This is a genomic window from Paraburkholderia elongata (assembly GCF_013177735.1).
Lineage (GTDB): Bacteria > Pseudomonadota > Gammaproteobacteria > Burkholderiales > Burkholderiaceae > Paraburkholderia > Paraburkholderia elongata.
The window spans coordinates 1-57671 of record NZ_WOEZ01000123.1 but is presented as its reverse complement, the minus strand read 5'-3'; the positions used below and the strand labels follow the sequence as shown (position 1 = coordinate 57671).

The 57671-nt window shown below is 60.5% G+C and carries 48 protein-coding genes and 3 pseudogenes (1 of these 51 running past the window's edge); 26 read left to right on the top strand and 25 right to left on the bottom strand.

Annotated features, from left to right (window positions below):
- The 3 genes in view from GNZ13_RS23045 to GNZ13_RS23035 are tightly spaced (at most 55 nt apart) and all read right to left on the bottom strand, a layout consistent with a single transcriptional unit that may run on beyond the window.
- Nucleotides 1-542, bottom strand: partial view of a xanthine dehydrogenase family protein molybdopterin-binding subunit gene (locus GNZ13_RS23045; protein ID WP_172168367.1) — the beginning only. It extends 1705 nt beyond the left edge of the window; 542 of the gene's 2247 nt are visible here — the first part of the coding sequence; the start codon lies at nucleotides 540-542; its stop codon lies beyond the left edge, outside the window.
- On the bottom strand, nucleotides 542-991 hold the full coding sequence (locus tag GNZ13_RS23040) for a (2Fe-2S)-binding protein (protein WP_172168365.1): 450 nt from the start codon (nucleotides 989-991) through the stop codon (nucleotides 542-544). The genes GNZ13_RS23045 and GNZ13_RS23040 overlap by 1 nt, the downstream gene beginning before the upstream one ends.
- Before the next feature lie 55 nt (nucleotides 992-1046).
- Nucleotides 1047-2045, bottom strand: a complete 999-nt coding sequence (locus tag GNZ13_RS23035) for an aldo/keto reductase (RefSeq protein WP_172168363.1) — start codon at nucleotides 2043-2045, stop codon at nucleotides 1047-1049.
- Between the two features lie 157 nt (nucleotides 2046-2202).
- On the opposite strand from GNZ13_RS23035, the gene GNZ13_RS23030 reads away from it, so the two are divergent.
- The 3 genes and pseudogenes from GNZ13_RS23030 to GNZ13_RS23020 all read left to right on the top strand — a co-directional run.
- On the top strand, nucleotides 2203-2637 hold the full coding sequence (locus tag GNZ13_RS23030; RefSeq protein WP_093635082.1) for a winged helix-turn-helix transcriptional regulator: 435 nt from the start codon (nucleotides 2203-2205) through the stop codon (nucleotides 2635-2637).
- Nucleotides 2638-2750: 113 nt separating this feature from the next.
- Nucleotides 2751-3968 (top strand): MFS transporter, encoded by a 1218-nt coding sequence (locus tag GNZ13_RS23025; RefSeq protein ID WP_172168361.1) that lies wholly within the window; start codon nucleotides 2751-2753, stop codon nucleotides 3966-3968.
- A 215-nt stretch (nucleotides 3969-4183) separates the two neighbouring features.
- Nucleotides 4184-4288, top strand: a pseudogene (locus GNZ13_RS23020) (IS6 family transposase); the annotation flags it as partial.
- 54 nt (nucleotides 4289-4342) lie between these two features.
- On the opposite strand, the gene GNZ13_RS23015 reads toward GNZ13_RS23020, so the two are convergent.
- Nucleotides 4343-5062, bottom strand: a complete 720-nt coding sequence (locus tag GNZ13_RS23015) for an IS6 family transposase (RefSeq protein ID WP_172168359.1) — start codon at nucleotides 5060-5062, stop codon at nucleotides 4343-4345.
- 77 nt (nucleotides 5063-5139) lie between these two features.
- Between GNZ13_RS23015 and GNZ13_RS23010 the strand changes: the two genes are divergently transcribed.
- Nucleotides 5140-5862 carry an IS6 family transposase gene (locus tag GNZ13_RS23010; RefSeq protein ID WP_172168357.1) on the top strand — a complete coding sequence of 241 codons (723 nt, stop codon included), beginning with the start codon at nucleotides 5140-5142 and terminating at the stop codon, nucleotides 5860-5862.
- A 191-nt stretch (nucleotides 5863-6053) separates the two neighbouring features.
- Nucleotides 6054-6245: pseudogene (locus tag GNZ13_RS23005) on the top strand (helix-turn-helix domain-containing protein); the annotation flags it as partial.
- Between the two features lie 167 nt (nucleotides 6246-6412).
- On the opposite strand, the gene GNZ13_RS52620 reads toward GNZ13_RS23005, so the two are convergent.
- Nucleotides 6413-6646 carry a c-type cytochrome gene (locus GNZ13_RS52620; protein WP_236002155.1) on the bottom strand — a complete coding sequence of 78 codons (234 nt, stop codon included), beginning with the start codon at nucleotides 6644-6646 and terminating at the stop codon, nucleotides 6413-6415.
- A gap of 213 nt (nucleotides 6647-6859) precedes the next feature.
- Here GNZ13_RS52620 and GNZ13_RS22995 point away from each other — a divergent pair, with 213 nt between their 5' ends.
- The gene (locus tag GNZ13_RS22995; protein ID WP_172168353.1) at nucleotides 6860-7882 is read left to right on the top strand and encodes a YncE family protein; all 1023 of its coding nucleotides are present in this window, start codon (nucleotides 6860-6862) and stop codon (nucleotides 7880-7882) included.
- Between the two features lie 91 nt (nucleotides 7883-7973).
- Here the strand turns inward: GNZ13_RS22995 and GNZ13_RS53545 are convergent, their stop codons facing one another.
- From GNZ13_RS53545 to GNZ13_RS22970, 5 genes are all read right to left on the bottom strand, one after another.
- Nucleotides 7974-8705, bottom strand: coding sequence for an energy transducer TonB (locus GNZ13_RS53545; protein WP_172168351.1), 732 nt, complete (start codon nucleotides 8703-8705; stop codon nucleotides 7974-7976).
- 18 nt (nucleotides 8706-8723) lie between these two features.
- A complete protein-coding gene (locus GNZ13_RS22985) occupies nucleotides 8724-9134 on the bottom strand; it encodes an ExbD/TolR family protein (protein WP_172168349.1) in 411 nt (136 codons plus the stop codon).
- Nucleotides 9135-9164: 30 nt separating this feature from the next.
- Entirely contained in the window at nucleotides 9165-9776 is a 612-nt protein-coding gene (locus tag GNZ13_RS22980) for a MotA/TolQ/ExbB proton channel family protein (RefSeq protein ID WP_172168347.1), read from the bottom strand.
- A 95-nt stretch (nucleotides 9777-9871) separates the two neighbouring features.
- Entirely contained in the window at nucleotides 9872-10948 is a 1077-nt protein-coding gene (locus tag GNZ13_RS22975) for a YncE family protein (RefSeq protein WP_172168345.1), read from the bottom strand.
- A gap of 21 nt (nucleotides 10949-10969) precedes the next feature.
- Complete coding sequence (locus tag GNZ13_RS22970) at nucleotides 10970-13774, bottom strand: TonB-dependent receptor (protein ID WP_172168343.1); 2805 nt, start codon at nucleotides 13772-13774, stop codon at nucleotides 10970-10972.
- A gap of 632 nt (nucleotides 13775-14406) precedes the next feature.
- Here GNZ13_RS22970 and GNZ13_RS22965 point away from each other — a divergent pair.
- Nucleotides 14407-16044 carry a phospholipase C gene (locus GNZ13_RS22965; RefSeq protein WP_172168400.1) on the top strand — a complete coding sequence of 546 codons (1638 nt, stop codon included), beginning with the start codon at nucleotides 14407-14409 and terminating at the stop codon, nucleotides 16042-16044.
- Nucleotides 16045-16143: 99 nt separating this feature from the next.
- Here GNZ13_RS22965 and GNZ13_RS22960 read toward each other — a convergent pair whose 3' ends face one another.
- A complete protein-coding gene (locus GNZ13_RS22960) occupies nucleotides 16144-16848 on the bottom strand; it encodes a TetR/AcrR family transcriptional regulator (protein ID WP_172168341.1) in 705 nt (234 codons plus the stop codon).
- Between the two features lie 233 nt (nucleotides 16849-17081).
- Between GNZ13_RS22960 and GNZ13_RS22955 the strand changes: the two genes are divergently transcribed.
- From GNZ13_RS22955 to GNZ13_RS22940, 4 genes are all read left to right on the top strand, one after another.
- Nucleotides 17082-18494 (top strand): MFS transporter, encoded by a 1413-nt coding sequence (locus tag GNZ13_RS22955; protein ID WP_172168339.1) that lies wholly within the window; start codon nucleotides 17082-17084, stop codon nucleotides 18492-18494.
- Nucleotides 18495-18623: 129 nt separating this feature from the next.
- Nucleotides 18624-20201, top strand: a complete 1578-nt coding sequence (locus tag GNZ13_RS22950; protein ID WP_172168337.1) for an MFS transporter — start codon at nucleotides 18624-18626, stop codon at nucleotides 20199-20201.
- 157 nt (nucleotides 20202-20358) lie between these two features.
- Complete coding sequence (locus tag GNZ13_RS22945) at nucleotides 20359-21693, top strand: MFS transporter (RefSeq protein WP_172168335.1); 1335 nt, start codon at nucleotides 20359-20361, stop codon at nucleotides 21691-21693.
- Between the two features lie 80 nt (nucleotides 21694-21773).
- On the top strand, nucleotides 21774-22724 hold the full coding sequence (locus GNZ13_RS22940) for a LysR substrate-binding domain-containing protein (protein ID WP_172168333.1): 951 nt from the start codon (nucleotides 21774-21776) through the stop codon (nucleotides 22722-22724).
- 26 nt (nucleotides 22725-22750) lie between these two features.
- Here the strand turns inward: GNZ13_RS22940 and GNZ13_RS22935 are convergent, their stop codons facing one another.
- Nucleotides 22751-23554 (bottom strand): class II aldolase/adducin family protein, encoded by an 804-nt coding sequence (locus GNZ13_RS22935; protein WP_172168331.1) that lies wholly within the window; start codon nucleotides 23552-23554, stop codon nucleotides 22751-22753.
- Nucleotides 23555-24075: 521 nt separating this feature from the next.
- On the opposite strand from GNZ13_RS22935, the gene GNZ13_RS22930 reads away from it, so the two are divergent.
- A complete protein-coding gene (locus GNZ13_RS22930) occupies nucleotides 24076-24495 on the top strand; it encodes a winged helix-turn-helix transcriptional regulator (protein WP_172168329.1) in 420 nt (139 codons plus the stop codon).
- Between the two features lie 83 nt (nucleotides 24496-24578).
- On the opposite strand, the gene GNZ13_RS22925 is transcribed toward GNZ13_RS22930, so the two are convergent.
- Both GNZ13_RS22925 and ltaE read right to left on the bottom strand, forming a co-directional pair.
- Nucleotides 24579-26168 carry a methyl-accepting chemotaxis protein gene (locus GNZ13_RS22925; protein WP_236002147.1) on the bottom strand — a complete coding sequence of 530 codons (1590 nt, stop codon included), beginning with the start codon at nucleotides 26166-26168 and terminating at the stop codon, nucleotides 24579-24581.
- A gap of 92 nt (nucleotides 26169-26260) precedes the next feature.
- Nucleotides 26261-27292: a low-specificity L-threonine aldolase gene (ltaE, locus tag GNZ13_RS22920; protein WP_172168398.1), complete on the bottom strand. Its 1032-nt coding sequence runs from the start codon at nucleotides 27290-27292 to the stop codon at nucleotides 26261-26263.
- 108 nt (nucleotides 27293-27400) lie between these two features.
- On the opposite strand from ltaE, the pseudogene GNZ13_RS54330 reads away from it, so the two are divergent.
- Together GNZ13_RS54330 and GNZ13_RS22915 are read left to right on the top strand one after the other, a co-directional pair.
- Nucleotides 27401-27559, top strand: a pseudogene (locus GNZ13_RS54330) (PLP-dependent aminotransferase family protein); the annotation flags it as partial.
- A gap of 180 nt (nucleotides 27560-27739) precedes the next feature.
- Nucleotides 27740-28849 (top strand): aminotransferase-like domain-containing protein, encoded by a 1110-nt coding sequence (locus tag GNZ13_RS22915; protein WP_236002146.1) that lies wholly within the window; start codon nucleotides 27740-27742, stop codon nucleotides 28847-28849.
- Between the two features lie 24 nt (nucleotides 28850-28873).
- Here GNZ13_RS22915 and GNZ13_RS22910 read toward each other — a convergent pair whose 3' ends face one another.
- The 10 genes from GNZ13_RS22910 to GNZ13_RS22865 all read right to left on the bottom strand — a co-directional run bounded on the left by GNZ13_RS22910 (nucleotide 28874) and on the right by GNZ13_RS22865 (nucleotide 41948).
- Nucleotides 28874-29359 carry a MarR family winged helix-turn-helix transcriptional regulator gene (locus tag GNZ13_RS22910; RefSeq protein WP_172168323.1) on the bottom strand — a complete coding sequence of 162 codons (486 nt, stop codon included), beginning with the start codon at nucleotides 29357-29359 and terminating at the stop codon, nucleotides 28874-28876.
- A 335-nt stretch (nucleotides 29360-29694) separates the two neighbouring features.
- Nucleotides 29695-30756, bottom strand: a complete 1062-nt coding sequence (locus GNZ13_RS22905; protein WP_172168321.1) for a serine hydrolase domain-containing protein — start codon at nucleotides 30754-30756, stop codon at nucleotides 29695-29697.
- Between the two features lie 9 nt (nucleotides 30757-30765).
- Entirely contained in the window at nucleotides 30766-31917 is a 1152-nt protein-coding gene (locus GNZ13_RS22900) for a M20 aminoacylase family protein (protein WP_172168319.1), read from the bottom strand.
- Nucleotides 31918-32043: 126 nt separating this feature from the next.
- Nucleotides 32044-33330 (bottom strand): oxalate/formate MFS antiporter, encoded by a 1287-nt coding sequence (gene oxlT / locus GNZ13_RS22895; RefSeq protein WP_172168317.1) that lies wholly within the window; start codon nucleotides 33328-33330, stop codon nucleotides 32044-32046.
- 592 nt (nucleotides 33331-33922) lie between these two features.
- Nucleotides 33923-34936, bottom strand: coding sequence for an alpha/beta fold hydrolase (locus GNZ13_RS22890; protein ID WP_172168315.1), 1014 nt, complete (start codon nucleotides 34934-34936; stop codon nucleotides 33923-33925).
- A 198-nt stretch (nucleotides 34937-35134) separates the two neighbouring features.
- Nucleotides 35135-36661: an amidase gene (locus tag GNZ13_RS22885; RefSeq protein WP_172168313.1), complete on the bottom strand. Its 1527-nt coding sequence runs from the start codon at nucleotides 36659-36661 to the stop codon at nucleotides 35135-35137.
- A 25-nt stretch (nucleotides 36662-36686) separates the two neighbouring features.
- Complete coding sequence (locus GNZ13_RS22880; protein ID WP_172168311.1) at nucleotides 36687-38345, bottom strand: dipeptide ABC transporter ATP-binding protein; 1659 nt, start codon at nucleotides 38343-38345, stop codon at nucleotides 36687-36689.
- 4 nt (nucleotides 38346-38349) lie between these two features.
- A complete protein-coding gene (locus GNZ13_RS22875) occupies nucleotides 38350-39312 on the bottom strand; it encodes an ABC transporter permease (RefSeq protein WP_216674983.1) in 963 nt (320 codons plus the stop codon).
- Nucleotides 39313-39330: 18 nt separating this feature from the next.
- Nucleotides 39331-40272, bottom strand: a complete 942-nt coding sequence (locus tag GNZ13_RS22870; RefSeq protein WP_172168309.1) for an ABC transporter permease — start codon at nucleotides 40270-40272, stop codon at nucleotides 39331-39333.
- A 95-nt stretch (nucleotides 40273-40367) separates the two neighbouring features.
- Nucleotides 40368-41948, bottom strand: coding sequence for an ABC transporter substrate-binding protein (locus GNZ13_RS22865; RefSeq protein WP_172168307.1), 1581 nt, complete (start codon nucleotides 41946-41948; stop codon nucleotides 40368-40370).
- A 476-nt stretch (nucleotides 41949-42424) separates the two neighbouring features.
- On the opposite strand from GNZ13_RS22865, the gene GNZ13_RS22860 reads away from it, so the two are divergent.
- The 12 genes from GNZ13_RS22860 (at nucleotide 42425) to GNZ13_RS22805 (ending at nucleotide 57009) form a co-directional block, all read left to right on the top strand.
- Nucleotides 42425-43432, top strand: coding sequence for an asparaginase (locus tag GNZ13_RS22860; RefSeq protein WP_172168305.1), 1008 nt, complete (start codon nucleotides 42425-42427; stop codon nucleotides 43430-43432).
- Between the two features lie 741 nt (nucleotides 43433-44173).
- Nucleotides 44174-44950, top strand: a complete 777-nt coding sequence (locus GNZ13_RS22855; RefSeq protein ID WP_172168303.1) for an ABC transporter ATP-binding protein — start codon at nucleotides 44174-44176, stop codon at nucleotides 44948-44950.
- On the top strand, nucleotides 44947-45801 hold the full coding sequence (locus GNZ13_RS22850) for an ABC transporter permease (RefSeq protein ID WP_172168300.1): 855 nt from the start codon (nucleotides 44947-44949) through the stop codon (nucleotides 45799-45801). The genes GNZ13_RS22855 and GNZ13_RS22850 overlap by 4 nt, the downstream gene beginning before the upstream one ends.
- Before the next feature lie 27 nt (nucleotides 45802-45828).
- Nucleotides 45829-46851, top strand: coding sequence for an ABC transporter substrate-binding protein (locus tag GNZ13_RS22845; protein WP_236002145.1), 1023 nt, complete (start codon nucleotides 45829-45831; stop codon nucleotides 46849-46851).
- Entirely contained in the window at nucleotides 46848-48182 is a 1335-nt protein-coding gene (locus tag GNZ13_RS22840) for an amidase (protein ID WP_172168298.1), read from the top strand. The genes GNZ13_RS22845 and GNZ13_RS22840 overlap by 4 nt, the downstream gene beginning before the upstream one ends.
- A 136-nt stretch (nucleotides 48183-48318) precedes the next feature.
- A complete protein-coding gene (locus GNZ13_RS22835; protein ID WP_172168296.1) occupies nucleotides 48319-49896 on the top strand; it encodes a gamma-glutamyltransferase family protein in 1578 nt (525 codons plus the stop codon).
- Nucleotides 49897-50032: 136 nt separating this feature from the next.
- The gene (gene oxlT, locus GNZ13_RS22830; RefSeq protein WP_172168294.1) at nucleotides 50033-51295 is read left to right on the top strand and encodes an oxalate/formate MFS antiporter; all 1263 of its coding nucleotides are present in this window, start codon (nucleotides 50033-50035) and stop codon (nucleotides 51293-51295) included.
- A gap of 52 nt (nucleotides 51296-51347) precedes the next feature.
- Complete coding sequence (locus GNZ13_RS22825; RefSeq protein ID WP_172168392.1) at nucleotides 51348-52796, top strand: MDR family MFS transporter; 1449 nt, start codon at nucleotides 51348-51350, stop codon at nucleotides 52794-52796.
- A gap of 277 nt (nucleotides 52797-53073) precedes the next feature.
- Entirely contained in the window at nucleotides 53074-54375 is a 1302-nt protein-coding gene (locus GNZ13_RS22820) for an MFS transporter (RefSeq protein ID WP_172168292.1), read from the top strand.
- Nucleotides 54376-54422: 47 nt separating this feature from the next.
- Nucleotides 54423-55364 (top strand): glutamate cyclase domain-containing protein, encoded by a 942-nt coding sequence (locus tag GNZ13_RS22815; protein WP_172168290.1) that lies wholly within the window; start codon nucleotides 54423-54425, stop codon nucleotides 55362-55364.
- Nucleotides 55286-56500 carry an alanine racemase gene (locus GNZ13_RS22810; RefSeq protein ID WP_328807276.1) on the top strand — a complete coding sequence of 405 codons (1215 nt, stop codon included), beginning with the start codon at nucleotides 55286-55288 and terminating at the stop codon, nucleotides 56498-56500. Before GNZ13_RS22815 ends, GNZ13_RS22810 begins: the two co-directional genes overlap by 79 nt.
- A 110-nt stretch (nucleotides 56501-56610) precedes the next feature.
- A complete protein-coding gene (locus GNZ13_RS22805; RefSeq protein WP_172168286.1) occupies nucleotides 56611-57009 on the top strand; it encodes a RidA family protein in 399 nt (132 codons plus the stop codon).
- Between the two features lie 28 nt (nucleotides 57010-57037).
- Here the strand turns inward: GNZ13_RS22805 and GNZ13_RS22800 are convergent, their stop codons facing one another.
- Nucleotides 57038-57505, bottom strand: coding sequence for an amidohydrolase family protein (locus GNZ13_RS22800; protein ID WP_216674982.1), 468 nt, complete (start codon nucleotides 57503-57505; stop codon nucleotides 57038-57040).
- Between the last annotated feature and the right edge of the window lie 166 nt (nucleotides 57506-57671).

Genomic DNA, 57671 nt, shown 5'->3' with positions numbered 1-57671 from the left:
TGCAGCGTGTCGCGGCCGGGCACTGGCTGACGCGCCGCGGCCACCGCCACCGCGCCGTATGAAAGGCGCCGCCCGCTCGCCGCATGCACCACATGACCCGGCTCGGTCCGGCAACTTGCCAGGCTCACGCGCCACTGCGCCGCGGCGGCCGCCATCAGCATCTGCCGCGCGGAGCCGCCTGCCTCGCGCAGTGGCTGGAAGAACTGGCGGATGCTGCGCGAGCCATCGGTATTCTGGTCGCCGTACTTCGCATCGCCTTGCGCCTGCACAACCTTGACGGTGTTCCAGTCGGCATCGAGTTCGTCGGCGAGGATCATTGCGAGACTGGTGCGGATGCCGGTGCCCATCTCGGAGCGATGCACGACCAGCACGATCTCGCCAGACGGCGCGACCGACACATAGACGTTCGGCGCAAACACCGTTTTGACGCCGCTCGCCGCAAACGCCTTGGGCGCGCCGCCGACATGTAGCCCCAGTACCACTCCGCCCGCCAAGGTGCCCTTCAATACCCGGCGCCGGCTCAGATTGACGATCTCGCTCATTACGCCTGCTCCGCTGCTGCCTTGATGGCAGCCTTGATGCGTTGATAGGTGCCGCAGCGGCAGACATTTCCGGACATCGCTTCGACGATCTGCTCGTCGCTCGGCTTGGGCGTTTGTTTGAGCAGCGACGCAGCCTGCATCATCTGGCCAGGCTGACAGTAGCCGCACTGCGGCACATTCGCGGCTTTCCACGCTCGCTGCACGGGATGCTCGCCGCCTTTGCCCAAGCCTTCGATCGTGGTCACCGGCTTGCCCTGTACATCCCCTAGTGACGTGACACACGAGCGCACCGCCACGCCATCCAGATGGACGGTGCACGCGCCGCATGCGCCCACGCCGCAGCCGAACTTGGTGCCATGCAGCCCTAGCAGATCTCGCACCACCCATAGCAGCGGCATGTTCGCGTCGGCGTCGACGTTGTGATGCACGCCATTCACATTCAGTTCCATCCGTTAACTCCGTGTTGTCGACGCACGCCACACCTGCCAGGCGTCTGGCTCCCTGTCACGCTATGAGCACGCGTTCCGGCGGCGCCATGAATTCCGGCCCCACGGAATCCCTGACGAACTGCGCGACAATCGCGTCGATCTGCTCGAACGCCTTCTGGTCGAGGTGCCAGCCGAACACATCTTCAATCCCGTCCAGCTGCGCCGGACGACGTGCGCCCCAAAGTGCGATCGTCGGACCGCGGTCGAGCACCCAGCGCACCGCCAGCGCGAGCACCGACTTGTCGAAGTTATCGCGCGCGAACACGTTGAGTGCTTTTACGGCCGCGACATACTGCTCGCGACGCGGCTCGCAAAACTTCGGGTCGCGCTGGCGCAGATCGTCGCCCTCGAAGCGTGTCTCGACGCCGATGCGCCCCGCCAGCAGCCCGCGGCAAAGTGCCCCATAGGCAAGCGCGACGAGCCCATGCTGTTTTACGTACGGCAGCACGTCACGATCGATATCGCGCTCGAACAGGTTGTACGGCGGCTGCGTGGCCGACAGCGGCGCCACGTGGCGGAACGCATCCATTTGCGCAGGCGAGAAGTTGCTGACGCCCAGCGCGCGCACCTTGCCTTCCCTGCGCAGATCGTCGAGCACCGCAGCAGTCTCTTCGATCGGCACTAGCGGATCGGGCCAGTGGACCTGATATAGATCGATGTAATCTGTCCGCAAGCGCCGCAGCGTATCCTCTACTTCTTGACGAATGCGTGCCGGCGACGAATTGCGGAACACCGCGCCGTCTTGCCATTCCAATGCGACCTTGGTCGCGATGACCGCCTTGTGCCGATACCCGTCGGCCAGCGCCTTGCCGACGATCTCCTCCGATGCGCCGAAGCCGTACACCGGCGCTGTGTCGATCAGATTGACACCGCTGTCGAGCGCCCGGCGGATCACCGCGATCGAGTCTTTCTCGTCGGTGCCTCCCCACATCCATCCGCCGATCGCCCAGGTGCCAAGGCCGATGCGTGAGACGGGGGTCGTTAAACCTTCAATTGCGATTGTTTCAATAGTCATGTGAAGCTCTCTAATCAAAGCACTACGTAAAGCACCGCATCCGGGTCGAATGCGATCTGACAAACGGCGACGAGCCCATCGCACGGGCAGGCGAACCGATTATTTCAGCGGCATCCGGCGATCACAAGAAGGCACCTGACGGTTTCATACTTTCCCCATGGAAACTAATTGCTACGACGGCGCTTACGCGCACGACAACCCGCAAAAAAAGACCGACGACCTGGCGCGGAACATCATCGAGCAGATCGCGGACAAGTGGACGATCCTCGTCATCGACGCGCTCGGCACGCACGGCGAGATGCGTTTTTCGCGGCTGCGCGAAGTGGTGGAGGGTGTGAGCCAGAAAATGCTCACCAAGACACTGCGGCAGCTCGAGCGTGACGGCCTCGTTACGCGCTACGTGCATCCGGTGATCCCGCCGCGGGTCGACTATCAGCTGACGCCACTGGGGCGCAGCCTGCTCGATAAGATCTGTGGGATATGGGACTGGGTCGAAGTCCACATGAGCGAAATGGAATTGGCGCGACGTGAATTCGACCACGGCGAAAAGCGGGTCGATCACCTACGTCCGCGTGATGTGCCCATCGCTTAGCGTCGCCGCCGTAAAGCGAGGTCGAAGCTGACTGCCACTGTCGAGCCGCCAGCAAGGCCGTGAGAAATTGCCCATAATTGCGCGCAGTCTTCGAGCAACCGTTGGGACGTTTCATGAAAGCAGCTTCTGCCGTACCGCAATCCCCGATCGCATTTCTGGCTGTCGCGTTGGCGTTCGCGATCAACATGATGGGTACAACGCTACCGACGGCAATCTATCGGTACTACCAACTGCAGTATGGTTTTACGCCGACAATCATCACGGTGATCTATGCCTCGTATGCAATCGGGGTGCTGGGTGCACTGCTGCTGGTGGGCAACTGGTCCGATCAGCTAGGCCGTCGTCGCATGCTGCTGGCGGGACTATGTGCGTCGGCCGCGTCAGCGCTGACGTTCCTGCTCAGCGACGGACTGGCGCCTCTGATGCTAGGCCGCCTGCTGTCGGGAATCTCCGCCGGCATCTTCACAGGAACCGCCACCGTCGCCGTGATCGAACTCGCGCCGCCTGCGTGGCGCGGCAAAGCCATGCTCGCGGCTACCGCCTCCAATATGCTGGGGCTGGGTTGCGGTCCGTTGCTAAGCGGCATCATCGTCGAACTATTCCCCTGGCCGACGCGCTTGCCCTACGCGGCGCATCTCGCGCTGGTGGGCGTCGCCGCGCTAGTCATCCTTGGCGTGCCGGAGACCGCCGCGATTCCCGCGCGAGTGAAGCTCTGCATCCAGAGAATTTCGCTTCCTGCCGAAGTACGCCGTGCGTTTATTCCTGCCGCGCTGGCCGGGTTTGCCGGTTTCGTCGTGGTGGGCTTCTTTGCGGCGGTCGCCCCGCAACTGATTCGGGTCGTACTCGGCTTTCACAGCGGTATCGTGACCGGCTCGATTGTGTTCCTGCTGTTCGCGTGCTCCGCTCTCGGGCAGATCGTGCAGACGATCATCGCTGCCCGGTGGCGGCAAGCTGCCGGCTGCATTGGACTCGTCGCCGGATTGGTGTGTGTCGGCCTGTGCGTGCCGGAGCGCTCGCTCGGCGCGCTTTTGCTTGGCACCGCCCTGGCAGGAGTCGGGCAAGGTATCAGCTTTCGCGCCGGGTTGGGCGAGATCGCGTCAGCGGCGCCTGCGCACCGGCGAGCGGAAGTTACGTCCAGCTTTTTCGTCGTGTTGTATGTGGCGATCTCGCTACCTGTGATCGGCCTGGGTATCGCCGTGCAGCTCGCCGACATTCAACGCGCGACACTGCTTTTCGTTGGCTTGACGATAGTCCTTGTACTTATCGCGCTGTTCCTGCTGATGCGTGAGCAAGCGGACACGGGGCAAGAGTCCCGAGCGATCGGTGACTGAACTCGAAACCCTTGCCGATCGATCGCGGTTTTGCCTGGTCATTCAGCCAAGATAAGAAGACGGCGATCCAGGCGACAGGCTACTGTGGGTGACCAATTCGCAAACCTGCCTGTTCGGCAGGCTGGTCACACGGCTCTGATAATCATATAGCCGGCCTGTCGCATTGACGCGGGAGAGGTAAAATTCGAGGTTGAGGAAAGCGCTTTGGCCACACGATGAAGAAGACACTGACGCCACGAACGACGCTGGATCCGGGCATCGCCAAGGTGCTGAAGCGGCTGCACTATCCGCTTGAAGTGATCCTGCTGTGCGTGCGATGGGGCTCTGGTGCAAATAGCCGGTCGGAACGATCTTATGTGTATAGATAGGATATCTTATTGAGTGGAGAGGACGGCATTCCAGACAGCGGGAGCAGCCGTATCTTTGAGTCGCAATCTCGCAAGGCCAAATTGTCCTTTGCGGATGCGATGCATCAACTCGATTCCTGAAATCGTGTTCGCAGCGTTCCCGAAACGTTTGAAACCGAGCATGACGTTCGTTCTGGACTTGACGTTACGATGGTCCTGTTCGATCAGGTTATTCAAATACTTCGAGGATCGTATCACCGTATCCTCCGGCAGCAGGCCGTCGACCTTTCTTTCGCGCACCGCGCGGTGCGAGGCTGCATAACCATCGAGCGTGATGGTCTTCGACGGTTGGCCCTGATGTTTGATGGCCTTGCTGAAAAAGGCTTTGGCCGCCCTAACGTCGCGCTTCGCGCGCAGTATGAAGTCCACCGTCTGACCAGCCCGGTCAACCGCCCTGTAGAGATACGCCCACTTGCCGCGAATCTTCAGGTAGGTCTCGTCGACACGCCACGACTGTCCCGTGGGCGTGCCAAAACGATTCCAGCGCTTGACGAACTCCGACGCATAGCGCTGCACCCAGCGCAGGATCGTCGTGTGTGCGAGCGACAAACCCCGTTCAGCCATCATCTCGACAAGATCCCGCAGACTGAGTTTGTAGCGCAGGTACCAGCGGACACACAGAATGATGATCTCGCGATCAAAGTGTAGCCCATCGAACAACTCGTCAAGACTCTTCAGCTTACTCATCGGCGACCATCAGTGGCTCTGTCGCGATAAGCCGGCGGGGTAAAATCCGGAGCAGACGAAATTCCCCGAATGGCACGATGAAGAAGACGCAGACTCCGCGAAAGACACTGGCCTCGGGCATAGCTAAAGTTCTGAAGCGACTTCACTATCCGCTCGAAGTGATATTGGTCTGCGTGAGATGGTACGTGGGCTACTCGCTGAGTCTGCGTGATCTCGAGGAAATGATGGCTGAGCGCGGTATTTCAGTCGATCATTCGACCGTGCACCGCTGGGTGATCAAGCTGGTGCCGTTGCTTGAGAGAATGTTTCGCAAACACAAAAGGCCGGTCGGTAAAAGCTGGCAGATGGACGAGACCTACCTCAAGATCAGGGGCCAGTGGAAGTATCTCTACCGCGCCGTGGACAAGCCCGGCAACACCATCGACTTCCTGCTGCGCACCCATCGTGACAAGCCTGCAGCGCGCCGCTTCTTCGAGAAAGCGATTGGCCAGAACGGCGCCCCGCAGACGGTCAACATGGATAAGAGCGGTGCCAATCTGGCCGCCCTCCAGGCCATCAACGCCGCATGCGAAACACCCATCCGCATCCGTCAGGTCAAGTATCTGAACAACCGCATTGAGCAGGACCACCGGGCCATCAAACGCCGAACCCGACCCATGCTCGGTTTCAAGGATTTTCGTAGTGCGCGCATCATTCTGGGCGGCATTGAGGTGATGCACATGATCCGTAAGGGGCAAATGAAATGCGCCAAATGGACCGGTGCGTCCGCCGCACAGCAATTCTATTCCCTCGCCTCATAAACGATCGCGGCCCGTGCACTGCGCTCGCCCCTCCGTCCTTATCGCGACAGAGCCACCGCGGGAGGTTAGTTCTCAGCATAGCGGCCACTTCGTTACCCAAATCCGTCCGGCAGATTACAGGATTGTTATTTTCCTGGTTATGACGGCAGTTTCAAAATACAAGTGCAACAGTCTTAGTTAGGATGTGTTGCATGGGAAAAATATACGCACATCTGAGCGCTGAAGAGCGCGGCGTGATCTTCGCGATGAAGCTTGAGAATTGCAGTTCAGGCGAGATTGCGTTGGCTTTGCAGCGCTCGCACAGCACAATTAGCCGGGAGTTGAGGCGCAACAACTGGAAGCCGAAGCACAAACGTAGCGCGCTGGGCAGGCCACCGATTGCTCAGGTGATCATGACGTCATGGCAAGACAGGTTAGACCGTGGTTGGCAAAGCCCGGGAATGTCCGAGCACCTTTGAGTGCGCAAAAGCGACGGGGAGCCGACCAGCGAAACCCATCAAGGACAGCGGCGCAGGCGCAACGAAAGTCCGAATGTACGGTTGCAATCTACCTACCCATCATCACCGATTGAAAACTTGCCAAACTGCGGGCGTCCATGTACGGACATCTGAATCTGGCCGGAACCCGGAAATTTAAAAGAAGCCTCGGCATTCGATGTGCGCGCCTTAAATTCATGCAAGTGCGCCACGGCAAAAGCGGCTGGCTCACCCGCTATGCTCGGGAAGCGCGCGCCATTTCCCTTGCCGCCGGCAGCATGGCAACTGAAGCATGCCTGCACGCTCATGCCCGCACCCATCTCAGCGAGTTGCTTGCCCGCCATCGCGAGCGCCGGCGCGGCAACGTTGCGGTTATCCAGTCGACCGTTTATGACGGGGCCAATCACGGCATCAGTGCCTCGTCGATTTCAAATCGGTAATCCGTTCGTCACGCTGTGGTCGCGAGTTGGACGCTAAAATGAACTTTTGGATCCTGCTCCCTAACCACCCTAACGAAACTCATGCAGACGACTGCCCGGCTACTTGCCCTTGCTTGCCTTTGCGTTGCATCGACAGCCTTTGCCGCAGAATCATCGACAGACCCGCTGAGGGTTCTTTCAACCACGCCGCTACCACACGTCACCGGTGGCGATTTCGACCATTTCGCAGTCGACCTGGCTCACTCCCGTCTGTACGTGTCAGCCGAGAAGTATGGCTCCATTGAAGTATTCCAGTTGCCCAATGGCGAGCATCTTGCGAGCGTCACGAACGTTGCGAAGTCTCCTCACAAGATACTGTTGGCACACAACGGTCAGGAATTGTTCATAGCGGATGCGGGCGACTCGAACGTCAAGGTTGTCGATACGAACAGCTTTGAAGTCAAGAAAGTGATTCCACTCGATCCGCAACCGGATTCCGGTGTAGCGGATAGCAAGAGCGGGATCTTTTTTCTCGGTAACGGCGGCGCGCAGTCACATCGTGACAACGCGTACATTAGCCTGATTTCACTTGCCGACGATTCCGTATTGGGGAGAATCGATGTTCCTGCGGGACAATTGAAGGCCATGGTCATCGACCATGCTACGCAGCGCCTCTTCGTGAACATGCGCGACAAAAACGAAATCGGCGTTATCGATCTGAACACCCGCAAGTTGACGAGTCTCTGGCACGTTCCCGGCCCAAGCCGAAATTCGGCCATGGCGTTCGATCCGAAGGCCGGGCGCCTGTTCGTCGGTTCGCGCGCCCCCGGCAAGCTGTTCGTGCTGGACGCGAGCGATGGCTCTGTGATTCAGTCTCTCGATATCGTCGACATCTCGGACGACATGACTTTCGACTCGCAGCATCAGCGCCTCTACGTTACCGGCGCGGAAGGACTCGATGTCGTCAAACAGGTCGATCCGAACCACTACGCGATCGAGCAACACATCAACACGCTCGGTGGCAAGACCTCGATCTATGTTCCGTCGTTAAAGAGGTTCTACGTCGTTCACACGAAGGGTCCGCAGGCAGCGGAGGCCGGACTCCAGGTGCTCAGCGTCCGCTGAGTCGAGACATGACGCGCCGGCGCAGTTCAACTGCGCCGGCGCGTGTCAGGCGAGTCGCGCACTCGCCCTCAAACAGATTTCCTCAAGCAATCTAGTCGGTCTGCGTGAAATCAAACGACTGCTCGACCACGACCTGACCGCCGCCGTCGACCTTGCATTGGTACTGAGCCATCGCACGCCGTACCGATCCGTCAAAAACCCCCGGAGGCGTCGACTTCACGATATCGACGCGGGCGACCTTGCCGCCTTCGATCGTCGCACGCGCCGTGACTTCGCCGGAGATTCCCTCGGCTAACGCCCGCGGCGGCATGTCGGGCTTCGCCTGCACGGGACACACGATTGCAATGTCGGCGGGTGCCGCAACGGCAGCTGTCGTGTTGCCGGATCCCACGGTTGAAGGACCGGGCGCGGCTGGCGCAGCATGCGCCGTAGAAGGCGCATCCTGTGTCGCAACGGGCGTGGGAGCAACCGGCGCCGGTGCGGCTGTCGGCGTGGCAGCGTGCCGTTGTACTGGGGCAGCCGGCCGTGCCACCGGCTTCGGCACCGGAAGATCCGATTGCTGCTTCACCACTTTCTTGATGACCGGCGGTGGCGGCGGTGGCGGCGGTGGTGTAACGGCTTTGACAAACCGCATCTGCATGACAGGCGGCGCGTGTACCGGCTTCGGAGCGGGCACACGCACCGACATCACGCCCGCTATCAGCATGCCCTCGATCGCAAGCGCAGCGAGAATCGCGATGGTCATTGCATTGCCGGAACCTGGCTGTGACGCCATGGTCGGCCACAGTGCTCCACGGGGTTTGCTCGAGATACTCATGTTCATTACGCTCGCCTCCAGAGACTATTGCGCATCGGTCGCGAGCGCGACCGAACCGATCCCCGCGGAACGCACCAGATCCATGGTTTTGATGATCGTCTCGTACTCGACTCCCTTGTCGCCCGCAATCGTCACATTGACCTGCTTCGTGGCCTCCATGTCCTTCAGGCGTGCAGTGAGTTGCGGCGCAGAAATGTCGTTCCGGTCGAGGTGCAGTTCTCCGTCCTTCTCTACCCCGACCGTCACGTCAACCGTGTTGAGTTGCGTCGCGGTGGACGATTGCGGCAATTCCAGCTTAAGTCCAGTGCCCTGAATCATCTTGAGCATGACAAGCATGAAGAAAACGAGCAGAAACATCATGATGTCGATCATCGGAATGATCTCGATCCGCGGTTTCTCTTCATTGCCAAAGTAGTGAGCCCGATGGTTTCTCACGGTGTTCTCCGTATGTGAAGTGGCCGCGGTTCAAGCGGCAAATCGCGTGACGAGCATCGACTTGATTATGTCCATCTGCAGAAGAACCATTCGCACGCGCTTGTTCAGATAGTTGAGCGCCACGACGCCGACGAGAGCGATCGTTAGGCCGCAAGCGGTGGCGATCAGCGCGTGTGCAATGCCGCCGGAGACGGCCATCGGATCGCTGGTTCCCGACGAGCCCAGAATATCGAACGATCCGATCATGCCGATAATGGTGCCCAGCAGGCCGAGCAACGGCCCGAGGGTCACTGCGGTATCCAGCACCCACAGATTACGGTCGAGCTTTCTCATCTGGAACATGATGCTTTCTTCGACTTCGCGCTCGAAGTCTTCCGCAGGTTGACCCTGTGATTCGATCGCGGATCTCATCAGTTCGCTTTGCACCGATCCCTGGTAATGTTGAATGAGTTTCTTCACATCGTCGGCCTTGGCGCGGCCTACCTGCTTGAGGTCGTATTCGAGGCTGACGCCGTTGCGCACGGACGTGCTGAAGAAAATCGCGCGTTCGATGATGATCGCGAGGGCGGCCACAAAGATCACTGCCATCAAGGGTAACAAGCCGAATGACTGAACCGATGAGTCGATAATGATGCGAAGCATGATGCTACCTTCCAGGTTGTGTCTTGAATCTGCCGCCGGCCGGCGTATCGCGGTTGCGATGCCGCCGGTGGCGCAGTTGAGGTGACGGCGATACGTTACTGGCTGCTTTGCGGCATGCGCTGCGCGACCAGGACGTTGAACGTGCCGGGCACGATGCTCGGATGCGGATGCGGATTGTCGGCAGTCGCGGCGGGAGTCGAACCGAACTTCGACGAGACCAGGTAGACGCGGTGAGCATCGTCGTCGAGAACCATCGACTTCGCGCCCACTTCCGTCGGCACGTTCTGCAGCACGGTGTAGTGATCCGCGTCGTCTTCGTGCACCACGGTCAGCGTTCCGTCTGCGCCGTTCGAGCTAAACGCGGTCTTGAGCACCGGATCGAACCCTGCGGCGTCCGGGTGGCCGCCGATCGGCAGTTGAGCAACCTGGCGGCCGGAGCGCGCATCGATCACCATCATCCGGTTGTTCGCGCAGACGGTGAAGAGCCGTTCCGACTTCGTATCGATCGCGAGTCCCGACGGCTCTTCGCAAGGCGCGATCGACCAGTGAGCGAGCACCTTGTTCGATTTGCCGTCCATCACGACGATCCCTCCCTTGTCTTCGACGTTGACGAAGACGCGACCGTCGCTGTCAGCCGCGAGCGATTCAGGCTTGCCGCCGACCGGCATCGTCGCGACGACCTTGCGCGTAGCCGGATCGATCGCGCTGACGCTCTGGTCATGGCCATTACTGACATAGAGGCGCTTCAGTTGGGGCGCATACATGATGCCGTCCGGGTCCGGGCCGCCCGCCTTCATCGTTTCAACGGTGCGCAGCGTGTCGAGATCGACCACCGTGATCGTGTCGGCACGGCCGTTGGTGATGAAGCCGAGCTTCCGGTCCTGGACAAACGCGAAACCATGCACGCCGTCCGTGTTGGCGATCTCACCGACCAGCCTGCCGGATTCGGTATCGACAACCTGGACGTGACTGGCACGGCTGATGAACAGGTGTTGACGAACCGCGTCATACCCGACGTAGTCCCAGCCCTCTGTGCCGCCCAAGGCGTAGTGCTTCACGACTTCGAACTCACCGTGATTCGCGCCCGGTACTGCATGCGCCGTGCTGCCCAGTAGCAGTGCGGAGGACAGCGCCAGCGTCGTTACTGCCTGAACAATAGACTTGAGTTTCATGTTGATCCTGTTTTTGCGGGGTTATTCGTTGATCGTCAAACCAACCATCACGGTCGGGCCGTAGAACTCGCGCTGGATCGGACGATCCGGCGAGCCCTCGTAGAACTTCAGCGGCGTATTCAGGATGTTGCGAACGTCGAGATAGATGCCCACATCCTTTCTGATCTGATAACTGCCGCCGAAGTCGAGCGAGAAGCGCGACGCCGTGTAGACGTCGGTTGCAGCAGAACTGCCCACTGCCCACAGGCTTTTGCCCACATAGGAGGCCGACAGGCGCATATCCAACGGACCACGCTCGTAGAACACGCTGGCGTTATACGAATTGCGCGGACCGGATGGCAGCGTGTGGTCGTCGCCCGGGCGAATGTCCAGGTGCGAATTGGTCCAGGTCCAGTTCGCGCCTGCGCCCAGGCCGCTCAGGAACCCCGGCAACTGCGTAAAGTGCTGCTCATAGTTGGCGGTGACACCGCGCACACGTGCTGACGAGACATTGGCAAAGCTTAGGAGCTTGATGGGGCCCGAATACCCCGGAAGATACGGCGAGCTGAAGACGGTGGATGACTGGCCCACGACGTAGTCGGTCATCGACTTGTCGAACGCGCCGAGCGAAATGATCCCGCCATGCGGCAAATACTTCTCGAACTGAATATCGAAGTTCTGTGAAGTGGTCGGCTTCAGGTTCGGGTTGCCGGTGGTCACGGTTCCCGTTCCCGCATCGGCCAAGACCGACGCACTGCTCTGGGCAAAGCCCGGACGCGCGATCGTACTCGAATAGATCGCGCGACCCACCAGCGTCGGCGTGAAGTCGTAGCGCAACTGCACGGACGGAAACAGGTTGAAGTAGTTGTTCGCCGTCTGGTTTGGCGTGACGGAGCTGCCGTTGATCAGATTGCCGCTGAACGTATCCTGCGTCCATTCGCCGCGCAGACCCGCGAGCACGCCCAGGCGGCCCCAGCCGAACTGATACTGGCCATACATGCTGTAGATGTTCTCGTTGATAGCCGAGAACGCGGCGGCGTCCTTCAACGGGTAAGCCGTGAGGTTGCCGTTGGCCGCAGCGGCGCCATAGAGGCCGCTCATGACGCCATCGCTTATGGACGGCCCGATGTTGTACATGCCGTTGTAGAAAACATTCGGCGCGCCGAACACCGCCTGCGACAGCGGGATTCCCGCGGCCGGCGAGTACGTGTAGTTGCTCTGCGCGCTGGCGAAGGTCATTCGGCGCAGGCCAGCACCGAACTTGAACTGTTCGTCATCGGCACTCGTGAAATGAGCCGGCAGCGTGTAGTTGACGTTGGCCGACCACTCATTCGTCTTGACGTACTGCGACGAGTTGACGATCTGGCCCAGCGTGTAGCCGGCGGGATCAGCCGGGTTCGGACCGGATACGATCGATTGCGTCGCGTAGTCAAAGCCGGGGTAATACGTCACCGTAGCCGGGGGGCCGTTGTTGAACGTCGAATTCAGGTCGTACGGTTTGTCGTAGGTGCCACTGGTGAAGCCGGCGCGATAATCGATCTTGCCGGGGCCGATTTTGTTTTCGCCGCCCAGCGCAAAGAGTTGCGTTCGCAGCGTCTCCTTCTCGTCGCGCAATCCCTTCGCATAGGTCGCCGTATCCGTGAGCGTGCCGTTCGCATTCTGGACCGGATTGCCAGTGAAGTTGGTCTGGAGGTCTTGCCGGTTCACGTTCTCCGTATAGCCGAAGTTGTAGTAGCGGAAGTACCACTTGTTGTCGGCGTTAGGCTGAAAGTCCAGTTCGCCGCCGTAGCCAAGGCGCTTGCGATGATAGTTGTAGTAACGCGGGTCGGTTTGCGCGTAGGCCTTGTTCGGTACGCCAGCAGCATCGACATAGGCGTTTTCTTCGTCGTCGACGCCGCGGTGGTCCTGGTTGTAGGCAAAGGTACCGATGAAGGTGAACGGCGCGTCGGAATATGACGTGATGCCCGAACCGAGACCTGCGATACCGTGCGCGCCGAAGCGCGCACCCGCTGTCATCTCGACATCCGAAACTGTGCTCCCGCGCAGCGTTTCGACACCTGAACCGAGCTTGGCATCCAGGAACGGCTTGCCCGAAGGGGGCAACGTGCGAGGCGAAATGTCGATCGTGCCGCCGAGCGCATCGGCATCCTGTTCGGGCTTGTTGGTGTTGGTCACGAGGATCTGCCCGATCATGCCGGCCGGAATCGTATCGAGCGCGACAGCACGCCCCCCGTTCTGGGCCGAAGCCGGGTTGGTCGGCGGCAGGTGGATGCCGCCGAACGTGGTGCTGTTCAGGTTGGTGTCGAGGCCGCGGATGTTGACATAGCGGCCTTCGCCGGAGTCCGTCTCGAGCGACACGCCCGGCATACGCGCAGCGGCTTCAGCGGCGCTCACGTCGGGGGCCTTGCGGATGTCGTCGGCGGTCCGGATGGTCACCATGTTCGGAGCGCTCTGCTGAGTCGCACGTGCGACAACGTTCGCGGTGCGCTGGGACGTGACGGTCACGCGGTCGAGTGAGGGAACGGCTGCGTCCACGGTGAGGTCGTCGCTTGTCGTGTCGTTCTCGCGCACCACCACAGTCCGTTCGACGGCGGCTGAGCGAGTCGGCGTGATGACCAGTGTGTATTGCCCTGCCGCAAGTCTGGTAAAACTAAAAGCCCCATCAGACGAGGTGGTGGTGCTCGTCCCCGTCTCGCGAATCTGAATTCGGGCGCCGGCGAGCGGACGCTTGTCCGCGCTCGACAGCACGTGACCCTGCAACGTCGCCGTATCCGCCGCATACGCGACGCTCATTGTCGCGCCGCTCACCAATCCCACCAACAACCCTGTCATATGCCTGTTCGGCATGTTTATTCTCCGTCAATCGTTGCAAACATCCTGCCCCGGATACACATGTTCCTGGTGTCAGGTATGCGGAAATTCAGGCGACCTCCACGAAGCTGGGCGACGCAACCAAGCAGGTAGGATCACTAATGATCTACCAATCTTTTTATCGCGCAGGTTCACATCGACGGCACCCGGATCGATGTCATGCGTCGCACGTCCGACGTGCATCGCCCTCGATGCGGAAGACGTTTTACGGAACTACTGTGACGCCAAAGTGTCAATTTGGCCAATTTTTCGACAATTGATCGTCATTCGACGATCAAATATTACACGGACCCACTCATCAACCTAAGTTAATATTCAATAAAATCAATGATGTATACGTATATATGCGTAGAGAATCGGAAATTTTCAAAAACATTGAATTTCTACATCGTCACCTGACGATATTTGATGGATGATGTCAGGCGCCATGACATGCATCGACGTGCATGTCACACCATCGAGGCGATATCGCAGCACAAGACTTCCTCGTAGATAACAGATTCGTAATCGCCGCTTAACGGACGTGACACCGGTGCAAACGAAAATGCGCGTCAGCCGTTCCCAGCGCAATGCACATCAATACACTTCAACAGGAAAACATAGACATGATGCTCACTCGTCGGCGATGTTCGATAGCAACCGCCCTAGCGCTTGGCCTGGCCACCTCTCTCGCCGCGTACGGTGAAGCCGCTGGCAGCGCGAGCGTTGCAACGGCTTCAGTGCCGGGAACCCAGCAGGGCGCGCACACGGCTACGCCAATCAAACATCTCGTCGTGATCTTTGGCGAGAACGTTTCGTTCGATCATTACTTTGGAACGTATCCGAAGGCGTTGAATCCGGCCGGGGAGTCCGCCTTCAATGCGCTGCCCAACACGCCGCGTGTCGACGGCCTGCTCGATGGCCTGCTCAGGCCCAATCCAAACTCGACGAATGCCGCCAACGGCGCAGACGCCGCAGACCCATTCCGGCTCGATCGTTCGCAGGCGCTGACCGCATCGCAAGATCACGCCTACAAGCCGGAGCAAATGGCGTTCGATAATGGTGCGATGGACCTGTTCCCGAAATACACCGGCCGCACTTCGGCTACAGGCGGCTCAGGCGCCCTGTACACGAATGGATTGGTGATGGGCTATTACGACGGCAACACCGTTACCGCGCTGTGGAACTACGCGCAACACTTTGCGCTGAACGACCACTCGTTCGACACTACGTTTGGCCCATCCACGCCAGGCGCGCTGAACCTGATTTCCGGGCAGACGAACGGCGTCACGGTGACGCCCGCGAACGCGAATAGCCGGAACATCGTCGGCGACGGTGCCGGCGGTCTGACCGTGATCGGCGACCTCGATCCGACGGGCGACGTCTGCTCCAAGGGCACAACAGTTAGCATGCAAGGCAAGAATGTCGGTGACATGCTGAGTGCGAATAATATTTCGTGGGGCTGGTTTGAAGGCGGTTTCGACCTCAGTGCGACGAATGTGAACGGATCGACGGGCTGTGCGCGAAGCTCATATTCGCCGGTGGTTGAAAGCTATAAGGCCGACTATGTGCCGCACCATCAGCCGTTCCAGTATTACGCCTCGACCGCCAATCCGAGGCATAAGCGCCCTGCTTCCGTTGCGACTATCGGCATGAGCAGCGACGGCGGCGCAAACCATCAATACGATATCGAAGACTTCTATGCCGCGGTGAGCGCCGGGAATTTTCCTGCCGTCAGTTTCCTTAAGGCCCCTGCCTACCAGGATGCGCACGCCGGCAATTCGGACCCGCTCGATGAGCAGGCATTCGTGACCAAGGTCATCAACTTCCTGCAGCAGGCGGACGACTGGAAGGATACGGCGGTCGTGCTCGCCTACGACGATTCGGACGGCTGGTACGACCACGCCCATCACATCGTGAACGCATCGGCGAGCACTCAGGACGCGCTCAACGGTCCAAATAGTTGCGGACGTGGCACGCCGCTCGGCGGGCTGACAGGTGTGCCGGTGCAAGGCCGTTGCGGATATGGTCCGCGTCTACCGCTGCTCGTCGTGTCGCCGTATGCGAAGACAAACTATGTCGATCACACGTTGACCGATCAGACTTCCATTTTGCGTTTCATCGAAGACAACTGGCTGAACGGATCGCGTATCGGGCAAGGGTCATTCGATGTGATGGCTGGCCCCATCGACAACATGTTTGACTTCGCCTCGCCGCGGAATCCCAAGTTGTTTCTTGACACCGTGACGGGGCAGCCGCAACGCTAGTCGATCGGTGCCGGGCAGCGGAGCGGTCCACGACGCGCGCATTCGCGCGTCGGTTGATGATTATTTTCCGCGCTGGGCGAGGCCGCCAGCGCGTCACGCTCAGGAGCTTTCTAGCGCCGGAAGCAGCGCTGGCGCGCTGGTGAGGAAAGCGCGCACGTGCATCGCAATCACCGCGTCGCTGGGCGTGGTGTTGTCGTTCGAATAAATACGGCGGCGAATCGCAAGGTGGGATACCGCGCCGTGCAGCAGCCAGCCCACTTCGGTCAGATGAGCGGGATCGGCCGGTACCCCGCGTCCCAATTCGTGCGCCGTCTCAGTGACAATGATCTCAAGCGCATGCGTCACGACGGCATTCGTGTACGTCGGCGCCATTTGCAGATCTTCAAGCGAAGAGTAAAGGAACAGGCGAAGCCACTGCCGCGTCAGCAGGGTGTCGTAGTACTCGCGATAAAACGTATTGAGCCTGCTTTCAATGGGCACACTGCGGTCTTTCAGCTGAACAAACCACATTGCCTTGAAGGTCCCGACAATTTCGCGCTTGTAAACTTCGTCGATCAACGCAGCCTTGCTAGGGAACAGGCTATACAGCAGACGTTGCGACACGCCACAAGCCTCGGCAATCGCGCGAGTCTGCGCATTCAGGCCGTGCTCGGCGAAATATTCGGCGGCCTTCTCCAGCACGCGCGCCTGACGCTCGGCACGTGGCAGACGCTGCGGTGCTTTCTTCATCGGCCGCTTGATCGGCGCGCGACCCGTTACGGTCTTGCTGCCCGGCTCTGCAACATCCCTGGGTTTGGCCTTCATAACGCTCCTCTATTCATCGCTTTTTTAAAAATACGTCTTCACATGACGACTTATGGTTTGGTAGAGTATATCGTCCGGGTACGAGGAAGAGTCTCGCCAGGCACTCGGGCGCAGCCATTCATTATCTCAGGCTGCCGCAAAGCGAGCCCCATCTTTGATTGCCACCGACTGCAAACGCCTCAATCTGAAGCGTTTGAGGGCCTGTCGCACAACCCGGATTCCGTTCTCCGCCCATGTCTTTGTCAAGCCGCCAGCCAGTCATCATCGCGCTGATCGTCGCCAGTGCCTATTTCATGGAGAACCTGGATGCGACGGTGATCGCGACCGCACTGCCTCACATGGCCGCCACGTTCGGCGTCACGTCCGTGAGCCTGAGTATCGGCATGACTGCCTATCTGCTGGCGCTCGCGGTCTTCATTCCAATCAGCGGATGGGTGGCCGACCGCTTTGGGCAACGGTCGGTGTTCGGTGGCGCGATCATCGTGTTCACCGGCGCCTCCATACTTTGCGGGCTGAGTAACGGCCTCGTCGAATTCACCATTTCGCGGATCCTGCAGGGAATCGGCGGCGCAATGATGGTGCCGGTAGGCCGCCTCGCCGTGCTGCGCAGCACCGAGAAGCGTCACCTGATGCGCTCGATAGCCTATATCACGTGGCCCGGCCTCGCTGCACCGGTGTTGGGTCCAGCGTTGGGCGGGTTTATTTCGACCTATTTCAACTGGCGCTGGATCTTTCTGCTAAACGTACCGATCGGTTTGCTGGGTCTGGCGCTAACCGCCCTATTCATTCCGAACTACCGCGAACCCACCCGCCGTCCCTTCGATGTGTCGGGGTTCGTGCTGAGCGGTATCGCGCTGACGTGCCTGATGTACGGCATGGTCCTGATCGGGCAGCTGCATAGCGATTGGCGCATCACGACCGCCGCGCTGATCTGCGGCTTTGTCGCCGCAGTCCTGGCCATACGGCATTTCGGCCGCGCCGAACATCCCCTGATCGATCTTTTGCCCTGGCGAATTCCGACGTTCCGCGTGACCCTCGACGGCGGTTCGTTATATGTCGTATCGGTTAGCGTCTCACCCTTCCTGTTACCACTGCTGTTCCAGTTGGGCTTCGGGTTAAATGCATTCGCTGCGGGTTTGCTGGTGCTCGCGTACGCGGCCGGCAATCTGGGCATGAAGACCGTCACCACGCCAATCCTCAAACGCTTTGGCTTTCGCAAGGTAATGATCGTCAACGGGTTGCTTACCGCCGGGACAATCGCTTTGTGCAGCCTGCTCTCGCCGGACACGCCGCGCGCGCTGATCATGTTGGTGCTACTGGTCGGCGGCCTGTGCCGGTCGATGCAGTTCACGAGCATCAACACGCTCGCGTTCGCGGACGTCCCGCCGGTGCGAATGAGTTCAGCGAGCACATTCTTCAGTATGGTCCAGCAGATGACCATCGGCCTGGGCATCGCATTTGGTGCGATCGCGCTGCACGTTGCGGTCCTGATTCATGGAAATCACGCACAGCTCTCACTGGCCGATTTCCGGATCGCCTTCCTGCTAGTGTCTGCGCTGGTGCTGTTCTCGGTCCTCTACTTTATCGGCATAGAACCGGATGCAGGCCGGGAGGTGAGCGGCCATACGCGGACCGCACCGCGATAGCGCGGAATTAAACCGGGTGAATCCGCATGTCCTGATGGGCATAACCGTGGAAGTTGAACAGAGAGATCGTCCGTGCAGGAAAAAAGCGTTACCCCGTCCGCAGGACGACCGGCCGCCTCGGCTGGTGTCATGCCAATAGCAGACGTAGCAGTCCCCCGTAGCGCCTCGCAACAGATGCTGATCCTCGTGGGCATTTGCATCGCCGTGCTCGTGCTGCCGCTGAATTTCGGCGGCGCGGCCGTGTCCGCGCCGGCCATCGGCACCGCCTTGGGAGGCAGCCCAGTGGCGATCAACTGGATTCTCAACGCCTTCATGCTGAGCTTCGGCAGCAGTCTGATGGCCTCGGGAGCGCTTGCCGATCTGTTCGGACGAAAGCGTGTATTCGCCATAGGCGTGGTGCTCTTCGCGTTGACATCACTTGGGATCGCCGCGGCGCCGACTCTGTTGTGGGTCGATTTTCAGCGCGCGCTACAGGGCATTGCCGCCGCGTTGGTCCTGGCCGGCGCGTCGGCAGCGCTCGCACAGGAGTTCGACGGACATGGGCGCGCCCGCGCGTTCAGCATGCTCGGCACCACCTTCGGCATCGGCTTGGCGCTTGGCCCACTACTCGCCGGGTTTCTCACGGAGACGTTCGGTTGGCGTTCGTTCTTCCTCGCGGATGCCGCAATCGGCTTGACCGGATTTGCACTCGGCGTTCCGAAGCTAAGAGAATCGTACGACCCCAATGCCACGGGTCTCGATTGGCCTGGCGCCGCCAGCTTCACCGCCGCGCTGACACTCTTCACATTCGGGCTGTTGCAAGGGCCGGAAAGCGGCTGGAGCAGCCCTCTCATCATTGGACTGTTCTCAGGCGCCGTGGCGATGTTCATCGCGTTCGTCTGGATCGAAAAGCGTGCTTCCCGGCCAATGCTCGACCTGTCGCTGTTTCGCTATCCGCGCTTCGTAGGTGTGCAGGCGCTCCCGCTAGCGACGGCATTTTGTTACGTTACGCTGCTTCTAGTCTTGCCCACACGATTTATCGGCATTGAAGGACATTCTGCGATCGACGCCGGCTTGATGATGCTTTCGCTATCGGCGCCGATGCTCTTTGTGCCTATCACGGCTGCATTTCTCACGCGATGGATGTCGGCCGGTGTCATTTCAGCGGTCGGCCTCGTCATAGCGGCGGTTGGTATGCTTTGGTTCAGTGGCATCGCGCCTGACGCGCCATCCGGTGCCCTGACGCTTCCGCTCTTCGTCATCGGAGTCGGAGCCGGCCTGCCGTGGGGCCTGATGGATGGCTTGTCAGTCAGCGTCGTTCCAAAGGAACGCGCGGGCATGGCAACCGGGATCTTCAGCACGACGCGTGTAGCGGGAGAAGGCATGACGCTCGCAATCGCGGGTGCGATATTGGCGGTCCTCACACGTCTAAGGCTATCCGATGCACTCGCAGCGTTCCCGCTCGTTTCGCGCGATGCCGCCGCGGAAGCCGCCCAGCGCGTGGCAACCGGCGATCTGCCACATGCCGTCGCTCTCCTGCCCGCGCTGGGGCAGCCCATTCTCGCGCAGGCGTACGATGGCGCGTTCCGCATCCTGCTCCATATTCTTGTGGCAATCACACTGGCCTCCGCGCTCGTCGTGCTTGTGTTTCTCGGTCGCACGCCATCCACTGCCAGCCCGAACGATACCGGCCTCACGCATTTGGGCGGCGAAGGGGCGGTTGACTGAGAACACGTCCGGGGCGAATGGGTGATCGGTAAGGCGCCCGCCCCGATCTGTGACGTTTTCTCACAAAGTCAATATTTTTCGTGCATTGTCGTACCCTTGGTCAGGGTGCCTAATCATCCTCGAGAGCATTCCGTAACGCGTAAATCTGGAGGAAGCCATGGATCTCGGGCCGCGCAAACCTGCGATTTCCGATCGGTTGATGAAACGGATCGCCTGGCGGCTCGCGCCGCTGATGATTGTGATGTACATCGCGAATCAGCTTGACCGCGCGAACATCGGCTATGCGGCGCTGACCATGAACGCCGAGCTCCACATGACAACGGCGCAGTTCGGCTTCGCCGCAAGCCTGTTTTTTCTCGGCTATATCCTGTTCGAAGTGCCGAGCAACCTGTGCATGCATCGATTTGGCGCGCGGCTGTGGATGACGCGCATTCTGCTGAGTTGGGGTCTGCTCTCCTCGCTGACGAGCTTCGTCCCCGACTCCCGCTGGCTCTATATCGCCCGCTTCTTTCTTGGCGCGTTCGAAGCCGGGCTGTTTCCGGGCATGGTGTATTACCTCACACTGTGGATGCCGGCGCGCAATCGCGTATGGATGATGTCTCTGTTCGTGACGGCAATCCCGCTGACCGGCGTGCTCGGGGCACCGGTGTCCACCTGGCTGATGACACATGCGAACGTGTTCGGTATCACCGGCTGGCGCGCAATGATTCTGCTGGAGGGGGTCCCCGCTATCATCCTGGCCGGGATTGCCTATTTCTGGCTGACGGACGACCCGTCCCGCTCCCGCTGGCTTTCCGCTGCGGAAAGGAGTGAAATCGCCGCGGCACTGGCTGCCGAACGGGCCGAGGCAGCGGCCGCCACCTCGCCGTCCAGCGCCTTGAGGGCGCTCGGAAATCCGAAAGTCTGGGCGCTCGGTGTCGTCTACTTCGGCACCAACGCCGGCATCATCGGCTTGCTCTATTTCCTGCCGCAAGTCATCAAAACGTTTGAAAGCACTTTTGGGGTGAAGTACAGCCTCATGGATATCGGGCTGATCACGGCGATTCCATTCGGCGTTGCCGTTGTCGCGACGCTGATCTGGGGCCGTGTGGTTAGCCGCCACCAAGTCGGCGCCTGGCATGTGGCAGGCCCCCTTCTGGTGTGCGCGGCCGCGCTCTCGGTGGCCCTGCTGCTGAAGTCTCCCTACCAGTCGATCATCGCCCTCTCGATCGGCTCCGCGGCCTGCTTCTGCAGCATCACGACCTTCTGGCAGTTGCCTAGCCGCATCCTCACCGATCGCGCTGCAGCGGCCGGCATCGCCCTGATCACGAGCATCGGGGTTTCGTCAGGATTTTTGCTGCCGTATTTTATCGGTTGGGTAAAGGATACGACCGGCACGTTTGTCCTCGCATTCGTCGGCATCGCCGCGACGATGGTGCTCGCCTCGATCACGGTCACGCTGCTCGAAACCCGCTGGCGAAAAATTGGCCAGCCACAGCTGGCCAGTGAATAAGCGTGGCCAGCGCCTCGCCGTCCTTAGGACTATCATCGACGGATCCATTGCCCATTTCTTTTCGCCAGCAAGGATTCTCGATGCGCCGCGGTGTCCCTAGTCTCAGTGCGCTGCAAGCTTTTGAAGCCGCGGCGCGACATGAAAGTTTTTCGAAAGCTGCGGTCGAGCTGTCGCAAACGCATGGTGCTGTCTGCAAAAAGGTCAACGAGCTCGAGGCTCATCTGGGCATCCCCCTGTTCGAGCGGGTACGTCAGCGGCTGGTATTGTCCGCAGCGGGCGCAGAGTACGCGCGGCGAATTCGCGTCCATCTCGACCAGATTCGCCGCGATACGCTCGAGCTGATGCGCAAGCAAAGCGAAGTGAAGATCCAGTTGGCCGTCGGCGTCACGTTTGCGTCTCAATGGCTGATTCCGCGTCTGCATGACTTCTACGAGCTCAACCCGGACCTGCAACTTCACATCATGGGGCGCGACCAGCCAACGTTCTTCGACAATTCAAGCTTCGATGCGGCGATCTATTTCGGACAGAGCTTGTGGCCCGCTATGCCAGGACAGCCGCTCGTGAGCGACGATCAGATTCTCGCTGTCTGTGCACCCGGGTTGATCGGTAGGCGCGATAGCTTGAGCAGCGAAAAGATCAGCGCGCTGCCTTGGATTCACACCCGCGATCTTCCGCGCGCGTGGCTTGCATGGTCCGAAAGCGCGTCCACGCAGATCATCGAGCATAGCGCGGCGAACCAGCACTACGACATGTTCATCATGGCAATCAACGCCGCGATTTCCGGACTAGGCGTGGCTTTGCTTCCGCGTATCCTGATCGAACGGGAGCTGCGCAGCCGTGCACTCGTCCAGGTGCATCCTCATTCGATCCCGAATCCGGAGACCGTCTACTACTCGTTTCCCGAGCAGAAACGTGACTGGGAACCGCTTAAACGCTTCGATCAATGGCTAAGCGAGGCCGTACGCGACTATCGCGAAGGCTGCCACCGCGACCGCACGGCAGCCTTCGAGGCGACACTTACGCCAAACTGAGGACGTCCGTGTCAGGACGTCCGTGTTCACGCGAGTTCGCGCAGATCAGGGCTGTCACGCAGGAGTTGCTGGTAGAGCCCCTGGAAGCTGAGCCATGCGACGTAGTCGGACCCCAGTTGCGCGCGCGTTGCCCGCGCGTCCTCGTCCGATAGCGGCTCAATTGAACCTGCCGCCTCTGCCAGCAACTGCACCTGGCAGCAACGCTCCATTGCAATGAAGCGGTACGCCGCGGCGTCGACCGATGAACCGACGGTCAGCAGGCCATGATTGAGCAGAACGGCCGCGCGCTTTGTGCCCATCGTCTCCGCGATCCGGCGACCCTCTTCGGTGGCGAGCACGACGACGTCGCCGCGAAATAGCACGTGATCGTCATAGAAGAGACAGGCCTCCTGATTGAGCGGCGCAAGGAGCCGTGCGCGCGCTGAAAACGCGCGGCCGGAAGGCGTATGTGTATGGGCTGCTGCAACGATATTGGGATTCGCGCCGTGGATACCGCAGTGAATCGCCGCCGCAGCGGCGTTGACGGGTCCGGTCCCATGATAAACGTTGGCCTCCTCGTCAATGCACACGAGATCATCGGGATGAATTGACGAAAAATGCTGCGCGTACGGGTTGACCCAAAATCGGTCGTGAAACTCCGGGTCGCGGACCGTGATATGCCCGGCTATGCCTTCGGCCAGCCCGAATCGCGCAAAGATGCGAAATGCCGCAGCGAGTTTGAGCTTGCGATGTTGCCGTTCATCGTCGAGGCTGGCGAATACCGGCGGCTCCGGCAAGCGTCCGCCGATTGGTTTGGGAATCTGCAACTCGCGGACTTCCGCGTGGCCCATGACATACTCCTTCGTGCTGATCGGAGCCTTGATTTTCGTCTGCACAGACGACTCAGTCCATCGACGATTTGTCACAAGATCGCTTCTTGCGCTCACAACGCACGGCCTGACGATTCGACCTTGGTGTCCAGATACGTAGGACAACGCGCAGCCCACAGCGCGATCGTTGGGTCGGTGATCCAGCACTCAGCACACGGCGAGCGCGAGCACGGCTTTGCCGAAGGTGTCGTGAGCAAATACGTCGAGCGGCCGCCGGATTACTGCGATCGAATGCGTTTCATTGGTGCCACCCAACTTCCCTTCGCAGATAGCACGCGTCCGAGGCAGAGGCTTGAAGCAGGCGTACAAAAAAATTCAATCGCAAGTATTTCGATAGTCATGCGATACTCGCTGCTTGACAAATCGCACCCGTGTCGGATGCTGCCCGAGGAATTGAGGCATGCTGATTAACCAAGCAGGCTAACGATCATGTCTGCCACATCAGGCGACCACAAGACGCCTCGCGGACCCATACTCTCCCCATGGAAACAAATTGCGCCGACGACCATGCGCAAAAAAAAACCGATGATCTTGCGCGCGACATCATTGAGCAGATCGCCGATAAGTGGACCATCCTGGTGATCGATGCACTTGGGACCGACGGCGAGATGCGTTTTTCGCGCCTACGCGAACACATCGGTGGCGTCAGTCAGAAGATGCTCACGAAGACGTTGCGCCAACTTGAGCGCGACGGCTTGGTTTCGCGCCACGTGCATCCAGTGATCCCGCCGCGCGTCGACTATCGGCTGACACCGCTCGGAAGCAGCCTTCTGGACAAAATCTGCGGAATTTGGGATTGGGCCGAAAGTCACATGACCGAAATGGAAGTGGCGCGGCTGCAGTTCGATCGTAGAGAAAAGCGGGCCGACACCTCACGGTCACCCGACGGTGCGACTCTTTAGACGGCAAGGTTGAAGCTTGTGAGTTGCGAATGCATGCGGCCGTTCGATGCCCACAAGGGTGACTGAAGCTTTATACGAGCGGATCAATCGCGCTCCGTTGGCAACGAACCGCGTATCCGGAAAGCGCTGACGGCGCTGCGCAACGCAAACGCCTGCTCTTCCAGTGATCGCGTAGCCGCCGATGCCTGTTCAACCAGTGCGGCATTTTGTTGCGTCGCTTCGTCCATTTGCACGATTGCCTGTCCGACCTGTTCGATGCCGATGCTCTGCTCTTCCGACGCCGCGGCGATCTCTGCCATGATCTCGTTGACCTGCCGTACCGATTGCAAAATCTCGGCCATCGTCGCCCCGGCGTCGCGCACCCTAAACGACCCCGCCTGGACACGCTGGACCGATTCATCGATAAGCGCCTTGATTTCCTTTGCAGCGGTCGCTGCGCGCTGCGCGAGCGAGCGGACCTCGCTCGCGACAACCGCGAAGCCACGCCCCTCCTCGCCCGCGCGAGCAGCTTCCACAGCTGCATTGAGCGCGAGAATGTTAGTCTGGAACGCTATACCCTCGATGACCGAAATGATCTCCGCCATCCGCTCCGACGATGCCGAGATTCCGTCCATCGTTTCAACAACGCTTTGCACAGTTTGACTGCCGCGCGTGGCTATCTCCTCCGCCGCCGTAGCTACTGCACTGGCTTGCTTAGCGCTATCCGAATTCTGTTTGACGGTGCCGGTGAGTTGATCCATCGACGCTGAAGTCTGTTGCAGCGACGCAGCTTGCGATTCGGTGCGCGTCGACAAATCTGCATTGCCCTGGCTGATCTGAATACTTGTCGTCGAGACGCCGTCGGCATGCTGCCGCACGCTTTCGACGACGTCATGCAGTGCGTTGCGCATCCGCTCCATGGTCGCAAGTATGCTGTCGCTATCGCCATGTCGTACCCGCACCGCCTGGAACAGGTCGCCGCTGCGGATCGCGTTAGCGAGATGCTTGACCTGACCCGGTTCGCCGCCAAGCGCCCGCGTGATGTCATGCGTGATCCAATAGGCAATCACACCGCCTGTCAAGATTGCCAGCGCGGTCAGCACGAGCATGAGCACCTGGAATGTGCGCCCAACTTCCCGCGCCGCGTTTCCCTGTACGCTGTTCAACTGCTCTTCGAGATCAATGAAGCGATCGATGGCGTTCAGCCAGTCGACGAATGCCGGCCGGGCCTGATCAAGCAGCACGCGCTGCGCACCGGCTGTGTCCCCCGCCTGCTGCCTTGCAATCACGTCGGCCATCAAGGGCAGTGTGCGAGCCTCGTCGGCCTTGATGGCTGTCAGCGCCGGCTTCTCGTCGTTATACGCCGCGCTGCGCGCAGCAACCATTTTGTCAAGTGGACCGGCTGCTTCCTGGTACGCTTCGTTCAATTCATTGATACGCGACAGCACCGATGGAAGCTCTCTCGGCGGCACGAGCACCACGTCGCGCAGCGCTATTGCGCGGTTGTGGACACTTCCGCGGAATGCGATCGCATAGGTTTCTTTGACACTGTTAATGTCGTTGATTGTCGTGAGGCTCGCATTGATCTTGTTGACTCGCGTGATCCCTACAATCGTTAGCGCGACGAGCGCAAACAGAATCAACCCAAAACCCACAGCAACCCGCGTGCCGGTGCGAACATTCTGAAGTTTCAACATCGCTCCCTATGCGATCACTCTCAGTAACTTGTGTACCTGCTTACTAACGACCAACGTGCCCGAGCTTTGCGAACAACCGACTCACGACTTTATCGCCCGACAAAGAAGTCCCGCACGATGGTGAGCGCAGCCTCGACGGCGTCCGCGGAGACGTCGAGGTGCGTAACCCAGCGCTGCTGCGTCGTGCCATACACAGACGTGACGCCAATACCGTGTGCAGCCAGGTGACCGGAAAACACCCCTGCTATCTCTTCGGCGACATTCACGAAAACGATATTCGTGTCGGGCGCTGACACGGTCAAGCCAGGGAACGTCGACAGACCCTGCGCGAGGATCCTGGCATTGGTGTGATCAACCTCTAACCGATCGACGTTGTGCTCAAGCGCATACAATCCGGCTGCCGCCATGATGCCTGCCTGCCGCATGCCTCCGCCGAGCATCTTGCGCAGCCGCCGCGCCCGCGAGATAAAAGGGAACGAACCGACAAGCATCGACCCGATGGGCGCTCCCAATCCCTTTGACAGGCAGACGGATGCGGAGTCGAACGGTGCGACCAGCGTCGCCGCCGGAACGCCCAGTACCGCGGCCGCATTGAACACGCGCGCACCATCGAGATGGCATGAAAGGCCATGCCGACGGGCAAGTGAAGTGGCGGCGTCGACGTAGGCCAAAGAGAGGGCCTTCCCGCCGATTGTGTTCTCGAGCGCAAGCAGACGCGAGCGAGCGAAATGTGGATCGTCTGGCTTAACGGCCAGTTCGATATCAGCGAGCGACAGCGTCCCATCGGGCTGATTGGTCAACGGCTGCGGCTGGATACTCCCGAGTGCTGCGGCCCCACCGGCTTCCCAGCGATAGCAGTGGGCGTTCTGGCCGACGATATACTCGTCGCCGCGCTCGCAATGCGACATGAGTGCGATAAGATTTGACTGCGTGCCCGACGACACAAACAGGGCAGATTCCTTGCCGAGGATTTCGCAGACTATTGCTTCCAGTCGATTTACGGTCGGATCGTCTCCGAGAACGTCGTCGCCCACTTCGGCCGCTGCCATCGCGGCACGCATTAGAGGGCCGGGTCGGGTAACGGTGTCGCTGCGAAAGTCGTAGCGGATTGCAGGGCTCATCGGATTTCCTTCCAAGAGCAGCGATCTTGGCATTCCGATTGCGTTAGGCCAATACACAGCAAAGGCGAATCTGTTAGATAACAGATTCGCGGCGATGAATTGAACAGCATGCAGGCAACTGAATCCGTTTTGCCACGATATAAACGACTCGCCCAGCAATTGTGGGAGGGAATCGTCCATGCGGGACTGTGCGAAGGCAGTCGCATACCGTCCGTACGTACGCTGGCAGTGCAACACGACGTGAGCCTCACTACCGCAGTGCAGGCCCTGCGCTGGCTGGAAACGCAGGGTCATATCGAGGCTCGCCCCCGATCGGGTTATTTTGTCGCAAGGCGACCGGAGCACTCGTGCCCCGCGCGAGCCACAGGGTGGCCCAACCCGCCTCCAGAACTCGATGCCCAGGTCCGTGATCACCTTGCGATGGTAGGTGCGCCGTGTGCGGTTCGTTTGGACCTTGCTGTCGGGGAGCCGTCGCTGTATCCGGTCGACAGGCTGAGCGTCCTGCTACGCCGAAGTGCGTACCAGCAGCCGGACCTGGTCGGTGCGCATGCGCGGGGGGCGGGACACCCTGACCTGCGGCGCGAGATCGCTCGTCAGGCGATGCAGTATCGCTGCGAACTCGCCCCCGACGAGCTGGTTGTTACCAACGGCTGCATCGAAGCACTGAATCTTGCACTCAGGGCCGTGACGCGACCCGGCGATGTCGTGGCAGTCGAGTCGCCGACTTATTTCGTGTTGCTGCAAATGTTGGGCGCCCTCGAACTGCGGGTCCTGCCGATCCCGTGCCGAACCGGCACCGGGATGGATCTCGACGCGCTGAAAAGTGCGCTCAATGAAACGCGTATCAATGCGGTCGTCACGATCGCAAACGCCAACAACCCGGTTGGCAGCATCGCGTCAGACGCGGACAAGGCGGCGCTCGTGAGGCTGCTACAAGCGCGCAACATCCCTTTGATCGAGGACGACATTTTCGGAGACGTCTGCTATGACGAGCTGCGGCCGCGTCCGGCACGGGCCTTCGATACGTCCGGCAATGTGCTTCTATGCGGCGGCTTCTCGAAGAGTCTGTGTCCCGGCTTGCGCCTTGGCTGGATTGCGGCGGGAAAGTTTAGCGATAAAGTTCGGGCACTGAAGTACACCACCAGCATGGCCACGGCGGAATTGCAGCAGACCGCGGTCGCCGGGATGCTCTCCAGTGGCGGTTTCGCTTTGCACCTGAGACGCCTCAAAGGTGCGCTGCAGGACCAGCAGAGTGCACTACGCGATGCTGTCCTCCGTCACTTTCCCGAAGGCACAGAGTTGAGCCACCCACGCGGCGGATTCGTTCTCTGGCTAAAGTTGCCTACCACCGGCCATCTTCGCGTCAGCACGCGCCCTATGTTTGAGCAGGCACGCACCGAGGGTATCGGTTTTGCCCCAGGACATCTGTTCGGCCAGGGCGGCGCCTACGACGATTGCCTGCGATTGAACGCCGGTTATCGGTGGACGAACAATCAGGAAAAAGCGGTCGAGCGTCTCGGAGCGCTAGCGCGGATCGCCGTCGCCGCGTCGGAATAGCAGCGCTCGACAGACAAAAATGATTCAGGCTGCGCGCTTGCGTCGTGTCGGCGGGAGCGTCCATTCACCGCCCTCCTCAACGTGTTCCGTCAGCTTGTCGACGCAGTGAAAAAGCACTCGCTTTTCCTCCGCTGACAGAACGGACATGAGCTGCTCGTCGAAGATCTTGCCGATCCGATCGCACTTGCGGACAATTGTCTTGCCCTTCCTGGTCAAGTGCAGGTTGATGACACGTGCATCCGTCGTGCCGGTAGAGCGCGTCAGCAAGCCGCGATTAGCTAGCGTGGTGACCAGCTTCGAAACCAGCGTCTTTTCAAGGTATGTCAGCTCAATCAACGGACCGAGGGAGATGCCCGGCTGCATATCGACGAAACGCAGCACGCGCAGGTCGCGCAGGGTGACATCGCATTCGGCTTCGTAGAGGCCAGACGCCACGCCCTTGGCCAACTCGCTGAGTACGTCGAGGCGGAAATTCAAATGCTCCAGTCTTGGATACGGCGCCTTCGACATGCTGTTCTCCCATTCAGCTACTCTGATTCAGTTGCACACTACAACATTTGAATTTTACGCGTTTCATGCACGAAACATACCATCGTATGGTAACTCCCCATACGTGCAGACAAATCGGGCGCTTGCCACATGGCACTAGCATGCCGCAATGCGCACGAATGGGGCAAGCACGCACAATGGCGGCGCAGCAAGCGGATGCGGACGCGACCCACCTAGCTTCCGAACGCCGCTTCATAAAACGGCCTCGGAGCGAGAGGCCACCGCACTGTTGACCAGCGCCTGCATTAGGCGGCGTGCCCAACTCAAACAGCAACCCGCAATAGAATCGATGCTGACTAGCCCCTCGCCCCCTCGTCAATCGCCTTGAGCACCAAACCGAAAAATTCGTCAGCATGCGCCGGATTGAGCCAGCGCACCACCACCGCCAGCCGGCGTTCAGGTTCGATCCAGGTGAACGAACCGCCCGCGCCAATTGCGAAGTAGCTGGAGGCCGGCACGCTCGGAAAGACGCTGCGCTCGTGGTTAAGCCAGACCAGGTAGCCATAGAACGGTGCGATTGCACACGGTGTCAGCATGCGCTGCAGCCACTCGCTGGAGACGATGTGCTGGCCGTTGACGCTGCCCTGACCCAGGAACAGCTGGGCCACCTTGATCTGGTCCTGGGCGCTGATCGACAGGCCGCCACCCCAATGCGTGCCGCCCGGAACCGACTGCACGCGCTGCCCGCTCACCTCCACCCAGGCATTATCGTAACCGACCCATTGCCAGTTCTCGCTCGCGTCGAGTGGCCGCATGATCGCTTCGCGAAACACCTCTGGCAACGGACGGCGGAACAGGTGCAGCAGCGCCAGCGAAAACTGGTTTATGCGCACGTCGTTGTATTCCCAGTAGGTGCCGGGAGCCTGTAGCGGCCGCCGATCCCCCTTCTTCCCATCCGGCTCCTTGCCGAATTTCACGTATCGGTAGTGGTCGGCCTCGTCGGGCAAGCCGAAACACACGCCTTGCCATTCGCTTGTCTGCTGCAGCAGATGCGCCCAGGCCACGCTCGCGTTGTGCTCGTCATCAAAGCCGATACCAGGCACCCGCACGTGCACCGGCTCGTCGACATCGGGCATCAGGCCGCGATCGTGCGCAACGCCGGCCAGCAGCGCGAGATAAGTCTTGGCAATGCTAAAGGTCAGGTCGGCACGATCAGGTTCGCCCCACGAAGTGAGCGTCCGGCCGTCCCGAGTGATGACGCCGGACACCGGGCCACGCCCATGCACCGGTCCGAGCAGCCGGTTCCAGGGTGGCGGGTCGTCCGGATGTACGCCCCATACGCCATCGACCTCGCGGTCCCACGGCGTTTCATGATCGATCGCGAATTGCACGGCATGCTGGAGATTGGCAGGTTGCATGAGGGTCCTTTACCGGGCACAAAACAGCTTGACGAGGTTCACCCAATAAGTTGCACCGATCGCAAGCGCGGCATCGTTGAAATCGTAATGCGGATTGTGGAGCGGTGCTGCCGGAGTCGCCTCGTCAACGCCCATCCAGATGTATGCGCCGGGCTTTGCGTGCAGCATGAACGCAAAATCCTCCGAGGCCATCGAAGGCACACAACCTCGCCGCACGCTGGAAGCGCCGACGGTCGCCTCGGCGGCCGCAGCTGCAAGATCGGCTTGAGCGGCACTATTGATGGTGGCCGGATACGCGTAGCGATAGTCAAGCGTCGCGCTTGCGCCCAGTGCGCGCGCTATACCCGTGGAAACTTCGCCGATCGACGAGCGAATTCGTTCCTGCACGTCGATCGAAAAACAACGCACGGTGCCGCGAATGACCGCACGGTCAGGCAGTACGTTCCACGCTTCGCCACCGTGAATTTGCGTGACGCTAACGACGCCTGATTCCTTCGGGGAAATTCGTCGGCTTATGATTGTCTGCAATGCGGTGACGATCTGGCTAGCACACACCAGCACGTCGCTCCCTTCCTCAGGCATCGCGGCATGCGAACCCTTGCCGTCGACAACAATCTCGAACGTGTCGAACGATGCCATCATCGGACCGTCGTTGATCGCAAAATGTCCGCGCGGGAAGCCCGGCCAGTTGTGCAAACCAAACACCGCGTCACACGCAAAGCGCTCGAAGAGTCCCTCTTCGACCATCATCTTGCCACCGCCCGCCGGCCCCTCTTCTGCCGGCTGAAAAATCACATGTACCGTGCCGCGCCAACTGGGGTCGCGGCTCAACGCGACAGCGGCGCCGAGCAGCATTGCAGTGTGGCCGTCATGGCCACACGCATGCATCTTGCCTTCATGTTGCGACCGATGCGCGAAGCTATTGGCTTCAGCGATCGGCAGTGCGTCCATGTCGGCTCGCAAGCCGATGGCGGGTCCCGCGCTTCGGGTCATGGTACCCACCACACCGGTTCGTCCGATGCTGCCATGTACCTCGAAGCCATACTGTCGCAACACGCCGGCGACGAGGTCTGCGGTTGCGACCTCCTCGAACGCAGTTTCCGGACAGGAGTGCAGTGCGTGCCGCCACTTCGTCATCAGGTCGATCAGGTCGCTATCCATCGGAATTTAATCCCTTTCAGTGGAAAATTAAGGAGACGAGAAAACAGAGAATCGACGAAGCGATGCAGCATCCGCTGCAGATTCGAGTGGGCGCGGTTCCTGGCAAGCTAGCCGTGGCCGATTGCATTACGCGCGTCTGGATGCGCGGGCAAACCACGCTCGGCGCATCGGCCTGAGTGCGGCGATCGCGAGCACAGCGGTACAACCATCCAATGCGATAGCCGTACCGAACACCGCGTCCCAGCCGCCCGTATGCTGGTGGAGTAGCGCGGCCACCGGTCCGCCCAGGATCGAACCGATACCTTGCGCATAAGACAGGCACGCGTAGTTGACGATCGCATGTTTGCCGCCAAAGGTGTCCGTGAGCGTCGAAGGGAAAAGCGAAAAAATCTCGCCCCAGCCGAGAAAGACGACGCCAGACAGCAGCACGAACAACAACGGATCGTGCCGCAACGTGAGCCACAAGGTCATCGCTACTGCTTCCATCCCGAATGCGATCAGCATCGTGTGCTCGCGCCCGATCAGGTCGGAGATCCATCCGAACATAGGCCGCGTCACGCCGTTCGCCACGCGATCAATCGTCAACGCAAGCGGCAACGCTGCGAGGCCGAACACGGTGACCCCCGCCAGGCCGAAATCTCGCGTGAAGACTGCCATTTGCGAAGTCACCATCAGGCCGGAGGTCGCCATCATCGACATCATCACAAACATCAGCCAGAACAACGGCGTGCGCAGCATCTTGCCGGGCCGCGTGTCAGGTACAGCCGCGGCGGCTCTCTGCGGCCGCCAGTCCGCCATGTAGCCAGGAGGCGGCAGCCTCATGCCGAGGGCGGCAAGTATGCCGATCACGCTGAGGATCACGCCATAGACGGCCAGCGTATGCTGATAGCCGTACTTGGCGATGCTATTGGTGATCGGAAACGTCGTGAGCATTGCGCCCATGCCGAAGCCCGCCATCACTACGCCTATCGCAAAACCGCGACGGTCTGGGAACCAGCGTGCCATCAGCCCGATCGTGCCGACCACGACAATACCTACGCCGATTCCCCCGAGAACGCCATAGCAGAGATAAACGGACAGCAGAGACTCCGCGCGGCTCGTCAGTACCCAGCTGAGCCCCGTGATCGCGCCACCCGCGGCCAGCAGCCAGCGCGGCCCAAAGCGCTCGATCAAATAGCCCTCGAGCGGCGACAGAAACGTCTGGCAGACAATGAGAATGGAGAAGGTGACCTGCAAACTCGGCAGCGACACGCCGAGCTGCGCTGTCAGCGGGCGCGTCAGCAAAGTCCAGATGTATTGGGGATTGGACGCGACCATCGCACATACGAGGCCGCACAACAATTGCCACCAGCGGCTGTGTAGTGAAAGTGCAAACGGTGCACGGGTGTGGGCGCCGAAATTCTGGGTGCTCATGCTTCAACTCCGTACGAAGAGGTGCCACGAAATGACTCAGGCAGCGAGCTTGTCTGGAGGCGCGACGCCACGCTCCTGGACAACACGCTCAGTACATCGAAACGTAAGTTCAGATGACCCAGCTTTGAAAACGGCACCTTCGACAATCTGCTAGTGCGCTTGCATCACGTCGATATAGTTGCAATTTTCAATAATTTCCATTTCCATATTACTTCGATTTGCACGAAGTGTGCCACGATGCGGGAAACCCCGTTTTCATGGACAAATCAGGCGTTTTTCATACCGCGATGCACACGCGACCATGCGCAAAAACCATGCACGGCGCGCGCGAGAAAGGTGCACTGCGCAACCCAATACCGCCGTTGCACCGATCCCGAGCGCAACATTGGCAGACCTAGAGCCACGGCGCGTTGGGCCGGATAATTGTCATGCCGGGGACGCCTGTGGCGTCCCGACCGACATGTTGCAGTCGCTCGCCCATCCGCATCAGCGACTTCCGCAATGTTGTTCGACAGCATCGGCGTGGAGGCTTGCGGTGCCGATGGAGGACTGCAAGAGAAACGCGAGACGCAGCCGCGGCATGTCCAGCACGTCAGTCCTCAAGATGCCGGGTTATCGCGGCGGAAATAAACGCGGCATCGTCCAGATTGGCTGTCGGCAGCCCGGCGCGATGGCCCCATATCGACGAAATGGGAAGGAGCCTGGCGTTTCGCATTTGCTCGACCTCGAGACGGTTGTCTTCCACCTGGAAATACAGGTCGGTTTCGCTTGGCATGATCAACGCCTTCGCCGTAATCGCTTTCAGCGCCGCTTGAAAATCGCCGTTATATTTGGAATTGGCCGCGATGTTTGCGTGTTGCCATGTCCATAGGTGAGCCAGCAGGTTGTTGCCATCGCGCTTCAGGAAATTCGCTTCCCACGACATCGCGAGAAAGTCTTCAAGCGAGGAGAAGCCGGCCTGCCGCCACACCTCGTCACGATAAAACGTTTGCGACATCGCCATGGCGGCGTAGTTGCGGCCCATGGCCCGCAGACCGCGCTCGGGACGCTCGATGAACGTTCCGTTTTGAAAACCGGGATCCGTCGTCAGGGTCGCGCGCACGCCCTCGATGAATACCTGATTGTGCGGCGAGGTCTTTGCCGCGCCGCAGAGCACGACTAGCCGCCTGACCATGTCCGGATACATTGCCGCCCATTGATACGCCTGCAATCCGCCCATCGACCACCCGCACGCCAATTGCAAAACTTCGATGCCGAGTTCTTGCGTCAGGAGTTGGTGTTGAATCGCGACGTTATCGGCAATCGTGAAATTCGGCCAACGGCTTCCGCTAAAGGGCTCGGTTGCGTTGCTGGGCGAGGACGACAGTCCATTGCCGAACAGATTCGGAATAACGACGAAGTACTTGTCGGTGTCTAGCGCCTTGCCCGGACCGACCATCCACTCGATGTCATAGTGATGCGCAGAAAATGACGTCATATACAGAATGACGTTCGATTTTTCCGCGTTCAACTTTCCGTAGGTTTGATAGGCGAGCTTGGCATCTCTGAACGTGATACCAGATTGCAACACCACGTTTCCGGCATTGAATACAAAATAGTCTTCCATGGGTAGGGATCCCTCTTGGTGAAATGTGACGAGTGGGTAACAGAAAAGTCAGATAGAAGGTATCGATGCACTGCGGCGGTATAAAGCTCGGCCATACGCGCATCGCGCACGCGGGAGCGATCTTCGCCGCCAGTTAAGCGGCGAACGCGTCGGACAACAGGTAGTCGATAGCATGAGTGCCAGCGGCAGCAGCGCCCGTCACACTGCGGGCCGCACCACGCTGGCGTCCGCTTCGGCGGTCATCGCCGTCAACGGCGGGTCGGTGACGATAGACTTGAGCGCGGCGATCGGCTGCAACAGTTTCGTCAGATCGGGCCGCGGACGCCGGAGCGCTTCATCGTGCCGCCAGGCCGTCTCGAACGCCTGGGCGATGTCGAGCAGGCGACGATCACCGCGAAACGGCCCAACCAACTGCAGGCCGAACGGCATGCCGGCATGGTCGAGGCCGCACGGTAGCGACAAAGCCGGATTGGTCGCCAGCGTGATCACATAGGTAAGTGCCAGCCAGCGGTAATAGTTCGCGAGCGGCCGCCCGTTGATCTCGGCCAGATAAGTTTGCGACCATGGAAAGGGCGAAATCGGTGAGGTCGGCGAGACGATCAGGTCGTAATCCTGGAACTTTTCCTGGAAACTGCGAAACAGGCGGGTCTGTTCGGCATGCGCCCAGACCACGTCGGCGAGGGACATTGATTGCCCCATTTCGTAGTTGCTTCGGGTGTTGGGCCCGAGCGAAGCGGGGTCGCGCTGGTAGGCATCCTGAAAACTGGCGACGAAGTTCTGCGCGCGGATCACGTCGAAGCACCGGTCGATTTCACCCACATCGATCTCGAGCGGCTCGCAGACCTTCACGTAGCGGGACAGCTTGGCAATCTTGGCACGGAAGGTCGAGCCCAGCGCGTCGTCGACCTCGCAGACACCGAAGTCCTCCGTGTAGGCGACGCGCAGCGTGCAGAGGTCGACCTGCGCACGCTGTGCGAAGGCGGAAGGATCAGCATCCTCGCCCAACGGATCGCTAGCGTCGAGACCGACACTCGCCGCCAGCAGCAGGCGTATGTCGGCGATTTCGCGCCCCATCGGGCCGATCACCGAGATCGGCGTCCAGCCAAGCGGCTTGCTGTCGTTCGGCACCAGTCCAGGCGAAGGACGGAAGCCAACCACGCCGCACAGCGCCGCGGGGATGCGCAGCGATCCGCCCATGTCGGAGCCGGTACAAAGCGGCAGCATATCGGTGGCGAGCGCGGCGGCCGAACCGCCCGAGGAGCCGCCGGCGTTCATCATCGGATTGAAGGGATTGCCGGTCGCCCCCCACACGACATTACGCGTGTTGGCGCCCGCGCCCATTTCCGGCACATTGGTCTTCGCCGCGACGATCGCGCCCGCGGCGCGCAAGCGGGCCACCATCACGCTATCGCGCTGCGGCACGTTCGAGCGAAACAGCGGCGAGCCATAGGTGGTGAGCAGGCCTGCCGTCTCCTCGAGATCCTTCACGCCAAGCGGCAAGCCGTGCAGCAGGCCCAGCGGCTCACCGCGCAATACGGCCTCCTCCGCGCGCTTCGCCTCGATGCGCGCACGCCCGAAGCAGGTCGCAGCGACCGCATTGACAGCGGGGTTCAGCGCTTCGATCCGCGCGATGCAAGCCTCCAGCAATTCGACAGGCGACACCTGCCGGCTACCTATCAGACGCCGCGCCGCGTCCGCGGAGAGCGAAACCAGAGAGTTGTCCATACTTGCCCTATTCCTTTACCCGTTGTCAAGCGGCGCCGAACGCAAAGCCGCGCCCTGGCGCCGCCGCCAGCAAGGCCCGCGTATATTCGTGGCGCGGCGAGAGGAACACGTCCTGGATCGCCCCTTCCTCGACAATCGCGCCGCGCCTCATCACGATGACGCGATCGCAGATCTGGCTGGCCACCCGCAGATCGTGTGTAATGAACAGAATGCCGATCCGCAGCCGCTGCTGAATGTCATCCAGTAGTTCGAGAATTTGCGCCTGGACCGAGACGTCGAGCGCGGACACCGCCTCGTCGGCGATCAACACTTGTGGCTCGCATGCCAGCGCCCGCGCGATCGAGATGCGTTGCCGCTGGCCGCCAGAGAATTCGCTAGGGTAGCGGTTCAGCGCATCGGGCCTGAGCCGTACCAGCGTCATCAGTTCTTCAGCACGTCGCCACGCTTGAGCGTACGGCACGCCGAAATTCAACGGCCCTTCGACGATCGAGGCACCCACTGTCTGGCGTGGATCCAGCGACCGGTAAGGATCCTGGAACACGACCTGTACGCCGCGCCGGAACGGATATAGCGCGCGGCCGCGCGCTTTGGCCACCGATCGGCCGCCGGCGAAGATATCGCCGGCGGTCGGCTCGATCAGCCGCGCAACGCAGCGCGCGACAGTCGATTTTCCCGAACCGGACTCGCCCACAATTCCGACCGTTTCGCCCGGATGCACCGTCAGCGAGACATCACTGGCCGCCCGCACCTCGCGCTTGCGGCCGGGCCAGGAACCCGTCACATAGGTCTTCCCGATCCCGCGTGCGTCGAGCAGGGGATAGGCTTTCTCCACCGGGGGGCGCGTACGCGGCACCAGCGCGGGGACGGCTGCCAGCAACATACGGGTATAGGGCTCGCGCGGCTGCTGCAACACTTGCAACTTGGCGCCCTGCTCGACCATGTCGCCCAACCGCAACACAACGACACGGTCAGCAATCTCGGCGACGACGCCGAAATCGTGGGTGATGAACAGCACGGCGGTTCCGCTCTCAGTCTGCAATTCACGAATCAGCTTGAGAATCTCGGCCTGGGTCGTGACGTCGAGCGCTGTGGTGGGCTCGTCGCAGATCAGCAGCAACGGCTTCAGGATCAGCGCCATTGCAATCACGATGCGCTGGCGCTGTCCGCCCGACAACTGATGCGGATAAGACGCGTAGATACGCTCCGGTTCCGGCAGCCTGACGTGGGCGAAGATCTCGAGAATGCGTCGGCGCCTCTCGCCGACGCCGGCACGGCTATGCTGTGCCAGCATCTCATCGACCTGCGCGCCGCACGTCATGATCGGATTGAGGGCCGTCATCGGCTCCTGGAAAACCATCGCCATTTTTTCGCCGCGCAATTGGCGGATGCGGTCCGGGCTTGCTGTCAGCACGTCTTCGCCGAGTAGTTCGATACCGCCGTCCACCGCCTTGAGCGACGCCGGCAGCAAGCCCATCACTGCCTGCGCGATCACCGATTTGCCTGAGCCCGACTCGCCCAGCAGGCAGACAATCTCCCCCTGCCGCACGTCGAGCGAGGCATGCCGGATCGCATGGGGGCGGTCGGCACCAGCCGGCAGAGAAATGGTCAGGTTATTCACGGCGAGGACGGTTGTGGCCGGCCCGGCGGCGGATGGTGCTGCCGTTTTGAAGTCGAAGTCGCGCATCGCGTCAGCTCCCCCGTTTGTTGAATTTCGGATCGAGCGTGTCACGCAATCCATCGCCCAGGATGTTGACCGCCAGCACCGTCAGCGCCAGGAAAACACCTGGAAACAGCACGGTCTGAGGATATTGGTTGAACTGCATGCGCCCGTCGGCCATGACGTTGCCCCACGTCGGAATATCCGGCGGCAGGCCGACGCCGAGAAACGACAGGATCGCTTCCACCAGGATCGCCGACGCGCACACGTAGGTGCCCTGCACGATCAGCGGGGCGATTGCATTCGGCAGAATATGACGCCACAGAATCTTGACGGTCGGCGTGGCCAACGAAATGGCGGCCTCGATGTAGGGTTCCTCGCGAATGGTCAGCACGATCGAGCGAACCAACCGCGCGACGCGCGGAATTTCAGGAATCGTGATCGCGACAATCACCGTGACCAGCGTCGGCCGCCAGAGCGCCATCAGCGTAATCGCGAACAGGATGCTGGGAATCGCCATCAAGCTGTCCATGGCGCGCATGATGATGTCGTCGAGCCGGCGAAAATACCCCGCCGCCACGCCAACCAGTGCACCGAAGGTGAGTGCCAGCAGTGCCACCGAGATGCCGACCGACAGGGACACGCGCGCACCGTATACGACCCGGCTCCAGGTATCCCGGCCAAGACTGTCGGTGCCCATCAGGAAGAAGTGTTGGAACGTCGCGCCGGACAGATCACTGAATTCGGCCCTCGCGCCGGGCAAGAGGTTGGCGCTCGCCGGATCCATCGCGGTCGGGTCGATCGTGCCAAGCCACGGTGCGGCAACGGCTACGAAGACCAGAAGCACCAGTGCGCCGCATCCCAGGCGCACCGACCAGTTCCGCAGCACGCGGCGCCACAGCGGTGTGCGCGAGCGAATGGCCGACACCACCTCCACGTTGGCAAGAACGGCGCCGGGCGCGGCAAGGGTCATCCGATCGTGATCGTCGCTCATGTCCAATCGTCCTTTCACTCAATAGCGGATACGCGGGTCGAGCAGCAGATAGCTCATGTCGACCAGCAGGTTGATAAGCACGTAAACAAAGGAAAAGAACAGCGTGATGCCTTGTATCAGCGGGAAGTCGCGCGCCAGTACCGCGTCGACCGTCAGTTGCCCGAGCCCGGGGATCGCGTAGACAGTTTCGGTGACCACCACGCCGCCGATCAGCAAGCCGACGCCGATGCCGATCACCGTGACGATCGGTACCGCGGCATTTGCCAGCGCATGGCGAATCAGCACGCGTGCTTCGGAGATACCTTTGGCGCGGGCGGTGCGGATGTAGTCTTCAGTCAGCGCCTCGGCAACCGCAGCGCGCGTAACGCGGGCAATCAGTGCAAGGTAGACGATGGACAGCGTAATGGCGGGCAGAATCAGGTGCGTGAGCCACGAACCAATACCCGCGCTCAGCGGAGCGTATCCCTGCACCGGCAGCAGCTTCGCATGCAAGGCGACCGCCCATATGAGGATATAGCCGACCACGAACGACGGCACCGAGAATCCCATCACCGAAAGTCCCATCAGCATCCGGTCCAGCCAGCCTCCGTGCCGCGAGGCCGCGATCACGCCGAGCGGCACCGCGAGCAGGAGCGTCATCACCAGTGTCAGGGCGGACAACGACACGGTCGGTGCGATGCGTTGCGCAATCAACCGAGTTACCGGCTGTTTCATGTAGTACGAGTCGCCGAGGTTGCCCTGCAGCAACTGCACGGTCCATTTGACGAACTGCACCGGCAGCGGCCGGTCGAGCCCGAGGCTCGTGTGGATCCGCGCGATGTCCGCGCTAGTGCCGTTGTCACCGACAAGCGCCGCAGCCGGATCGCCCGGCGTCAGGCGCAGAATCATGAACACGATAAGGGCGACAATGACCAGCACTGGCGCCGTCGACAGTACGCGCCGGAAAAGAAAGAAAACCATGTCGGTTACGCTCCAAAGCCGGTTGACACATGGACAGGTTTGCGTTGCCCTGCGAGGCGGCGGGCGGCCGGCGAATAGCCAGCCGCCGACACTGGTTAGCTCTTGCGAATGTTCCAGAACACGTTGACCGGAGCCGGGACGACGCCGCTCACCACGCCCTTGCGGATCACCGAATAGAAATCGAAGTCGCCCAACGGCGCCAGGATCCCGCTCTGGTACGTTTCCAGTTGGATCGCCGCGGCGATCTTCTTGCGCTGCGCAGGATCGCTGGTGACAAGGTAATCATTCTTGAGCTGCTCAATCTTGTCGTCAGTCGCCCAGCCGAACCAGCCCTTTTCGCCATTGCCCGTCAGCGGAGTGAAGAACAACGGATTCATCGTGTCTCCGGGCGCCCATCCGGTAATGAACAGGTTCCAGCCACCCTTGTCGGCCGGCGCCTTGCTGGTTCGGCGCGTCACGAGCGTAGACCAGTCCATTGCCTGCAGGTCGACATTGAAGCCGGCCTGCTTCAACAATTGCGCCATGACTGGTGGAAACTTGTTGAGTACTGCGTAATCAGACGGATACATCAATACCACCGGCTTGCCATCGTAGCCCGCTTCTTTCAGCAGATTGCGGGCCGCCGCGAACTGGGGCTTGCCAGTGAAATAGGCAGTCTCGGTCGACGCCAACGGCGAATCACATGGGTAAATCGACGAACACGTCCGGTACAGATCCTTGTTCACCAGTTGGGCGCGCATCAACGCTTCCTGGTTGATCGCCATGATTGCCGCCTGGGCAATCTTCGGGTTGTTGAACGGCGGCACGAGATGATTCAGGTGCAGGTCGAAGAGCCCGGCGGGAGTCGGCTTCAACAACTCCAGCTTGGGATTGCTCTTGAACGCGGCGTACTGCTCGGCGGGCATCCATTCGATCATGTCCACTTCACCGTTTGCAATCGCATTGGCCTGCGTCTGTGCGTCCTTGAGCACGATCCATTCGACCCTGTCGACATAGACATGCTTGCCGCCTGCGGTACCGGAAGCCGGCTCCGGTCGCGGCACATAGTTCGGGTTCTTGATGTACACAATCTTCGCGCCCGGGCGATACTCGTCCTGCTTGAAGATGTAGGGGCCGGACCCGGTATAGTCAGTGATCTGTTGGTCCGCCGAGGTATCGGCGACCCGCTTTGGCATGATGAACGCGGCGCTGCCAGACGGCTTGCCTAGCGCGTCGAGGACCATCGGGAAGGGTTGCTTGAAAGTCATGCGGAAGGACTTGGCATCGACCGCATCGAACGACTGCAGGGCCGCAAACATTCTCTGGCCGAACACATCGCGCTTGCCCCAGCGCGTGATCGACGCGATAACGTCAGCTGAGGTGACCGGCTTGCCGTCGCTGAACGCGAGTCCCTTGCGCAGCGTGAACGTCCAGGTCTTGCCGTCCGGCGAGGTCGTATACGTGTCCACCATCTCCGGTTGCACCACGCCCTTGGCATCCACGCCGAACAGCGTGTCGTAGATCATGTAGCCGTGATCGCGCGTGATGAATGCCGTGGTCCAGATCGGATCGAGAATCTTCAGATCGGCTTGCGGCACGATTCGTAACACCTTGGATGCATCCTGCGCACACACCATCGTCGCAGCGCTCGCAATCAGCGTCCCAGCCACGCATCGCATAAACAATCGCTTCAACATGCTTCACCCCATAGGAAGAAATGACACAAAATGAATTCAGGCCGCGCTTGCGTCGTATTAGCGGCCGTGTCCACTCGCCACCCTCTTCGACGTGTTCAGTAAGCTTGTCGATACAGTGGTACGGCACGTCCCTTTCCTCTGGCGACAGAACCGACATGAGCTGCTCGTCGAAGATGCCTAGTTAATTGCAACTTGCAACAATTGAAATTTACATATTTATAGGCATGAAGCGTGCCATCATGCGGTAAATCCAGTACATGTGGGCAAGTCGGGCGCTTGCCCCACCGGCAAGCGCCCACTGCAATGCGCGGGACTTGTGCAAGTGCGCGCGAGGGCGGTGCATCACGCAGTGCAAGATCGCTGTCGCACCGATTCCGAGCGCGACAGCAGCGCTCGTCGTCGGTACCGAGTCTTTGCACGCTATTTGAGGTACGGTTTAAGCTGATACTGTCCACACACTCGAAAGGAACACTTCGATGAACTATCCGAGCATCGCTGTCGGGGCATTAGGCGGCACGATATGCATGACCGCCGACAATGCCGACGCTGGCGCGTTACCACGTCTTTCCGCGCAACAACTGGTGACCGCGGTCCCCGGTCTGGCTGATATCGCGCAGATTCACGCCGAGACACTTTTACAATTACCCAGCCCTTCGCTGAATCTTGCGCATGTGCTGGACAGTCTCGCGTGGGCAGAGCGCATGGTGGCTGCCGGCGCCGCCGGGATCGTCCTGACCCAAGGGACCGACACGCTCGAGGAAACCGCCTTCCTGCTCGACCTTCTGTGGACGAATCCGCAGCCGCTGGTGGTCACAGGCGCGATGCGCACGCCGCTGGCCGCGGGTGCGGATGGGCCCGCCAACATTCTTGCCGCGGTGGCCTGCGCGGCGTACGGCGCCAGTCGCCGGCGCGGTGTAGCCGTGGTCATGAACAACACGATCCATGAGGCGCGCTGGGTGCGCAAAGCAAACTCGATGTCAGTCGAAACCTTCGAGTCGCCGGTCGTGGGGCCAGCCGGCATGGTGCTCGAAGGTATGCCCCAGTATTTCCGTCCACCGTCCAGGCGCTATTCCCAGCGCGCTGGAAAGCCCGACCTGTCGGTTCGAGTGGCACTCGTCGAAACATGTCTGGGCGAGACGGGTGAGATGCTCGACGCGGTCGTCCACGCGGGATATCACGGGATCGTAATCGCGGCCTACGGTGCAGGGCATGTTTCGGATGACGAAGCACAGCGCATCGAGGCGCTGGTGCCGCGGCTGCCGATCGTCGTCTCCAGCCGTACCGGATCGGGATCGACGGCGGCGCGCACCTACGGATTTTCCGGTTCAGAAATCGACCTGGCCCGCCGTGGCGCTTTGTTTTCAGGATGGCTCGGGCCGCGCAAGGCGCGTCTACTTCTCTGGCTACTGCTCGCCACGGGCGCGCCACGCGACGCATGCGCCACCGCGTTCGAATTCTGGAAGCGCCTCGACGAGGTCGATTAGCCCCGCGGCGCAATATCCATTGTCAACGGCTCGACTGATGTGTTACGGGTTGCGGTACAAATCGCCGGTGAGCGAGAAACCACCGGTTTGTTCGCCATCTCAGTCCGCTCCCGGCCCCTTGCGAGTTCGACGACGCAAACGCGGTTGCCTAACCCCTAACGCGTCGAACGCTCCTGACACGCGTGGACGTAGCGGCCGTTGCGACAATATCGTTGGGCAGAGACGCCGCTACCGGGAAAGCACTCACTAGCGTCGCGGGGAAGCCCCTCGAGCCGCAACATAGACGTCCTGATGCAACGGCCTTGGTACGGCACTTCAATTCTGGAGGCGGGTCGCGCACCGATGGCCACGCCTAGATATCTTGCAATGACCTTTCGCCATCGCACGTCCGCGTTTCGCCCAGAGGTGGTGCGCCGCCGATTTCGTTGTGCCTGATGCACCTTCCTTGCGCGCATCTGCACACTTCCAGAACATGCCAGTGTGCTCACTTCCACTTGGAAGTACCCAATTCGCACTTGTACATGGGGTTTTCGCACGATGGCATGCTTTGTGCGGATCGAATCAATGTGGATATTTCAATTGTTGCAATTTGCATCTTTTTCCCGTCGACAACCGACGAAACCAGCAACTGAGTTCCCCAGTCAGGCACTTCAGAATCGTCAACCAGCCGTGTACCGACGCTGCGCGGAACGGGCACGTAAGCGAAGCGCGAAGTGATTCAAGTTCAGCACGAGGACCAGCATGCCCGTTCAACTAGCGTTGCGAAACATTCGAAAATCCTTTTCCAGTAAGCAGGGCTCGGTCGATGTGCTGGGTGGGTTGTCGTTCGACATCAATGAACGGGATTTCGTCAGCATCATCGGCCCGTCGGGCTGCGGGAAGACGACCGTGTTCAACGTGATCGCCGGCCTCCTGGAACCCGACAGCGGCGAGATCGTCTATCGAGGGCAAGCGGTCACCGGCTTGCGCGGCAAAGTCGGCTACATGCTGCAGCGTGACCTGCTGTTGCCGTGGCGCACCGTATTGCAGAATGTCCTGATCGGGCCGGAGTTATCCCGCATGCCAGATGCACAAGCGCGCGAAATGGCGATGGAATACCTGAACACCTACGGCCTTGCGGGTTTCGAAAACGCGTATCCCCGCATGCTGTCCGGTGGCATGCGCCAGCGTGTCGCACTGATCCGCACCTTGATCAACGATCCCGACATCATCCTGCTCGATGAGCCGTTTTCAGCGCTCGACTATCAGACCCGGCTGTATCTGGAAGGCGTACTGATGGAAGCGGTCGAGACGTTCCACAAGACGGTCGTATTGGTCACGCACGACATCGACGAAGCAGTCGCGTTGTCGAAGCGTGTGGTGGTGCTAGGCGGCCGGCCTTCGCAAGTCAAAAAGGTCTATGACATCGAGATCGGCGCGCGTTCGCCAATCGGTGCGCGCAGCGATCCGAACTTTTCCGGCTACTTTCACGCGCTGTGCGCGGAACTCGATATCCAAACCGAGGTAAAGGCAGCATGAACCATTCCGCATCCTTCAATAATGCGAAGGTCTCTGCGACACGCAGCCGGACGCGTTCAGGCCCCGCGCTGAATACGGGATGGGGGCGCACGGTCTTGCAACTCGTCGCGGTGATTGCATTCTTTGCCACATGGGAAGGCGCTGCGCGGCTTGGCTGGGTATCGAACTTCCTGGTCGGCTCGCCGACAAAAATCTACGACGCTCTAGCTCGCTCCGCTGAATCAGGCGACCTCTTCGTCGATATCGGCTACACCATGTTCGAAGCGATGCTCGGCTTTCTGTTCGGCACCGCGGTCGGCTCGGTCTGCGGCCTCGCGCTATGGTATTCGACATTCGTCGCGCGACTGATCGAGCCATTTATCGTCGCGATCAACAGCGTTCCGAAGATCGCTTTCGCGCCGATTGTGATTCTCTGGTTCGGCACCGGGCTTGTTTCGAAAGTTGCGCTGGCGATTTCGCTGACGGCGATTGTCGCGCTGATAGCCGCCTACGAGGCAGCGAAAGAGGCCGATCCTGATCTTCAGGCACTGCTCGTCACGCTTGGCGCGAACAAGAACGATGTGTTCCTGAAAGTCGTCATTCCGTTCACGCTGCCTTATGTGATCTCGACGTTGCGGATCAACATCGGCTTTGGTTTGGTGGGCGCAGTGGTGGGTGAATTCATTTCGTCAGAGAAAGGGCTTGGCCACATGATCTTTACCGCCTCAAGTCTTTACGACCTGAACACCGTGTGGGCCGGCCTCTTCGTGCTAATGGCGATTGGCTTCGTGTTGTATTTCCTGATCGACCTGGTCGAACGCAAGCTGCTGCCGTGGCGACAGGTATCGAATGCACCGACGCTACGGGTTTGACGCCGTCGCCACTCAAGGTCGAATTGTTTGCTTTTCGTCCGTCAATCTAACCTTTTTCTGGACCTGAAAATGGCAATCATTGCAAGAAAAATGCTGGCTGCACTGACAACAGCAGTCGCTGTTTCGGCCGTCAGCATCGCAACGCCCGCCTTGGCCGCCAACAAAAAAACTGTTATTTCGCAGGCTTTCCAGTCGATGCTGTATCTGCCACTTTACGTCGCCATCGACGGCGGCTTCTTTACCAAGGAAGGACTAGATGTAACAAAGCAGACCGCGGGCAGCCCGAGCGCGGCATTGTCGGCCGTGTTGTCGGGAAGTGCGGACTTCTCGCTGCATGGTCCCGAATGGACCGCGGTCGCCGCCGAAAAAGGCGCGGATGTCGACGTGATCGCCAACGTTGTGAACGGTGCGGCGGTGTGGATCGTCACCTCGCCGGACAGCAAATTCACCGGCATCAAGGACGTGAAGGGCCAGACGGTCGTGTCGGGTCAAATGCCGACTACCAGCACGTCGCTGTTCTTCAAGTTGCTAAAAGAGAACGGCATGTCCCCAGCCGACGTGAAACTAACCCAGGTACCGCTCGGCTCCGAGATCGGCCCACTGGTTGCAGGCCAGTCCAAGGTTGCGGTGATGTACGAACCCGGCCTTGATCAGGCCGTCGCCAAAGGCATGAAGGTGGTGCTTGGCTTTCCGAAGTTGTACGGCGAATACGCATTCTCGTCGATCTCGGCGAAAAGGAGCGTGGACCCCGATGTGGCGGCACGGTTCGTGAAAAGTATGGAACAGGCGCTCGTCTTCATGCAGAGCAATCCCACGGAAACCCTGGCGATCGCCCGCCGAGAGTTTCCAAGCCTCGATCCGGAGATCGTGAACGCTGCGGTAAAACGCATGCTGAACGAAGGCGTGTATCCCAAGAACGTCGACATCACCCCGAAAGCGCTGTCGGTTGCAATGGATACGCAGATCTCGCTCGGCAACTTGAAACAGCAGCCGAATTACAGCACCTTCATCGTGCAGAACTACATTCATCAAGCACTTGCCGCGAAATGAGCCAATCTTCCCCCTCCCCCACCATCCGCGAAATCCGTGACGCGATCCGCGCGGGAACGCGCACCATCGATCAGACTGTCCAACAGGCATTTGATGCGGCGCAACGACTGCAGCCTGAGTTGCAAGCGTTCATCCATCTGCCGGCGTCGCCGATAGTCAATCGTGCCGATCCCGACGCGCCGCTCGCGGGCGTCCCTGTCGGCATAAAAGACCTGATGGACACGGCCGATATGCCCACCGCGTACGGATCGCCGGCCTACGAAGGGCGCAGGCCCGACAAGGACGCATGGGTCGTTGCCCGTTTGCGCGAAGCCGGTGCCACGATACTCGGCAAAACGGTCACCACCGAGTTCGCCTGGCGTCAGCCTGGCGCTACGACCAACCCGTGGAATAGCGATCACACGCCTGGCGGTTCATCGAGCGGTTCGGCTGCCGCCGTTGCGGCAGGCATCGTGCCGCTCGCGCTCGGCACGCAGACGTTCGGATCCGTCATCCGGCCCGCCGCGTATTGCGGTGTGGTCGGGGTAAAGCCGAGTTACGGCACGATTGCGCGGACCGGCGTGTTGCCGTTGTCAGGGTCGCTCGATCACCTGGGCGTTTTCACCACCAATGTCGCTGATGCAGTTCATGCGCTATCCATTCTGGCGGGTATCGATGCGGACGATCCACACGCCTCGCATAACAGTCGCCAAGGGGAAGGCCCAGGCGATACGGCAAAGCGGCCGCCACGCATCGGCGTGTTGCGCCAGCAGATCGGCGGACCGATCGACAAAGCGCAGCAACACGTGCTGAATCAACTCGCCATACGCTTACGGGCTGATGGCGCAGAAATCGTCGGCGCCGACTTGCCTGCCGAACTGCTCGACGCTGCACGGCATGCTTCGATCTTGGTCGCAGTTGAAGCGGCGCTGATACATGGCGAACTAGTAGACCGTTCGCCGGCTCTTGTCAGCGCACCGATCACGGCTCTGGTCGAGGAAGGCCGGGCTTTGCCCGCGACTGAGTATGCGAAAGCGAAGGCATTGCAGGTACAGATGGCGCGTCGCTTCGACCGGTGGCTCACCGAAGCGGCGGGACTGGACGCGCTGCTGGTAGCGCCCGCATTGGGCGAGGCGCCCCGCGGGCTCGACTATACCGGCGATGCGGCGTTCTGCACGCCCTGGACCTTCCTCGGCGTGCCGGCGGTGACGTTACCGGTTGGCTTCGGTCCAGGGGGGCTGCCGCTTGGCGTGCAACTGGTCGGTGCGAGTCAGCACGATGCCGCGTTGCTGTCGCTTGCCGAGTGGGTGGAAGGTAGAACCGGCTGGAACATCGCAGTTGCTTCTCGCTGATGCCGGCTTCGTTGTGTACAGGAAGTATCACGTGATCATGCGAACCCGTATCGGCTGAGCGGGTAGCGATGATCGATTGATTGTTTGAGGAAACATGTCAGCAGAATTTTTAAATCCTGTGCGGGGCATCCGCGGGATGGCAGTCACACCCCATGCGCTGGCGTCGCAAAGCGCGCTCGCGATCCTGCGCGACGGAGGCAATGCCGTCGAGGCGATGATTGCCGCCGCGGCGACCATCGCAGCGGTGTATCCGCACATGAACAGCATCGGCGGCGACGGCTTCTGGTTGATTTCGCGGCCGGGTGAAGAGCCCGTCGGCATCGAGGCGTGCGGAGCGGCGGCATCGGCGGCGACGATCGACGCTTATCGCGCACGCGGCCTGCAATCGATCCCGTTTCGCGGACCGCTGGCGGCGAATACGGTGGCCGGCACAGTGTCGGGTTGGGCGTTGGCGCATCGTTGGTCCACTGACACACTCGGCGGCAAGCTCCCGGTCGCGCGCCTGCTGGAAGATGCGATCGCCTACGCGGGAGGCGGTATTCCGGTCACGCGCAGCCAGTCCGAATGCGTCGCGCTCAAGCGGCACGAACTCGGATCAGTTGCGGGGTTCACCGAGACGTTTCTGACGGCCGACAACCCGCTGGGCGTGCCGGCTGTCGGCGACCGCTTTGTCCAACCACGCCTTGCCGCGACGCTCGAGCGTCTCGCCCACGCGGGTCTCGACGACTTCTACCGAGGCGACCTCGCACGCAGCATCGCGGCCGACCTGCGTGCCCTCGAAAGTCCACTGTCGCTAGCCGATCTTGAACAGCATCGCGCAAGGCTGCGCACGCCGCTGGCACTCACGCATTCGCTCGGCACGATCTACAACATGCCACCGCCCACACAAGGGCTTGTATCACTACAGATCCTCGGTGTGCTCGACCGTGTCTTGCGCGACGATATGGATCCGCTCGGGCCCGAGTACGTCCACGCATGCGTGGAGGCGACCAAGCTCGCGTTCGCCATCCGCGACAAGCACATCACCGACCCGGATTACATGGACATCGATCCGCAGATGCTGCTTGCGCCGCCTGTGCTCGACGCGATGGCCGAGCAGATTTCGATGTCTGCGGCGGCTCCGTGGGGTCGCGGTCGCGGACCGGCCGACACAGTATGGCTCGGCGTGATCGACGCCGATGGCGTGGCCGTCAGCTTCATCCAGAGCATCTATCACGAGTTCGGCAGCGGCCTTGTGCTTCCAGATTCGGGCATCAACTGGCAAAACCGCGGCTGTAGCTTCTCGCTCGATCCCTCTGCGCGCAATCCACTTACGCCGGGGCGACGGCCGTTTCACACGCTGAACCCGGCACTCGCGCGCTTCGCTGATGGACGCACGATGGTGTACGGAAACATGGGCGGCGACGGCCAGCCGCAATCGCAAAGCGCCGTGTTTTCGCGGATCGCGCACTTCGGCTGGAATCCGCAAGCCGCTATCGATGCGCCTCGCTGGCTGCTGGGGCGGACCTGGGGGCGAACCAATGAAACACTCAAGCTTGAGGCGCGTTTTCCCACCGACACGTTCGATGCGCTGCGCCGTCTCGGCCATGACGTCGAGCAGATGCTGCCATACGACGAAGCAATGGGCCACGCCGGCGCGATCGTCCGGCACGGCAACGGATGTCTGGAGGCAGGCTATGACCCGCGCAGCGACGGAGCCGCGGCTGGCTGGTAGGCGCGTCTGCTAAACAGCGGGCGGCCGCTCCGCCCGCACCCTTTTGAATCGGCGACACGCGAGCGTTCGCGCCGACGGCAAGGACGGCGCACGTCCGTCCATCTGTCGATACTTCAATCCAAAACGGAGAAACGCGTTGAACACCAGCACGCAACCACTGAAAGGCACCGCCGCGCAAGCAGCGGCGCATACCCGCTGGATCCAGCTCGGACTCGGCCTTGTTTGCATGATGACGATTTCGAGTCCGCAATATGTATGGACTCTGATGACGAAGCCGCTCATGGCCAAGCTCGGCATCGCGCTGCCGGAACTGCAAGTGACATTCTCACTGCTGGTGCTACTGCAGGCATTCTTTTCACCATTCCAGGGTGCACTGATTGATCGTTTCGGGCCGCGCATGCTGATCTCGATCGGTACGTTGCTGGCAGGCGTGAGCTGGGTGTTGGCTTCGTATGCGCACAGTACGTCGATGCTGTATCTCACGTATGGCGGCATCGGCGGTCTCGGTACCGGCATCGTCTACGTCGGCGTGGTGGGATTCGTGGTCCGCTGGTTTCCCGATCGACGCGGCTTCGCTGCCGGTGTAGCGGCCGCAGGCTACGGCATGGGCGCAATTGTCACCACCTTTCCGATCTCTGCATCGCTGGCAACACGCGGCGTCGAATCCACGCTGTGGCTGTATGGCATCATCTTCGCAGTAGTCGGCCTCCTCGCCTCGCAGGGCCTGCGGGTACCGCCTGCGGCGGGCAGTATCGGCTCGACAGTATTCCGGACAGCGGTCGCGACGCGCGACTACCGCCCGTCCGAGATGCTCAGGACGCCGCTGTTCTGGCTGATGTTCGTGATGATGACGATGATGTCTACCTCGGGCCTCATGGTGACGTCGCAGATGGCAAGCTTCGCCACTGACTTCGGTGTCAGCAAGGTGCTGGTCTTCGGGCTCGCCGCATTGCCGCTGGCACTGACGATCGACCGCTTCACGAATGGCCTGACCCGTCCGCTGTTCGGCTGGATATCGGATCGCCTGGGGCGCGAAAACACGATGTGTTTCGCGTTCGCGCTGGAAGGTGTGGCGATGGCGCTCTGGCTAATGACGCGCGATAACGCGGTCCTGTTCGTGCTGCTGTCCGGCGTGGTGTTCTTCGGCTGGGGCGAAATTTTTTCGCTGTTCCCTTCGACCCTGACCGATACGTTTGGTACCCGTTATGCCACCGCGAATTACGGCTGGCTTTACATCTCGTTCGGGATCGGATCGATCTTCGGCGGTCCGCTGGCCGCGCTGCTGCATCAGCAAACCGGTAGCTGGGTGCCGGTGTTCGGCTGTGCGATTGTGCTCGATCTGAGTACCGCCGCGCTTGCGATCTTCATGTTGAAGCCGGCGCGCGCGCGTTTTGTCTGAGTGCATGAATAACAAGTCTATTCGCGGGCAAGGTCCTTTCTACAAGCAAGGCATGTCACAACATCTGAAAACAGTACGACCGCTCGTTATTGCATCGATCATGGCGTCAATGGCAATGGTCGCTATAGAAGCGACCATTGTGTCTACAGCGATGCCGCAAATCGTGACTCAATTGGGCGGCCTGCATCTTTATAGCTGGGTCTTCTCCTCGTTTCTGCTCACGCAGACCGCGATGACGGTCGTATTCGGCAAGCTCGCTGACCTGTACGGTCGTAAGCCCACCATGCTCGTTGGCATCGCCATCTTTCTGGTGGGATCAGTGCTCGCGGGTTTTGCACGGTCAATGCCCGCAATGATCGCGTTTCGAATGATTCAAGGTATCGGCGCTGGTGCGATCCAGCCTGTTGCGCTCACTATCGTGGGCGACCTGTATCCAGCACGCGAACGAGGGAAAATCCAGGGTTATCTAGCCAGTGTCTGGGCCATCGCTGCGGTCGTCGGACCGATGGCAGGTGGCGTGCTCATTCGCGATCTTTCATGGGCCTGGATCTTCTGGATCAATATCCCAATTGGCCTCGCTTCCGCCGCCGGTTTCGTCGTCTTTCTACACGAAGAGGAAAGGCGCGAACGCCCTTCGATCGATAACGTCGGTGCAACGCTCTTCGCTGCATGCATCGGCGCTTTCATGGTGGCGCTGACGAATGCCGGAACATCCGTCAGTACTCCGACCATCCTCGAGTTTGCTCTGTTCGTGATATGCGGCGCACTCTTCATTCTCCAGGAGCAACGGGCCGCCGACCCGATGATTTCGTTTTCCTTGTGGGGGCATCGGCCAATCGCGGCATGTAATGCCGCCACTGTGCTTTCGGGCATGGCGCTAATGGGGTTGACCAGCTTTCTTCCCATGTATGTACAGGGCGTCCTGGGCAGGTCCCCGGTGGTGGCAGGCCTCGCTTTGACGATGATAATGGTCGGTTGGCCAACGGGCGCTACCATTGCAGCACGCTCCTTCCATCGGCTCGGACTGCGGCGCACCCTCATCGGCGGCAGCGTGTTCTTGCCGATTGGCGCCGTGGTCTTCGCAGCACTGACCCCACAGAGCACGCCGCTGTTTGCAGGAATCGGGTCGTTGATTATGGGCTTGGGGATGGGAATAGTTAGCGTGAGCTCACTTATTCTGATCCAGGAAATCGTCAAGCCGTCGGAACGCGGTAGCGCGACGGCGTCCAACCTCTTCTCCCGCAACCTCGGCAGTACACTTGGTGCAGCCGTGTTTGGTGCGGTTCTGAATTATGGGCTTGCTCATTCGACCGGCACCGCAGCGGTTACCTCCGATCAATTGCGACAGCTTCTTGGCTCGGTACCAGGCGACCCTATCGTCAACGCTGCGGTGAGACTTGCGCTCCACCAGTCCCTCCATCTCACGTTCTCTTCCGTCCTGATGATATCGATCGGAGCGGTCGTCTCCCTGATGCTTGTACCGACTATCAATCTCGTGTAAAGGAGCGAACCCGCAACCAATTGATACGCCGGCCTGTTCCTCACCTGTAACGCGCAATGCCGCGCGGAAAAGAAACCTGCACGAAGCGAGTACCCATGATCAGCGATTTCTATCGATTGCCCGGGCCACTTTCGATTATCTCCACTCAGATCCACGCACCTATACTCAAGCCCGGAACGGGCGCCTGCGGCGTGGCAGATGACCGGTCCATACATCGCCGATGCGCAACGCGCCGGGCGTGTATCTGACATTCAAACAGCGAATCAGGAGCACAGGTATGAGCAGAGCAACTGCAGCGATCATGGCGCACGCCCAGCCGAAGACATCAGTTCGCTGGAAGATTTTTCTCATTATGTTGCTGCTGGTCACGGTCAACTACATCGATCGTGCATCCCTGTCCGTCGCAATGCCGATGATCGCAAGCGAGTTCACGCTTACGCCGGTCATGCAAGGCATCATTATGAGTTCGTTCTTCTGGTCGTACACGCTGATGCAGATTCCAGGCGGCATGGCAGTCGACCGCTTCAAGCCGCGACTGGTCCTCGCGCTGTGCACTTTGCTCTGGGGTGCCTTCCAGGGTCTTGGCGCGTTGACGACCAATGCGATGTCCTTGCTCGCTACGAGGCTCGGACTCGGTGTGGCAGAAGCGCCCGTGGCCTCGGCGGGAGGTGCGCTCAATGCGATGTGGCTCACGCAGCATGAGCGGGTCCGTGGCGCATCGCTGATGGACGGCGGCTCGCCGCTCGGCGCAGCGCTTGGATCGGTGCTGATCACCTGGCTGATCGTGGTCGCGCACTCATGGCGCACAGCGTTCGCGATCGCCGGCGTCGGCACGGTCCTGTGCGGCATAGGCGCCTGGTACTACATCAAGAATCAACCGCGCGATCACGCCGGGGTCAATGAAGCCGAAGCGGAACACATTGAACTAGCCCGGCGCAAGGAAGATGAAAAGGAAGCGAAAAACCTGTCAGGCAATTCACTCGATTTCTTCAGGTATCGCTCAGTGTTGCTGATGTTCGTCGGCTTCATGTGTTGTACGACGCTTTACTACGGCCTGTTGACATGGATGCCCACCTATCTGCAGAAGGTGCAGGGGTTCAACATTCAGCAGATGGGCGGCGCCAGCTTCGTGATCTTCTTCTGCGGGTTTATCGGCGAACTCTTCGGTGCCTACGTCGCCGACAAGTGGCTCGCCAGCGGCGCCGCGCCGAACCGCGTCATGCGCACGATTTTCGGTATCGCCGGCGTGGTCGCCACGATTGCGGTGTTTTCAGTGGCACATGCGACGAGCCCCACGATGGTCGTGATCCTGCTGTCCATCACTCTCTTCTTTCTGCGGTGGGGCGGTCTGTACTGGTCGATCCCCGCGATGCTCGCCTCGCGCAACAAGGTGGGCACGCTCGGCGGGCTGCTCAACTTCGGCGGGAATATCGGCGGCATGGTGATCCCAATTGCGATCGGCGCGATCGTTCAATTCACGGGCTCTTATTTCCTTGCGCTGATGTGTTTCGCCGCAATGGGCGTCGGCCTGCTGCTCTGTTCGATCGGAATCGATTATGAAACGAAGATTCCGGTCTGAGCGATCGTCGCGCCTCGCATGAACAACGTTGCTACTGGGATTGGATAATGGGAATAGCAAAAGTCGAAGACATCATTGGCCAAACTGTCCGGCGCGACATTGGCCGCATGAAGCGGTTCGTTGAAGGTCAGTTGGAAGCGGCCGCGCGTTCGATCATGAGCACGCCGAACGCCCACGTCGGTATCGTGACTGGCTTCTTCATACGCAATGCCGTCCCGCCCTCGCCGGAGACGGACGGGCTGGGCGGCATGGCCCACCTGGCCGCCGCACTTTCGAACCTCGGCATACCGGTGACGGTGATCTCGGACGCGCCGTGCTGCAAGGCGGTCTGGGCAGTCACCACGGAATTGCCGAAAGACGTGGCGTTCGAGGTCACCTCGGTGAGCACGGCATCGGTGAAGTCGCTGAGAGCGCGGCTAAGCGAGGCTGAACGTCCGATCACGCATCTGATCGCGATCGAGCGGGTGTCGCCCGCGAGCGACGGCAAGCCGCACCGAGAGTACGGAGCGGACATGTCCGACGATACCGCTCCGCTGCACCTTCTGTTCGAGGATCCCGAGTGGCCGCGTCCGTGGGTCACGATCGGCATCGGCGACGGCGGCAATGAAATCGGCATGGGCGTGCTGCCCGAGGAAATCGTCCACGACGACATTCCCAACGGCCCGTTGATCAGCGCAGCCATTCCCGCGGACTATCTGATTGTTTCCAGCGTCTCGAACTGGGGCGGCTGGGGATTGGTATCCGCAATGGCGATGGTCGCGCCCCGAGACGCAGCGGCGCGACTCCTCACCGACTTCACGCCGGAGCGCGACCGGGCGTATCTCGCGGCGGCCGTCGACGTCGGGCAGGCGGTTGACGATAGTCGCGTCGACCGCCCCGCGACGCCGAAGATGAGCGTCGACCGGCTGCCATGGGAACAGCATGCACAAGTGCTGCGTCAACTCAGGGCGCACGTCGACGGATACCTCGCAGAGCCATCGCACTCGTGAGCGCGACGCCCTTTTCATTTTTTAATGTACCAACCATGCCCGACCTTTCGAGTATCACTCTCAGACGTGCGCCGTCGTGGGCCGTCAGCTTGCCAGAAGAATTGCAAACACCGTGTTTCATCGTATCCGAGCGCGGCATCGTGGATAACTTGCATGCGACCGCCCGTGCGTGTGGAGGGGTGGAACGGCTCATGCCGCATGTGAAGACGCATCGCGCTGGATGGATCGTCGAGAGGTTGATTCGGGAAGGCGTACGCGCATTCAAGGCCGCTACAGTCGCGGAAGTGGCGATGGTGCTCGAGGCCGGCGCGAAACACGTCGTCTGGGCGTATCCGACCGTCAACCGCGCTCATATCCGTACCCTGCTCGCGCTTGCGCACGCTAATCCGGACGCACGGATCGACGCGCTCGTCGACTCGGCGGCAGGCGTAGCCGCGTGGCGTCGCGCGACGAACGGGGCGCCGTTGACCAATCTCGCGCTGCTCATCGATCTGGATGCCGGCATGGGCAGAACTGGAGCGCCGATAGCAGCGGCGACGCTGCACTTGGCCCGCGAACTGGCCACGATCGGCTGCTTTGGAGGATGGCATGTCTACGACGGCCATATCCATGATCTCGACAGTGCCGCGCGCCGTACGCGGGTGGCCGCCATCGTGGAGAAAGTGGCAGCGCTGACGTGCGCAGCCGATGCAGAGGGACTGTCGACGAGGCTCATCGCTGGGGGCAGCTATACGTTCGATCTGTGGCCGCGCACGCTCGCCGACTTCGTGTCCCCGGGCAGTTGGACCTATTCGAGCGCTCAACACGACCTGGAATTGCCCGCGCTCAGCTGGACGCCGAGCGCATATGTACTGGCAACGGTAATTTCACGCAACAGCACAACCGCCACGCTCGATGCGGGCTCGAAGGCCATCTCGCCGGACAAGCCGCTGGCCGAGCGCTTTCGCTGGGACGGCAAGATCGTCATGATGAGCGAAGAGCACGTCGTGGTCGAGAACACCGATCTGGCTGTCGGCGACCGGGTGATGCTATTGCCTTGCCACGCTTGCACAACTGCTTATCTCTACCCTAGCGCGATGGTGCTTAACACCGAAGGGTCGTGGGAAGTGCGTGAGCAACTCGGGAGCCGTCGATAGGCCGCGAGGCCCGCAGCGGGTAGGCGTCGATTGAAGCGATACAACGCGACGCAGCCACGCATGTCATGCGGCAAGTCGAAAAAACGCCACATCAAGGCGAAGGGAAAAACATGAACGACAATGGCACGCCCCGTGCATTGCATGGCGTCAATCCAACCGACCTTAACCCAGGCGGGCACTATTCTTCCGCGATGATCGCGGGCGACTTCGTCTTCCTGTCCGGCCAGACGCCGCGCGACGCCGACCGGAAGGTGATCGGCGACTCGATCGAAGAGCAGACCCGTGCGACGCTTGCCAATGTCGAGCGGGTACTGGCCGCCGCTGGCGCGGGACTGGAGGACGTCGTCAAGGTCACAGTCTATCTAACCGACTTAACGCTTTTTAGCCGCTTCAACGCGCTCTATGCGAGCTGGTTTGCCCAGCACAAACCGGCGCGAACGACCGTGGAAGCCGGTCTGCAGGGTGTGCTCGTAGAGATCGACGTGGTTGCCTACATCGGCAAGCGCTGAAGCAGGCCGCGCGCCGCATGCACGCACGCTAGAAGCCGTAGAGCCTTGCGGGATTTTCGACGAGGATTCGATGCCGCGTCGATTCATCGGGTATCCACAGCGTCAGATCGTCCAGCAAGCGGGCGGCGTCCGGCTTGTTGTCGGCCGCTTGCGTCGGATGAGGCCAGTCCGATCCCCACAGCATCCTGTCCGCGGCAAGCTGGGCAAACCTGAGCGCGACCGTGCCGGCGTCGGCGTAGACCGGCGCTCCGCTTCGCGACACGAGATAGGGTCCGCTCAATTTGACCCAGGTACGGCCGTTGGCTAACAGCGCCTCGACCATCCGGAACGCGGCATGCTCCGCGCCGCCCGGTTGCGGGATCTGCCCCATATGATCGATCACGAGCGGCGACGACAGACTCGCAAGCAACTGCCGATGCGCGAGTAGCTGCGCAGCGGTGGCATTGACTTGAATGTGCCAGCCGAACGGTTCGATCCGCTTCGAGAGGGGCTCCATCATCGATACCGTGACGCCGACCAGATATTCGAGGTTAAACGGAAGTTCCGCCCATCTTGTAGTCTCGTTGATGGCGGCAAGTGCCTGTCGGGCCTCATGATTTGATCGGGCGAACGCTATTTTTTTAGTTAAATTTGTAGTCACTAAAATATTTTACTTTAGATGA

Bases quoted from the DNA above. Each gene is read 5' to 3' on its own strand.
- GNZ13_RS22880 (WP_172168311.1), bottom strand. From the start codon at position 38,345: ATGCGCGACTTCGACTTCAAAACGGCAGCACCATCCGCCGCCGGGCCG.
- GNZ13_RS22850 (WP_172168300.1), top strand. From the start codon at position 44,947: ATGAACCATTCCGCATCCTTCAATAATGCGAAGGTCTCTGCGACACGC.
- GNZ13_RS22865 (WP_172168307.1), bottom strand. From the start codon at position 41,948: ATGTTGAAGCGATTGTTTATGCGATGCGTGGCTGGGACGCTGATTGCG.
- GNZ13_RS22955 (WP_172168339.1), top strand. From the start codon at position 17,082: ATGTCTTTGTCAAGCCGCCAGCCAGTCATCATCGCGCTGATCGTCGCC.
- GNZ13_RS23035 (WP_172168363.1), bottom strand. From the start codon at position 2,045: ATGACTATTGAAACAATCGCAATTGAAGGTTTAACGACCCCCGTCTCA.
- GNZ13_RS22960 (WP_172168341.1), bottom strand. From the start codon at position 16,848: ATGAAGGCCAAACCCAGGGATGTTGCAGAGCCGGGCAGCAAGACCGTA.
- GNZ13_RS22910 (WP_172168323.1), bottom strand. From the start codon at position 29,359: ATGTCGAAGGCGCCGTATCCAAGACTGGAGCATTTGAATTTCCGCCTC.
- GNZ13_RS22820 (WP_172168292.1), top strand. From the start codon at position 53,074: ATGAGCAGAGCAACTGCAGCGATCATGGCGCACGCCCAGCCGAAGACA.
- GNZ13_RS22935 (WP_172168331.1), bottom strand. From the start codon at position 23,554: ATGGGCCACGCGGAAGTCCGCGAGTTGCAGATTCCCAAACCAATCGGC.
- GNZ13_RS22900 (WP_172168319.1), bottom strand. From the start codon at position 31,917: ATGGATAGCGACCTGATCGACCTGATGACGAAGTGGCGGCACGCACTG.
- GNZ13_RS22995 (WP_172168353.1), top strand. From the start codon at position 6,860: ATGCAGACGACTGCCCGGCTACTTGCCCTTGCTTGCCTTTGCGTTGCA.
- GNZ13_RS22980 (WP_172168347.1), bottom strand. From the start codon at position 9,776: ATGCTTCGCATCATTATCGACTCATCGGTTCAGTCATTCGGCTTGTTA.
- GNZ13_RS22810 (WP_328807276.1), top strand. From the start codon at position 55,286: ATGGGAACAGCATGCACAAGTGCTGCGTCAACTCAGGGCGCACGTCGA.
- GNZ13_RS22875 (WP_216674983.1), bottom strand. From the start codon at position 39,312: ATGAGCGACGATCACGATCGGATGACCCTTGCCGCGCCCGGCGCCGTT.
- GNZ13_RS22975 (WP_172168345.1), bottom strand. From the start codon at position 10,948: ATGAAACTCAAGTCTATTGTTCAGGCAGTAACGACGCTGGCGCTGTCC.
- GNZ13_RS23025 (WP_172168361.1), top strand. From the start codon at position 2,751: ATGAAAGCAGCTTCTGCCGTACCGCAATCCCCGATCGCATTTCTGGCT.
- GNZ13_RS23010 (WP_172168357.1), top strand. From the start codon at position 5,140: ATGAAGAAGACGCAGACTCCGCGAAAGACACTGGCCTCGGGCATAGCT.
- ltaE (WP_172168398.1), bottom strand. From the start codon at position 27,292: ATGAGCCCTGCAATCCGCTACGACTTTCGCAGCGACACCGTTACCCGA.
- GNZ13_RS22940 (WP_172168333.1), top strand. From the start codon at position 21,774: ATGCGCCGCGGTGTCCCTAGTCTCAGTGCGCTGCAAGCTTTTGAAGCC.
- GNZ13_RS22965 (WP_172168400.1), top strand. From the start codon at position 14,407: ATGCTCACTCGTCGGCGATGTTCGATAGCAACCGCCCTAGCGCTTGGC.
- GNZ13_RS22855 (WP_172168303.1), top strand. From the start codon at position 44,174: ATGCCCGTTCAACTAGCGTTGCGAAACATTCGAAAATCCTTTTCCAGT.
- GNZ13_RS23030 (WP_093635082.1), top strand. From the start codon at position 2,203: ATGGAAACTAATTGCTACGACGGCGCTTACGCGCACGACAACCCGCAA.
- GNZ13_RS22970 (WP_172168343.1), bottom strand. From the start codon at position 13,774: ATGCCGAACAGGCATATGACAGGGTTGTTGGTGGGATTGGTGAGCGGC.
- GNZ13_RS22890 (WP_172168315.1), bottom strand. From the start codon at position 34,936: ATGGAAGACTATTTTGTATTCAATGCCGGAAACGTGGTGTTGCAATCT.
- GNZ13_RS22930 (WP_172168329.1), top strand. From the start codon at position 24,076: ATGGAAACAAATTGCGCCGACGACCATGCGCAAAAAAAAACCGATGAT.
- GNZ13_RS22815 (WP_172168290.1), top strand. From the start codon at position 54,423: ATGGGAATAGCAAAAGTCGAAGACATCATTGGCCAAACTGTCCGGCGC.
- GNZ13_RS22905 (WP_172168321.1), bottom strand. From the start codon at position 30,756: ATGCAACCTGCCAATCTCCAGCATGCCGTGCAATTCGCGATCGATCAT.
- GNZ13_RS22870 (WP_172168309.1), bottom strand. From the start codon at position 40,272: ATGGTTTTCTTTCTTTTCCGGCGCGTACTGTCGACGGCGCCAGTGCTG.
- GNZ13_RS22800 (WP_216674982.1), bottom strand. From the start codon at position 57,505: ATGGAGCCCCTCTCGAAGCGGATCGAACCGTTCGGCTGGCACATTCAA.
- oxlT (WP_172168317.1), bottom strand. From the start codon at position 33,330: ATGAGCACCCAGAATTTCGGCGCCCACACCCGTGCACCGTTTGCACTT.
- GNZ13_RS22825 (WP_172168392.1), top strand. From the start codon at position 51,348: ATGTCACAACATCTGAAAACAGTACGACCGCTCGTTATTGCATCGATC.
- GNZ13_RS22840 (WP_172168298.1), top strand. From the start codon at position 46,848: ATGAGCCAATCTTCCCCCTCCCCCACCATCCGCGAAATCCGTGACGCG.
- GNZ13_RS53545 (WP_172168351.1), bottom strand. From the start codon at position 8,705: ATGAACATGAGTATCTCGAGCAAACCCCGTGGAGCACTGTGGCCGACC.
- GNZ13_RS23040 (WP_172168365.1), bottom strand. From the start codon at position 991: ATGGAACTGAATGTGAATGGCGTGCATCACAACGTCGACGCCGACGCG.
- GNZ13_RS22950 (WP_172168337.1), top strand. From the start codon at position 18,624: ATGCCAATAGCAGACGTAGCAGTCCCCCGTAGCGCCTCGCAACAGATG.
- GNZ13_RS22945 (WP_172168335.1), top strand. From the start codon at position 20,359: ATGGATCTCGGGCCGCGCAAACCTGCGATTTCCGATCGGTTGATGAAA.
- GNZ13_RS22885 (WP_172168313.1), bottom strand. From the start codon at position 36,661: ATGGACAACTCTCTGGTTTCGCTCTCCGCGGACGCGGCGCGGCGTCTG.
- GNZ13_RS22805 (WP_172168286.1), top strand. From the start codon at position 56,611: ATGAACGACAATGGCACGCCCCGTGCATTGCATGGCGTCAATCCAACC.
- GNZ13_RS23015 (WP_172168359.1), bottom strand. From the start codon at position 5,062: ATGAGTAAGCTGAAGAGTCTTGACGAGTTGTTCGATGGGCTACACTTT.
- GNZ13_RS52620 (WP_236002155.1), bottom strand. From the start codon at position 6,646: ATGAGCGTGCAGGCATGCTTCAGTTGCCATGCTGCCGGCGGCAAGGGA.
- GNZ13_RS22835 (WP_172168296.1), top strand. From the start codon at position 48,319: ATGGCAGTCACACCCCATGCGCTGGCGTCGCAAAGCGCGCTCGCGATC.
- GNZ13_RS22860 (WP_172168305.1), top strand. From the start codon at position 42,425: ATGAACTATCCGAGCATCGCTGTCGGGGCATTAGGCGGCACGATATGC.